The sequence below is a fragment of the Pseudomonas khorasanensis genome (assembly GCF_014268505.2).
GTDB classification, from domain to species: domain Bacteria; phylum Pseudomonadota; class Gammaproteobacteria; order Pseudomonadales; family Pseudomonadaceae; genus Aquipseudomonas; species Aquipseudomonas khorasanensis.
Genome location: NZ_JABWQP020000013.1, coordinates 1 through 57671, shown reverse-complemented (window position 1 = coordinate 57671; position 57671 = coordinate 1). Strand labels below are relative to the sequence as shown.

Here is a 57671-nt window from a genome sequence, read left to right as displayed (position 1 = left end):
ATCTTCCCGCACCCCCAGACACAAGCGAGATACACCAACAGGATGAACTACGGTCACGGCCAGCGCAGTTGCTCCTGTGCCTGACACCTGTCATTGGGAGCACCTGAACTGCTTCCAATTTCCAGACGACAAGTTGGAGGATTAAACCAATGCAAACAAACGCGTCATCGGCCTTGAATCGGCTGCACCTTAACCTCGATCGCGTTGGCGACTGGATCGCCCCTTTAACCCTGCGCGTTTTTCTGGCCTGGGAGTTTTTTGAAGCTGGGTGGGAAAAGTGGAACGGTGAGAACTGGTTCCCAAGCATTCAAGGTGCCTTTCCTTTTCCCTTCAATCAGCTGCCGGCTACGTTCAATTGGCAGTTATCAATGTGGGCAGAACTGCTCTGTTCCATTGCTTTGCTTGTAGGTCTGGGAACACGCCTCTCGGCACTCATCCTCATAGTGGTAACCGTCGTGGCAACTGCCGCAGTTCACTGGCCGGCACACTGGTCGACATTGGGCGAACTGGCTATGGGCTATTCCATCAGCAACAAAGGCTACGGCAATTTCAAGCTGCCTTTGATCTATCTGGTAGCACTTGTGCCGCTGCTGTTCACAGGCGCCGGCAAGCTGAGCCTGGATGCATTCGTTGGTCGGTATATCAAGCGTTTGAATGCACGCTGAATCGTTATTGCGTACATCAGTCGTCAACAAGGTTTTCGCTTTTAAACCCCGCTAATTAATCAGGAGTTTCATCATGACCCATATTGATAAAGTGCTGTACACAGGCAAAGTTCATACTTCCTCGGGTGGACGAAATGGCACCGCCCTCAGTGACGATGGCCGACTGGATATAAAACTGTCGTCGCCTGGCACCTCTGGCGCCGGTACCAACCCAGAGCAGTTGTTCGCCGCAGGTTGGTCGGCCTGTTTTATCGGCGCAATGGGGCTTGCGGCGAGCAAGATGAAAGTCGCTCTCCCGGTTGACCTTGCCGTCAACGCAGAAGTGGATTTAGGCACCACTGATGGTGCGTATTTTCTCCAGGCTCGCCTCAACGTCTACCTTCCCGGGCTGGATCGAGAAGTCGCTCAAGACTTGGTTGATACCGCACATCAGACATGCCCGTATTCCAAAGCGACGCGCAACAACATCAACGTGGTGATCAACCTCGTTTGAGCAGAACCGTGGCGGGTTTCAATCGCTCGATCCACGCCCACCCAACTGCCAAAGTCGACCGTGGAGGGGCTGTGGATCGAGGATTCCAGACGTCGAATCGGAGCATTGAGCTCATGCAAACGAACATTTCATCATCAGTACATTCAGCTCCACAGCCCCCACTTGAGGCGACTGTTGGGCTCGGCCTGCGCCGTGCGCTCCTCAACACGCTTCGTGACGCTCCCGTTGGGGATTTCGATTTTCTGGAGGTTGCTCCAGAGAATTGGATCGGCATCGGCGGCGCTCATGGAGATGCCCTGCAGTTGCTGGCTGAACGCTATCCGCTTTCATGCCATGGCCTGTCACTGTCGCTAGGTGGCAGTGCGCCCCTGGACGAGTCTTTTCTTGAGCAAGTACGCGGGTTTCTCGATCGTTTCAACGTGCCGTTCTATAGCGAACACCTGAGTTACTGCAGTGACGACGGCCACCTATACGACCTGCTGCCGTTGCCCTTTACCGAGGAGGCAGTTCATCACGTTGCTGCGCGCATCCGTCGTGCACAGGACATTCTAGGCCGCCGTCTTGCCGTAGAGAACGTTTCTTACTACGCCGCTGCTCATCAGGACATGGACGAACTTACGTTTACCAATGCAGTACTTCGCGAGGCCGATTGTGACCTATTGCTCGACGTTAACAATGTGTACGTCAACTCAGTGAACCATCGGTTTGATCCATCGGTTTTCCTGGCCGGCCTGGAACCAACACGCGTAGTCGCCATGCACGTGGCTGGCCATCATGACGAAGCCGAGGACTTGATAATCGACACCCATGGTGCCTCGGTCAAACCGGTAGTCTGGTCATTGCTGGGGCAGGCTTATAGCCTCTTTGGCGTGAAACCAACGCTGCTGGAGCGCGATTTCAACTTTCCGTCCTACGACAAACTTGTGGCTGAGCTGAACATCATCAGGCGGTTGCAACGCGACGCGGATGCTCTGGTACGGGTGACCGCGGATGGCTGACTCCCCTTCAAGTTTGCACAGTCAGCAACTCGCGCTGACCCGTTACCTGCGTGACCCGGACGGTTATGCGCCGCCTGCGCAGATGAATCCAGTGAGAGCGCAGGTCTATCTCAACCTGGTGTTCAACAATCTGTTGGGGTTGCTGGGCGGGACGTTTCCGGTACTGATCGCCGTGCTGGGTGATGCCGGTTGGCGTGCGCTGGTGCGACGCTTTTTGCGTGACTACCGCGCGCAAACACCACGTTTCGGCGAAATTGCACGCGAGTTTGTAGACTTCGTAGCGAGCCTGGAGGATTCGCCTGGTCACGGACATCCCTGGTACCCGTTCTTACCTGAATTGGCCCACTACGAGTGGGTGGAGATGGCGCTGCAACAGTTGGACGCCGCGCCGTTGAAGGGCGGTGATGCGGCGCAGCTACTCGACCGTCCCCTCAGGCTTTCCCCGCTCGTCTGGCCGCTGGCTTACACCTGGGCCGTACATCGACTCGGGCCAGGGCACCTGCCTTCTGAGCCGCCAGAACAACCGACGTTGCTGCTGATCAGCCGTGTGCCGAGTGGCCAAGTGCAGTTCTCCCAGGTCAGCCCTCTCGCGTTCCGTTTGTTGCAGCGGATCGAGCAGTTCCCTGACTTGGATGGTCGAGCGCAGCTGCACGCTTTGGCTGCGGAGGCTGATGCTTCAGACGTGAACGGCTTCGTTGCTGGCGCACTGGTTCTGCTGCGCCAACTGCATGCCCAAGCTGCCGTCGGCGTAGCCGCGACACCCGTTTTAAAGCTGTTGTCCTGACTGACGAGCAAAGGCTGAGGTTGGTTTTTGTATCTCTATGTACCCAAACGCGAAGTCTTGGGATTGGCTTACAAATGCTCCTCTCGCCTGATACATCGCCGATACATAAGTCCAGCTAAATAGGCCTACCCGAATAAGGTCACTCTGTCGAAGTGGAAGACGCTGACGCGCATAAGCCATGCAACCCCACGTTTTTCCCACTTCGCCTGGAGCTTCTTTGAGGGTCTATCCGCCCTGTGGCATGAACCGCGGCCTGGCCGCGCAAAGCATCTGGAGAAGCACTATGTACCGTAAACCAATGTCGAACAAAACCAGTCTTGGCCTGGCCGCAATTGCTTTAGCCGGTGGCATGAGCCTGGCATCGTCTGCAGCTTTTGCTGTTGAGCCATTGCCCCAAGGCTATCAACTGGCATCGGCCGAGAAAACCGGGGAAGGCAAGTGTGGTGAGGGCAAATGTGGCGAAGGCAAATGCGGTTCCAGCCAAGCCAGCGACAAGTCCGCTGCTGCCGAAGGCAAGTGCGGTGAAGGCAAATGTGGTGACGACTCTTTCGCTCGCACAGATACCGACCATGATGGCCTCGTCTCCCAAAAAGAACTGCTGACTGTGGCACCTCAGGGCGGTGAAGAATTTAAAGCGATGGACACCAACCACGATGGTTTTCTTTCGGAAGGTGAGGTCTACAAGTTCAGAACCAACCAGTACATTTCCAACGGCAAGAAAGTACCCACCGAGCTTTTCACCCGCATGAGCAAAGCGCAGAACTGATTCCTGCTCTCGTAACATTCGCCCTCCCCGGCGGCTTCAGCCAGGGAGGGCGATTTACCTTCTGCAAACCGTCAATGCGGGATGTGGATTGATTACACAGCGTTATAAGTGATGTTCTCCACCCCTGATTTATCCCCTGAACGCAACACTCTAAAGTCCATCCTACTGCTCCCCTCATCATGTCGACGGGGCGCCAACAGGAGACTAAAAATGACTTTCCCCGTCAGTATCGACTTTGTGTCGGATGTCGTTTGCCCCTGGTGCGCACTCGGCGCCGCAGCGCTGGAGCAAGCCATCGCAAATGTTGCCGGCGAGGTTGCCGTGGAGCTGACCTTCAAGCCCTTCGAACTGAACCCGGACATGCCGGCTGAGGGCGAGCACGCCATCAAGCACATGATGCGCAAATACGGTCGCAGCGCCGAAGAAGTCGCTTCCCGCAATGAAATGATAGTTGCGCGTGGCAAGGCCATTGGTTTTCAGTTCGACCTGGAAAAGCGCAGCCATTTCTACAACACCTTCGATGCCCATCGCCTTCTGCTCTGGGCCGTGCAAGAAGGCCACCAGGTAGCAATGAACAAAATCCTGCTCAAGGCTTATTTCACTAATGGCGAGAACCCCAGCGACCACGAAACGCTGGTGCGCCTTGCCGGTGAAGCAGGACTTTCAACCACCCGCGCCCGCGAGATTCTGGCCAGCGAGGCGTTCGCTATCGAGGTCCGTGAACTTGAAAGTTTTTACCTTGATCGTGGAATTAACTCGGTGCCGGCCATGGTGGTGAACGGTCGTCAGCTGGTGTCCGGATCGCTGTCAGTCAAAGAGTACGAACAAATCCTCAGGCAAGTGGCACGAGATTGCGCCACAGCCTGACAAAGCGACTTAACTGCAATCCCAGTGATTAACCATTTCGCCGGGGGCTTGTTGAAGTGACCGCCCCACGTCCTTCCATCAACGTCAAGTGAACCGTCATGCCTAACGACTTGAATCAACTGGAAACTGCGCTGGCTGCTTACCCCCGAGTGGCGCTGCTGGAAGGCCCGACGCCGATTCAGAAGTTGTCCCGCCTGAGCCGGTTACCCGAACTGCATGGCTGCAATCTCTACGTCAAACGCGATGATTTGATGGGCCTCGGCGGCGGTGGTAATAAGCTGCGCAAACTCGAATTCCTGCTTGGCGAAGCATTGGCCGAAGGCGCGGACACACTGGTTACCTGGGGCGGTTTTCAATCCAATCACGCCCGGTTGACTGCCGCCGTCGCGGCCCGCCACGGTTTGGCCTGCGAGCTTATCCTGACCCCGTCCGCAGTGCGCGGTGATGACGATTTTTGCCATAACGGCAACGTATTGCTCGACGGCCTGTTTGGCGCAAAGGTCCATCGACTGCCGCTGGGTTCGACGCCGGACAGCTACGCTGCCCAATTGCTCAGCGCGCTTGGAAGCCAAGGCAAAAAACCCTTCCTCATACCCTTAGGCGGCTCCAGCCCCAGGGGCAGTCTGGGCTACGCCGCTTGTGCGGGAGAGATTCTCCGCCAGGCGGACGCGCTCGGTGTGCAATTCGAGCGGATCATCATCCCCAACGGCAGCGCCGGAACCCATTCAGGACTACAGGCCGGTCTTGCACTGGCTCGATCATCAACGGAGATTATCGGGTATTCGGTGTTGGCTACCGAGGAGCAGACTACGGCCACGACCCTGGAAAAAACCCGGGAAACTTTGCAGCTCCTGGACCCGTCCGCAACCCTTTTGGAAAGCGCGATCAATGTGGATGGCAGTCAACGTGGCGACGCCTATGGCGCACCCACCGAATCGATGCTGGAAGCGGTTCGGCTGCTGGCCTCCGTTGAAGGCTTGCTGACGGATCCAGTCTACGGTGGCAAGGCCTTCGCCGGGTTGCTGGCTGCCGTGCGCCGAGGCGATTACCCGGCGGGAAGCAACCTGCTGTTTGTGATGACCGGTGGCTTGCCTGGCCTCTTTGCCTACCGCAGCGCCTTCAACTGACTTGAGCTTTTCAGCCGTCATAAAAAACTGATGCCCCGGGCAAGCCCACGGCACCGGTCACTCAACTTATGTGGAGTACATCGTCATGTCGAATGCCCCTTATCCGCTGAACCGCACCGCCTATCTTCTGGTCGATCCGTACAACGACTTCCTCTCGGAAAACGGCAAGGTCTTCCCCTTTATCAAGCCAATTGCAGAACAGGTCGGGCTGCTCGACAACCTGCGAGCCCTTGATCGCGCCGTACGAGCGCAGAATATTCCGGTGGTCATCGTGCCGCACCACCGCTGGGAGCACGGCGACTACAAAGGTTGGGATCATCCAACACCGACCCAGTGCAAAATCATGCACATGCACCACTTCGCACGCGGTGAATGGGGCGGCGAATGGCATCCCGATTTCGCGCCGAAGGACGGCGACATTGTCGTCCAGGAACATTGGGGCTCCAGCGGATTTGCCAATACCGACCTTGATTTTCGCCTGAAGCAGAAAGGCATCACCCACGTAATCATCGTCGGCCTGCTCGCGAACACCTGCATCGAAGCGACCGCCCGCTACGCGTCGGAATTGGGATACCACGTCACTCTGGTGCGTGATGCGACCGCCGCTTTTCGTCCGGAAATGATGCACGCCGCCCACGAATTGAACGGGCCGACTTTCGCTCATTCAATCGTGACCACCCAAGAATTGATCGCTGCGCTGGCACCGCAGGAGTAATGGCAAATGAGCCACACCTGATCATCCGCGTAAACAACGTCGCGGCCAGTGACGGCACGATGAAGGGGCTCAACCCCACCACTCATCAATGGAACGAACCGGACTTTGCCTTCGGACCGGTCAGACTGATTAGCTCAGGCATTTTCCTGTGACTACTTGTTTTGCACCAAAACAGCGCTTCTATCCCATATCACTATTTTCCAGACGCCAAAAACCACAAACCCCCGACTTTCTCCAGGAAAATCAGGGGTTTGTGTTTACTGAATGTGGCGGTGAAGGAGAGATTCGAACTCTCGATACAGTTTCCTGTATACACACTTTCCAGGCGTGCTCCTTAAGCCACTCGGACACTTCACCGTATCTCTTCAGACATGTTCTGTCTGTCGAGGCGCGCTAATGTAGTCGAAAGCTTTTCCGATGGCAAACTTTTTTTCAGAATTTTCATGCGCTTAAGCGAGTACGCGGCACCCCGTGATGAAGGACGATGGCAAACCCGCCAATCTTCGGTGAGCAGCCTCCTCTCTATTATAGAAGGCAGCAGGCCCCCTGCGCTGTCTGGACCGTGAAACGGTGACTGGCAGGTCAGTCACGGCGCTTTACCTGGCTTGCGGCGGTGGGTAACGTCTGTCCATCTTTCTAATAAGGAATAGCGCCATGAGCGAGTTGATTGCCTACCACCTCGAAGACGGTATCGCGACCCTAACCCTGAACAATGGCAAGGTAAACGCCATTTCCCCTGACGTGATTGCCGCGTTTAACGCGGCGCTGGATCAGGCGGTGACTGATCGGGCGGTGGTGATCATTACCGGGCAGCCGGGAATTTTGTCGGGCGGTTATGATTTGAAAGTCATGACTGCCGGTCCCAAAGAAGCCGTAGCACTGGTTACCGCCGGTTCGACCCTGGCGCGTCGCCTGCTCTCTCACCCGTTTCCGGTCATCGTCGCCTGCCCGGGACATGCCGTGGCCAAGGGGGCTTTTCTGCTGTTGTCCGCCGATTACCGCATCGGTGTCGAGGGGCCGTTCAGCATCGGTCTGAACGAAGTCCAGATCGGCATGACCATGCACCACGCGGGCATCGAACTGGCGCGTGATCGCTTGCGTCGTTCGGCTTTTCATCGTTCGGTGATCAATGGCGAGATGTTCGATCCAAAAAGTGCTGTGGATGCCGGCTTTCTCGACAAGGTTGTGACGGCTGAAGAATTGCAGGGCGCAGCCCTGGCCGCCGCGCGCCAGTTGAAAAAGATCAACATGCTCGCGCACAAGAACACCAAGCTCAAAGTCCGCAAGCAACTGCTGGAAACCCTCGACGACGCCATCGTTCAGGATCAACAGCATCTGGGCTAACCCTCTCGCTGACTGCGCTATAAGGAACAGCCCGACCATCGCGTCGGGCTTTTTCTTACGCTCAGTGTTGGGGAATCACTGACAGCTCTAGGACGAGCCTGACAGCCGCCACTGAAACATGCGCTTAAACATCGGCCATCTCCGGACTCTATAGCGGCAATTGCCGAAAACAGTGCACATCCGTACACTGCGCCACCTTTTGTCCCGGTGGGGCCTGAAAATGCTGTTCGTGTTTCGTATGTTATTGATGGGTCTGCATTTTGTTCTCGCTGGCGTGCTGGGCGTGATAGTCGGACTGTGCCGCCCTTTCAACCCGGACAACAGTCGGCTGTGCGCCCGCCTCTACGCATTGCCTGCGATGTATATCCTGCGTTTAAGGGTAAAAGCCGAAGTCAGTGGTCTGATCAACAAACCCGACAGTTGCGTGATCATCGCCAACCACCAATCCAACTATGATCTTTTCGTGTTCGGCAACGTGGTTCCGCGCCGCACGGTCTGTATCGGCAAGAAAAGCCTGAAGTGGGTTCCGCTGTTCGGGCAGCTGTTCTGGCTGGCCGGCAATGTGTTGATCGACCGGGGCAATGCGCACAAGGCGCGCCAGTCAATGCTCACCACCACCCACACCTTGCAGAACGAAGACACCTCGATCTGGGTGTTCCCCGAGGGGACTCGCAACCTCGGCGAGGACTTGCTGCCCTTCAAGAAAGGTGCGTTTCAGATGGCGATAGCCGCCGGTGTGCCTATCGTACCGGTGTGCGTCAGCAGTTACGTCAAACACATGCGCCTGAATCGGTGGCAGAGCGGGGACGTCCTCATACGCTCGCTGCCGTCTATTCCTACGACAGGATTGACCATGGATGACATGCCCATGCTGATCGAGCGATGCCGCGAGCAGATGCGCGAGTGCATCGCGTCCATGGACCGGCAACTGCAAGCCGCATGAAAAAACAAACCCGCCTCGTGCGGGTTTTCTTTTGCCGGGTGAACTGTACAAGTTTCACTGACTCTCAAGCAGCGACACGGCTAAGCTCAAGCCTTGTAATCCTGCCATTTGCCAAGAAGAAGTGAATCACCACCATGGGTCGAGTTGTTGCTGCTGCGGTGTACAGCGCCGGTAAGAAAGTCACCAATATTACGCTCGATGAAGGCGCCGCCTGGGCCGAGAAACCCGGCCACTTTGTCTGGATCGGTCTTGAAGAACCGGACGCCCAGGAACTGTTCAATCTGCAACGCCAGTTCAACCTGCACGAACTGGCCATCGAAGACGCGCTGGAAAAACACAGCCGGCCGAAACTGGAAACCTTTGGTGACGCTCTGTTTATCGTCACTTACTCGCCAGTGCGCGAAAACGGCGTTTTGCAGTTCATCGAGACGCATATTTTCGCCGGCAAGGGTTACATCATCACCGCGCGTAACGGCCACTCCGCCTCCTACGCCCAGGTCCGACAACGTTGTGAGGCGCGCCCGCTGTTGTTGGAGCACGGGGAAGATTTCGTACTGTATGCGCTGCTTGATTTTGTCATCGAGAATTATCAGCCCGTGGGCGAAGCGATCCACGCCGAAATTGATGAGCTGGAGCGCAACGTGCTGTGCAGCGCACTGAATGAGCGCGACATTCAAAAGTTGCATGGCTTGCGCCGCGACGTCGTGCGCCTGCGCCGGTATGCCGCGCCGATGGTGGAAATCGGTGAGGAACTGCAGAAGCTGAGCTTCCCGTTCATCGACAAGAACATGCGCCCGTACTTTCGCGATGTGCAGATTCATGTAAACCGGCAGATGGAGGACCTGAGCACACTGGCGGACATTGCCAGCCAGACCATCGAAATAGGGGTGTTGCTCGAGGCATCACGGCAAAGCGTGGTGCAGCGCAAGTTTGCGGCGTGGGCAGCGATTCTGGCCTTCCCGACGGCGGTGGCGGGTATCTACGGGATGAACTTCCAGAACATGCCTGAGCTGAGTTGGCATTACGGCTATTTTGGTGTGCTGGGGTTTATTACGGTGGGTTGTGTGAGTTTGTGGGCGAGTTTCAAGCGGTCGGGGTGGTTGTAGCAGGGGACTGCGTTGTATGGGCGATTCGCGAGCAGGCTCGCTCCCACAGGGGATCTTTGTTGTGAAACAGATCACAGTGGGAGCCCGCCTGCCGGGAACGCGTTTAGCTTTGAACAGCTTCCGGCTTGTGCGCCACAAACCGCATCATCCATTCCGCAACCGTGGCGCCATGGTGCTCTTGCTCCAGACTGGCCAGCCCTTTGCTGTAAATCTGCGACCCCAACGCTTCCTGGCGCAAGTCCAGCAGCGCTCGCGAGTAATCATGAATGAATTCCGGGTGCCCCTGGAAACACAGCACTTGGTCATTGATGTGGTACGCCGCGAACGGGCAGAAATCGCTGGAGGCGATCACCGTGGCGTTTTCCGGTAACGCGGTCACTTGATCCTGATGGCTGATCAGCAGCGTCAGTTCTTCACGCACCGGGCTCATCCAAGGCGCCTTGGCTGCCAGCTTGTAGCTGTGGGTACCGACGCCCCAGCCCTGGGCTGCCCGCTCGCTCTTGCCGCCAAGCAGCAGCGCCAGCAACTGATGACCGAAACACACGCCGAGCAGTTTATCGCCCCGCTCGTAGCGGCCCAGCAGGTAAGTCTTGAGGGTCTGGATCCATGGATCCGTGCCGAACGAATCGGCCTTGCTGCCGGTCACCAGATAGGCATCGAACGTCAGGTCGTCGCTCGGGTAGTCGCCCTGCAGCACGTTATAAACAGTGAATTCAGCGGCGATCGGTTGTTGCGAAAACAGGCGCTGAAACATCTGCCCATAGCCTTGGTACTGGTCGATCAGCTCAGGGCGCAGGATGTCGGTTTCAAGAATGCAGATGCGGAGCGACATAAAAAATACCTGACACATGAAGGGAATAATGAACACCCCAGAGCCTGCCTTGAAACACCCGGCCAAGGCAAGCCCCGGAGCGTGCGATTGCCCTAGAACATTTCACCTTTTGCCGCTTTATCCAGCAGCAGCGCTGGCGGCGCAAAACGCTCACCGTACTGCTCGGCCAGATACTGCGCACGCGCGACGAAATCCTTAACGCCGTACTGGTTGATGAACTGCAACGCACCGCCGGTCCACGCGGCGAAACCGATGCCGAAGATCGAACCGACGTTGGCGTCCGCCGTCGAGGTCAACACGCCCTCCTCCACACAGCGCACGGTTTCGATCGCCTGTACGAACAGCAGACGATCACGCACATCCTTCGCAGGAATCTGTCCGCCAGCCTTTTCGAAGCGTATTTTCAGTTCGGGCCACAGATGTTTCTGGGCACCGGCCGGGTATTCATAGAACCCGCCGCCTGCCGCTTTACCGGGACGCTTGTACTCGTTGAGCATCACGTCAATCAGGGCGAACGCCGGATGCTCGGTCAGCGGTTTCCCTTCTGCCTGTAAGTCCTTGGCCGTCTGCTGACGGATATGGCTCATCAGGCTGAGGGAAACTTCGTCAGAGATTGCCAGAGGCCCGACCGGCATCCCGGCCTTGCGCGCTTCGGTCTCGATCATTGGCGCACTGACGCCTTCGCCAAGCATGGCAATGCCTTCGTTGGTGAACGTGCCGAAAACCCGCGAGGTAAAGAAGCCCCGGCTATCGTTGACCACAATCGGCGTCTTCTTGATCTGCAGGACGAAATCAAAACCGCGCGCCAGGGTTTCGTCGCTGGTCTGCGCGCCCTTGATGATTTCCACCAAAGGCATCTTTTCCACCGGGCTGAAGAAGTGCAGGCCGATGAATTTGCTTTGATCCGGCACGGCCGTCGCCAGGCCCGTGATCGGCAGCGTCGATGTGTTGGAGGCAATGACTGCTTCGGCACCCACAATTTGCTGAGCTGCGGACGAGACGTTGGCTTTGAGCTCGCGATCTTCGAACACCGCTTCGATGATCAGATCGCAACCAGCCAGATCGGCATCGCTTTCGGTCGCAAAGATCCGCGCCAGCACCGCTTCACGTTGTTCAACCGTCATCTGGCCCCGGGCGACTTTCTTGTCCAGCAGCGCGGCCGAATGCGCTTTGCCCTTCTCGGCAGCGGCGAGGTTGATGTCCTTGAGAACGACTTCGATACCGGCCGAAGCACTGGCAAACGCAATGCCCGCGCCCATCATTCCAGCACCCAGCACGCCGACTTTTTGTGTCTTGTAAGGCGCAACACCCTGAGGGCGCGAACTACCGGCGTTGATTTCATTGAGTTGAAACCAGAAAGTACCGATCAGGTTTTTCGAGATCTGCCCCGTGGTAAGTTCTGTGAAGTAACGGGTTTCGATCAAGTGTGCGGTATCGAAATCGACCTGAGCACCTTCCACCGCCGCGCACAGAATCTTCTCCGGCGCCGGCAATGTGCCTTGGGTTTTCGCGCGCAGAATCGAGGGCGCAATCGCCAGCATCTGCGCCACTTTCGGGTTGGACGGCGTGCCGCCAGGAATCTGATAACCCTTCACATCCCAACGCTGCACCGCCGTCGGATTGGCCATGATCCAGGCGCGAGCCTTGGTCAGCAGTTCATCACGATCTGCCGCCAGCTCATCAATCAGCCCGGCCTGCAGCGCCTGTTGCGGGCGCACCTTTTTGCCCTCAAGCAAATAGGGCAATGCTTTTTCGATCCCGAGCATGCGCACCATGCGCACCACCCCGCCGCCGCCCGGCAGCAGGCCCAGCGTCACTTCCGGCAGACCGAGTTGCACCGAGGCATCATCCAGAGCAATGCGATGGTGGCAGGCCAGACAGATTTCCCAACCGCCGCCCAGCGCAGCGCCGTTGATCGCCGCGACCACCGGCTTGCCGAATGTTTCCAGGGTGCGCAGTTGCCCTTTGAGGGTCAGCACCATGTCGTAGAAGGCTTTTGCTTCGGGCTTGCCGACCTTGATCAATTCGTTGAGGTCGCCGCCGGCAAAGAAGGTTTTCTTCCCTGACGTGATGATCACTCCGGCGATGCTGTCTTTTTCTGCCACCAGACGAGCAACGCAGGCGGCCATGGCCTCGCGGTACGCGGCGTTCATGGTGTTGGCGCTCTGGCCGGGCATATCCATGGTCAGCACGACGATGCCGTCCTGGCTTTTTTCGTAACGAATGGCTTCGCTCATAACAAGGATCCTTGAATTCGGGGCTCAGAGGCGTTCGATGATGGTGGCGATGCCCATGCCGCCGCCGACACACAGCGTCGCCAGACCGAAACGCAGGCGGCGGGCCTCCAGTTCATCGAGCAGCGTGCCAAGGATCGCGCAACCGGTGGCGCCCAGCGGGTGGCCCATGGCGATGGAGCCGCCGTTGACATTGACCTTGTCCGGATCGACCGCCATGTCCTTGATGAACTTCAGCACCACCGAGGCAAACGCCTCGTTGACCTCGAACAGATCGATGTCTTCCACGCGCAGCCCGGCCTTGGCCAACGCCTTGCGCGTCGCAGGCGCAGGGCCGGTGAGCATGATGGTCGGATCGGTACTGGTGACGGCGGTGGCGACGATGCGGGCCCGTGGCTGTAGACCCAGCGCCCGTCCCTTGGCTTCGGAGCCGATCAACATCAGTGCCGCACCGTCGACGATCCCGGAGCTGTTGCCCGGCGTGTGCACGTGATGGATCCGCTCGACATGGCTGTAGACACGCAACGCTGTCGCGTCGAATCCCATCTGGCCGATCATCTCGAAGCTTGGCTTGAGCTTGCCCAGACCTTCCAGCGTCGAATCGGCGCGAATGAACTCATCGTGATCGAGCAGGATGATGCCGTTCTGATCCTGCACCGGCACCAGCGACTTGTTGAACGAACCGTCGGCCCGGGCCCGCGCCGCTTTCTGCTGCGAGCGCAGCGCGAAGGCATCGACGTCGTGGCGACTGAAACCTTCAAGGGTGGCGATCAGGTCGGCGCCGACACCTTGCGGAGTGAAATGGCTGTGGAGATTGGTCTGAGGATCCAGCGCCCAGGCGCCGCCATCGCTGCCCATCGGCACACGCGACATGGATTCCACGCCACCGACCACCACGAGGTCTTCAAATCCGGAGCGCACTTTCATCGCGCCGAGGTTCACCGCCTCCAGCCCGGAAGCGCAGAAGCGGTTGATCTGTACACCCGCAACACTGACGTCCCAATCGGCCACTTGCACCGCCGTCTTGGCGATGTCCGAGCCTTGGTCGCCAATGGGCGTGACGCAGCCAAGCACGACGTCATCGACTTGAGTGGTATCCAGCGAGGTGCGCTGTCGCAATGCGGTCAACAATCCCGCCACCAGATTGACCGGTTTCACGCTGTGCAGGGCGCCGTCCGCCTTGCCTTTGCCACGGGGGGTGCGTAACGCGTCGAAAATCAAAGCTTGGGTCATGACGTCCTCGAACCTGATTTATTGTGGCTCCACTCTTGCGCCACGCGCGCCCGGAATCAATGACCACTTTGATCAAAGCGGTTGACGCACACGCTCAGACGGACGGTCATCAGACATCGGGTGAACCGGTTCAGGTCGCCGAGTTGTCTAGCCAGCGGGCGGCAAACAAGGTGGCAATGCGCCTCATGTCTTTTTTAGAGTTTTATCCGAAGTGTCCATATGAAATGGATCTAAGGCAGGGGTGACGCCGGCCCTAAGGTGAACATGTACGTCATCGTCGTCGGGTTTTGCCGAGACAGGCGTCGCTTAACAGGAAGTGCAACGCATGCCGTCATGGATATGCAGGCAAGCATCGGGAAATAACAAAAAAGGCGGTCAAGCCATGTTCAAACAACCGAAAGTACGTCAAGCAGGACTCATCCTTTTCGCCACGACGCTGTTGTTGATCTTGCCGAATCTGACCAAGGTCATCGGCTGACTCAAGCGCCGCGTGCGGTATATCGCCACTGAAATGTGACTGGCCCGCTACCCGGGCCAGCGCGGTTGTGCCAACCTTTGCGCACTTCCACGACATGGACGGCGAACTTTTGAAAACGCTCATCGCGCTCGGTGCCTTGCTGCTGAGCTTGCCCTTGTCTGCCGCACAACTGGATCTGCAGTTGGACGCAAGCAGCCGCACCTGGCAGACCGAGGAACTGCTCAAGCATCCTCAAGTGCAAACCGTCACGATCAAGGATGACGTTTCCTACAAAAAAGACATGACCTATCAGGTCGTTCCTGTGGCGGCATTGCTGACGGGGCTTAAACCTGAGGATCATCTGCAGGCAGTGGCGCTGGACGGCTTTGCCGCAGAGATGGCCGCTGCGCCATTGCTGAACAAGCACGGCGCACGCGCGTGGCTGGCAATCGAAGACCCGGCTCAGCCGTGGCCCCCCTTGTCCGCAGGCAAACCCGGCGCCGGGCCGTTCTATCTGGTCTGGACCGATCCGGAGGCCGGCAATATCAGCCCCGAGCAATGGCCGTTCCAGGTCGCCAGCATCAAGTTGATGGCCCCGGTGGCTCAACGCTTCCCTGCCTTGCTGCCTGACCCTGCCTTGAAGGACGATGACCCTGTGAAAAAGGGGTTCGCGCTGTTTCAGAAAAACTGTCTGGCCTGCCACCGCTTGAACGGTGCCGGGGACGCGCAGTTCGGGCCGGATCTGAATATCCCGTACAACCCGACCGAATATTTCGGCGCGGATTTTCTCAAGCGCTACATTCGCGATCCGCAGAGTCTGCGCCAGTGGCCGCAGGCGAAGATGCCGGGGTTTTCGGCGCAGGTGTTGCCGGATGAAGATTTAGAAATGCTGATGGGATATCTCAAGCATATGGCTGGACGCAAAGTCAGGCCTTGATCACCCGTTCAACACAAACCCTGTAGGAGCTGTCGAGTGAAACGAGGCTGCGATCTTTTGATCTTTAAAAACAAAGATCGCAGCGTGCCGCAGCTCCCTAAAGGGGATTGGTGTGAAGCCTACTGTTGTTGCACGGAGATAACCGGCGTCGGCGAGACAAACACCTTGGCATGCATTTGCTCGCATCCACCGCCACGGCGCATCCCGCGCACCGGGCAGGCATCCAGGTAGTCAAGGCCCACCGCCAGCTTCAAATGTCGCTCCGGCCGGGCCAGTTGATTGGTCACGTCAAAGCTGTACCACGCGTCATCGAGCCACGCTTCCGCCCAGGCGTGGCTGGCAAGGTGCTCGCAATCCTCACTGTACAGATAGCCCGACACATAACGCGACGGCACGCCGAGGCTGCGTGCGCAGGCGAGGAACGCGTGAGCATGATCCTGACAAACACCCGCACGGCCAGCAAAAGCTTCAGCGGCACTGGTGTCGACTTCGGTGGAGCCCGGCGTGTAAGTCATGTGTTGATTCAAACCGTGCATCAAGTCGATCAGCGCCGTGCGATCACGCCGTTGTTTGCACGACTTAGCGGCAAACTCGCGCAAGGCTTCGTCCGCTTCGGTCAAACGGGTAAAGCGCAGGAACGGCAGCGCTGACTGGCTTTCGTGTTCGGCCTCGCGCAATTCGTCGATATCGACCTGACCGCGTGCGCCGATGATGATTGCTTCGTGAGGCTCGTCCATGGTCAGCACATGCAGGATGTTGCCGAACGGATCGAGTTGAGCGCGCACCGGGCGCGGCAGGTCGAGTTGCCAGCTCAGCACATGCTGACGTTCGCTGTCGTGAGGCGTCAGGCGCAGGTACTGGATGCTCGCACGCACCTGGTCTTCGTAGTGATAGGTGGTCTCGTGGCTTATGGAAAGTCTCATGCAGCCTCCAGGTACGAACTGTGAATGGCGTTGCCCAACTGGCGGACCAGCGGGATGAATTCGGTCAGCCAGGCGTGCAGACCTTCCTCAAGGATTTCGTTAATGCCGGTGTAGCGCACGCGTGCGTCCATTTCCGCTGCCAGGCGTTGTGCCGGACGGCCGTTGGCGCCTGGCAGTTGCGCAAGAATCTGATCGATCTCTTCGGTGCAGGCACGTAGCGAACGCGGGACGTCGGCGCGCAAAAGCAGCAGCTCGGCGACATGCCGGGCGCCGGGCGCATCGCGGTAGATTTCGGTGTAGGCCTCGAAGGACGACAAGGCGCGCAGCAGCGCACTCCACTGATAGTAGGCGTGAGCGGTGCCATCACTGACCGCTTCGGCCTGATCCCCGGCCATTTCATAACGGGCATCCAGCAGTCGCAGGGTGTTGTCCGCCCGCTCGATAAACGTGCCCAGACGAATGAAGCGAAACGCATCGTTGCGCATGATCGTGCCGTAGGACGCGCCACGAAACAGGTGCGAGCGTTCCTTGATCCACTCGCAGAAGCGACTCATGCCATATCGACTGAGGCCCTGTTCGGCGATGCCGCGAATTTCCAGCCAGGTCGCGTTGATGTTTTCCCACATGTCAGCGGTGATTCGTCCGCGCACCGCATGAGCACTGGCCCGCGCCGCGCCGAGGCAGCTGTAGATGCTGGCCGGGTTGGCCGCATCGAGTGCAAAGAAGTGCAACAGGCGCTCTGCGTGCAGCTCGCCGTGGCGCTCAAGGTAATCGTCCAGGGTGCCGGTGATCAGCAACGGCATGGCGAGTTCGTGCAGGCCGTCGCCGCGACCGTCCTGCGGCATCAGCGACAGCGAGTAACTGACGTCGAGCATTCGCGCGAGGTTCTCCGCGCGCTCCAGGTAACGCGACATCCAGTACAGATCCGAGGCAGTTCTACTTAACATGGCAAGCTTCCTTCAATCCTCGACCACCCAGGTGTCCTTGGTTCCGCCACCCTGGGAGGAATTCACCACCAGGGAGCCTTCGCGCAATGCGACACGGGTCAAACCACCGGGCACAACCCGGGTTTCGCGACCGGACAAGACGAACGGGCGCAAATCGATATGGCGCGGCGCGATGCCGTTTTCGACGAAAGTCGGACAGGTCGACAGCGACAGCGTCGGCTGCGCGATATACGCATGAGGCTTGGCCTTGATGCGCTCACGAAAGGCATCGATTTGCGCCGTCGTCGCGGCCGGCCCCACCAGCATCCCGTAACCACCGGAGCCTTGGGTTTCCTTGACGACTAAATCCTGAAGATTGGCCAGCACATGGGAAAGTTCAGACGGATTGCGGCACTGCCAGGTCGGCACGTTCTTGAGAATCGGCTCCTCGTCGAGGTAGAAACGGATCATGTCGGTGACAAACGGGTATACCGACTTGTCGTCCGCCACTCCGGTACCGATGGCGTTGGCCAGCACCACGTTGCCGGAACGATAGGACGACAGCAGACCCGGCACACCCAGCATTGAATCCGGGTTGAACGCCAGCGGGTCGAGGAATGCGTCATCGAGACGACGGTAAATCACGTCCACTGCTTTCGGGCCATCGGTGGTGCGCATGAACACCTTGTCGTCGCGCACGAACAGATCCGCGCCTTCGACCAGTTCAACGCCCATTTCCCGCGCCAGGAATGCATGTTCAAAAAAGGCGCTGTTGAAACGCCCCGGCGTCAATACGACCACGCTGGGGTTGTCGATCGGGCTTGAGCTTTTCAGGGTGTCGAGCAACAGGTTCGGATAGTGATCGATAGGTGCAATGCGCTGGGCGGCGAACAGTTCGGGGAACAGACGCATCATCATCTTGCGGTCTTCGAGCATGTAGCTCACGCCGCTCGGGGTGCGCAAATTGTCTTCCAGCACGTAGTAAGTGCCGTCGCCGTCGCGGACCAGATCGACGCCTGAGATGTGCGAGTAAATGTCGCGGTGCAGGTCCAGGCCTTGCATCGCCAACTGGTATTGCTCGTTGGCCAGGACCTGTTCGGCGGGAATGATCCCGGCCTTTATGATGCGCTGCTCGTGGTAAAGGTCGGCGAGGAACATGTTCAGCGCCTTGACCCGCTGGATGCAGCCGCGCTCGACAATCCGCCATTCACTGGCGGGAATGCTGCGCGGAATGGTGTCGAACGGAATCAGGCGCTCGGTGCCCTGCTCGTCGCCGTAGAGCGTGAAGGTGATTCCGGCACGATGGAACAGCAGATCGGCTTCGCGACGACGCTGCGCAAGCAGTTCGTCAGGCGTCTCGGCCAGCCAGCGGGCGAATTCCCGGTAATGCGGGCGAACCACGCCGCCGGCATCGTACATCTCATCAAAAAAGGTGCGGATCATGCCGTACTCCTTGTCACTCCGGACCAACAGGCCTTCGCAAGGCCCGTGCCATCGGCATAAACGCTTTGATTTCAACCGGTTGTATATCCACGCCGCAGGCAGCGCACCATTCCTGTGCGGCAAATGCCCCGACCCGATTGCCCCCGCTTCATTGCGACGCATTGCTGCGCCTATCACCAGCATAGTCAGAGTTGATTTCACTGCCCGGCCCTGGCTGGGGATAATCCTCGCATTCGCTGCAAAAACTTCTTCGGCACTGCGCCGCGAAGTCGCCAGCTCAACTGACCTGGACTGCACCGGCAGCCCCGCCCCGCTTCAACATTGAGCGGTTTTAGCTTCTTGTCGGACTTCCCTTTTAGCCACCCTCTCCGGTGGCTTTTTTTTGCCCGGGATTCTTGTTTCAGGGTTTTGCCACAGCCATTGACGTTGCCAGAAACGGCAACGGCCGACCCGAAGGTCAGCCGTTGCTGAACAGTTGCTGCAGAGGATCAATTCAACCGATAGCGATTGCGCACCTCCTGCTTCACACCCCAACCCTCGATAATGCCGCCCAGCGGCTCGACCACCGCCGAAAAGCCCTGCTCGAAATCACCGATGTCGTCATAGGTTGCGTACATCACCTTGCTCAATTCCAGAGACCAGGCGCCATCCTCGCGCGCACTGACCTGGGCATTGATGGATTCACCGCGAAACTTGCCTGCCGCCCTGCGCGCCCGCTCCTCGTCCGGGAAAATCGCATAGAACTCGATGGGATGGAAACGGGAAAAATCGAAGCCGCCTTCTTTCATGCGGCGCAGAACATTGCTGCTGATGTCTTCTTGATAGGCTGTGCTCATGAATCGTCCCCCTCGCATAGATGGATAGACTTTCCGTATTCCCGCCCCGGGCCCTTGGCCAAAGTACTACGGCAACGTGGTTGCGCGCGGGAAGCAAGCATGTAGCTGACAAGACCAGACCTTAGCGATCCATTCGCTGATCTCGATTGCAGAGTAGCCCCAAGAGAGCGCTGCTGCCAAGGCCTGGTTATACAAGATGAAAGGAAGTATTCAGATGGGCGTGATGCTGCGGATTTCGATGCCGTTCTGGGTCTTGAGATTTTTCACCCCGGCATCGGCGGTGCGCCCTTCCAGATCGTTCAGATCCAGTTGGGCGGCGACCGGAAGAAGCCGCTCCTTGATAAGCCGTGCGGCCTCATCGTCGGATGGGCATTCCTCACGTTCGAAGACTTCATCAACGATTTCACCATGATCATCCACGAAAGTGACTTTCCACTTTTGCATCGGTGCCTCCTCGATCAACCCGTTAATGGGCTTACCTCTATCTCGACTTTTTTCCGAGAGTGTTGGTTCAAAAGGATTACAGCTCGTGGTCAGGAAAAACAGATGACTCGATGTGGGAGCGAGCCTGCTCGCGAATGTGCAGTGCCAATCGATATTGATTTGACTGACACTGCGCCTTCGCGAGCAGGCTCGCTCCCACGGGAGGGATTATTTCGGGGGTGTATTAATCGTTGCTTGGCTTGTTGACCGCCTGCAGCACATATTGTGGCAAGGCGAACGCGCCGATGTGGATTTCCGGGTTGTAGTAACGGGTGACGATGCCGCTGCCGATGAAGCGCTGTTGCAGGGTTTCACGGCTGAGCTTGCGGTAGGCCGGGTTGGTCGAGCCCCACGCGAAGGTCATCGAGCCACCGATGTAGGTCGGCACGGCAGCCTGATAGAAGTGCCAGTCCGGGAACAGGCTGCGCAGGCGGCCGGCGGTGGTTTTGACTTCGTCGATCTGCATGAACGGGGTGCCGTTCTGGGTCACGAGGATGCCGCCTTCGTTCAGGCAACGATGGCAAGCCTGGTAGAAGTTTTCCGAGAACAGCACCTCGCCCGGACCGATCGGGTCGGTGGAATCGGAGATGATCACGTCGAATTTTTCAGTGGTGGTGGCGACGAAACGCATGCCGTCATCGATCACCAGGTTCAGGCGTGGATCTTCGTAAGCGCCAGCAGAATGGTTTGGCAAAAACTCTTTGCACATATCGACCACGGTGCCATCGATCTCGACCATGGTGATGTGCTCGACACCGGCGTGCTTGGTCACTTCGCGCAGCATGCCGCCGTCACCGCCACCGATGATTAACACACGCTTGGCAGTGCCGTGGGCGAGGATCGGCACATGGGTGAGCATTTCGTGGTAGATGAATTCATCGGCTTCGGTGGTCTGGATGACGCCGTCCAGCGCCATGACCCGGCCCATGCGCGGGTTCTGGAAGATCACCAGATGCTGGTGTTCGGTGCGCACTTCGTGCAGCAGTTTTTCCATGCGAAAACGCTGGCCGTAGCCTTCGTAGAGGGTTTCCAGGTACTCGCTGGTCTTGGTGACGGTCATGGTCAAGTGCTCCGATAAATGCGCGGGCGCCATCGTGGGGACGATTGCCCGGGAAAGGCGCGCATTCTACGTTGCCGAAGATGACAGGTCGAACGTCAGCTTATTTTTTACCAACCGCAAACTACTGTGGGAGCGAGCCTGCTCGCGAAAGCGGGTGATCAGTCGCCGGCGATGGCGACTGACACAACGTGTTCGCGAGCAGGCTCACTCCCACAGGGATCGCGGTGTGCTCGAAAACAAGGTCAGATTCGGACGCTGCCTCGCGGCCCGGCAATCGCCCAGATGATCAGGCCCAGCACTGGCAGAAGGATGATCAGCAGCACCCAGACGATTTTCATCCCGGTGGAGGCGCCGCTTTTGAGCACGTTGATGATCGCCCAGATGTCGAGGGCAAGGATGATCAGGCCAATCAAACCGTTGAACGTGGAACCCATGGTGTCGCTCCAGAATAGTGGCATGCACTTTTTAGGATAGACGGTCGCGCGCAGGGTTCCCTTTTATTGCGTTCAGACGTGAACGGCGATCTTCAAGGCTTCCAGCGCAGGAGCCGCGACAATGCCAACCTCGGCGCACAACTCCAGCACCCGTGGCACGTCATTGCCATAGACGAGCACCATTTGCAGTTCATCGTCGAGCAACTGGCTGAAGTTCATCAGCGTATAGCCACCGTTTTCCTTGCTCAGGCTGCTCATTTGCACCTGGATGCGGTTGAGTGCGGTCAGCGCTTCAGTCCTGGCCAGTTGCTTGGGCTTGAGATTGAAGTCCACACCCGGACCAAACGAGGCGACGATTTGTGCGAACAGATCGACGTAGGTGTCGGCCTGGAACAGCACGGTTTCCGGCAGGCTGCCGACCACAACCCACTCACCCAACGGAATCGGGAAAGTGTCGTCGTAGTTGATGTCCGGGTTGGCCGCCAGAAAGGCATCGGCATCGGCGTAGGCCTGCGCCGCTTCGTCGGCCACTTTCAGGATCTCGTCCTCGCCCATGCAGCCGGAGCTGATTTTGCTGATGAGTTCGACGAGTGCGGCTTTCATGAGGGCAAATCCTGTGGCGAAGGTAGATTTTGAGGGCGCGAAGGATAGCGCATTCTTCAGCACGCCCGACACCCGTGGCGAGGGAGCTTGCTCCCGCTGGGCTGCGTACCGGCCCCAAAAAAATCCGAGGGGCCACTCTTTTCGCCAGCGCTTCGCACTGGAGCGGGAGCAAGCTCCCTCGCCACAGGCGTTCAGGCCAGGAGTTTCTCCAGTTGCGCGGTGGTATCAACTGCACCCATGGTGCGGGCCGCATCCAGCGCCGTCACGCCATTGGCGTCCTTCGCTTTCGGGTCGGCACCCTGGCCGATCAGGTAATCGACGATTTCAACGCGGTTGAACATCGCGGCCATCATCAGCGCCGTGCGGCCGTCGAAGGACGAGCCTTCAATCTCGGCGCCCGCCTCGACCAGCGCCTTGACCACTGCAAGATCGCCTTTGAACGCGGCACCGGCAATCGGGCTCTGGCCATTGCCATTGCGCATTTCCGGATCGGCCTTGTGTTTAAGCAGCACGTTCACAGCATCAACATGGCCGTAGTAGCTGGCGAGCATCAGCAACGTATCGCCCTTGCTGTTTTTCAGGTTCACCGGCAGGCCGGCAGTCACCAGGCGATCCAGCATCTGGGCATCACCGTCGCGCGCCTTGTTGAAAACCTGCTCGGTGAATTCGGCAGCTTCCTCAGGGGTCATCTGGCGGCTTTGGTCGGACATGGGGGACTCCATTTCGGTCAATCGGAAAGCCGACAGTTTCCCGAGGGCGACGATGGCTGTCACTCGCTTTTTTCCGAGAGCCCCGATAGCCAGGCTCAATAACGCAGTTTGCCCTGCTGAATTGACGTGAGGATATCGTCATCGATCCGCACGTAAGTATCGCTCCCCGGCAGCCAGGCGAAGATCGGATCGTCGCCCGTCTGGCCGGGGTCGAAGCCTTCTGTTTTCAGGCGCGTCTTTTGGTATTTGAAGGTACCGGTGGTTTCCATTTTCACCTTGACCCGCAGAAACAACGGCACGGCGTACGCCGGCATGCGTTGCCGGGCAAAGCTCAGCAGTTCGGCAAAATCCAGCGTTGCCAGTGATTCGGCCGGGGTGATTGCGGCCATCCCGGCGCGCCCGTTGTTATCGGGAATTTCCACGCCATAAGCCACGGCCTCAGCGATCAACGGGTGTTGCAGCAGCAGATTTTCGACCTCGGTCGTCGACACGTTTTCGCCCTTCCAGCGATAGGTATCACCGAGGCGATCAACAAACTGCGCATGACCGAAACCGATGTTGCGCAGCAGATCGCCTGTGTTGAAAAAGCGATCACCCTTGTTGAAAACGTCGCGTAGAACGACCCGGGCGGTTTTCTGCGGATCGGTGTAACCGTCCAGTGGCGCCTTGTCGTCGATCCGCGCCAGCAGCAGGCCCTGCTCGCCCTTGCCGACCTTGCGCATAAAGCCGTCGTCGCCACGCAGCGGCTCGCCGCTGTCGTGATCGTAGGCGACCAGCTCCCAGGCCATCAGGGAAAAACCGACGGTGTTGTCGAAATTGAGGACGTTGGTAAAACCGATGTTGCCGTCACTTGCCGCATACAGCTCGCAGATATGCCGGACGCCGAAGCGCGTCTTGAATTCGGCCCACGCACCGGGTCGCAAGCCGTTGCCGATCATCTTGCGCACGTCGTGACGGCTGTCATCTGCGCTGACGGGTTGCTCGACCAGATAGCGACACAACTCACCGACATAACCGATGGTAGTGGCGCGATAACGGCGTACATCGCTCCAGAACTGACTGGCGCTGAACTTGCGGCGGATCGCAAAGCCCGACGCGCCGTTGATCGCCGACCCCCAACACACGCACAGCCCGGTGGCGTGGTACAGCGGCAAAGTGCAATAGACGACGTCTTCGGGTCGCATGTCGAGGGCAATCATGCCGAAGCTCGCCGAGCTGCGCATCCAGCGCCCGTGCTTGAACACCCCGGCCTTGGGCAGGCCCGTGGTGCCGGAGGTGTAGATGTAGAAACACGGGTCATCGAAGAAGATTTGCGCGCTGCTCGCCGGATTATGGCTGCATGCGTCGGCACTGGCGCTGATCAGGTTGACGTAACCCTCTGGCGCGATGCCCGGGTGGCTGTGGGTGTCCTGATCGGCCACGCACCAGGTGCGCTGCGGCGCCATCGGTACCTGATCGCGCACGGCGGCATAGGCGGTGATCAGCTCTTCGCCGACCACAATGGCCACGGGCGCGACCAGATTGATACTGTGGATCAGCGTGTCACGCATCAGCGAGGTATTGAGCAGGGCACTGACCGCACCGACCTTGGCCAGCGCCAGAATCGTCACCAGCAACTCCGGGCGGTTCTCGATGAACACCGCGACCACGTCGCCCTTGCCAATGCCCTGCTCGCTCAAATAATGCGCGATGCGATTGGCCCACTGGTTGACCTGCTCGTAGGTCAACGCAACGTCGCCCTGCAATAAGGCCACGCCGTCAGGATTGCGCAGGGTCGCTTGCTCGAACGTCCAGCCCAGGCCACAACTTTGGGTCGGATCCGTGACATTGGCCACCTTCATGCCTTTGACCACCCGTGGGATGGCTTTGGCGATCGTCGGCAGTTTGCGGAGCATCATGCCCCAGGTAATCGTGTCATTTGGTGCATGACGCATGGAAGCTCCCCGTTCGAGCCTGGCGTGCAGGTCGCTGTTCTTGTTATCGGGTATTGGCTTGCTGACCGACGCCTTTACGAGGAGGGTCGAGAGGGAAAGTACGTCAGCCCTTCCGTGGCTGTACACGCGGTTTTTGCAATGATTTGTATCCCGTCGTGATGGCGAGGGCGCGGGTGATTCTGGTACGGACGTTTGGTTCCCTACGCCAGACAATAATCACGCAAAATGCAGGATGCACGATGGCCATTCATGCAGATTGCACGACCCGCGCAAAATTCAATGTCTGCAACCAATTGATTTATAAGGATTTTTAAACGATCAAATACTGGCACAATCGCTGCAACTACCTCCGCATGCTTGCCTTTCAAGTACATACGGAGCTGATGACATGAGCCTTATTCAAGAAAAATTTACATCGCTGTTCTCCAACTACGAAGTCAGCACTGCCCCGCGTCCTGACGGTGGCATCCTGCTGACATTGCGTAGCAGCGACGGCAAAGTCTTCAAACGCGCACTCTCGTATCAGCAATTGCATGCCGGTGACCAACTGTCCTGGGCGATCAGCGCGATCCGCCGCGACCTGGCCGAACAGGCCAGCGAATTGCCGCAAATCGCAATGCTGCAGAGCCAGCAGCGTTTTGCTCTGCCGACCTATCATTCGCTGTAATCGCTCTTAAACAAAAACAGGCCGTGGAGCATGCGCTTCACGGCCTGTTTTTTTTGTATGCGGAACCTAGGTTTTGTTCTGCTTTTTAGAATGCTTCCGGTTCGATCCCCGTAAAGCTATCGACCGTTACGTGCCCTTCCAGCTCCCCGCCTTCGCGAGCCAGGCCGCAGGTTTTCAGGCCAGCTGACTGGGCGGCGTCGAGTTCTTCGACAATGTCCGAAAGAAACAGGATGTCTTCTGCTTCCACGCGCATCGCCTGCTGGATATTGCGATAGGACTGCGCCTCACGCTTTGGCCCCGACGTAGTATCGAAATAGCCGCTGAACAATGGCGTCAGGTCTCCCGCCTCCGAGCAACCGAAAATCAGTTTCTGCGCCTGAATCGAACCGGACGAATAGACGAATAGCTGGTAACCAGCCTGGTGCCAGCGTTTGAGCGCGTCAACGGCGTCCGGATACACATGTCCTTTCAACTGACCGGCCTGATAGCCCTGCTCCCAGACCATGCCTTGCAAGGCTTTGAGCGGCGTGGCCTTACGGTCTTCGGCGATCCAGCTCAAGAGGATTTCAACAACCCTTTCAACATCAGCCTGCGGTTCGTTGCTGTCACGCCGGACGGCGTCGAGTTGTTCGGCGACATCGGCGCGGGTTGCGTTCTGACGCACAAAATCCGGCAGGTGTTTGGCGGCGTACGGAAACAACACGTCGAAAACGAAGCTCACCGCGCTGGTGGTGCCTTCGATGTCGGTGAGGATGGCTTTGATCGACACGGTTTCAGTCCTCCAGACGCGGGAAGCGGCCGGCGATGTCTTCGCCGGTAAAATTGGCAACCCAGCCTTCCGGGTTGTTGAACAGGCGGATCGCCACGAAATGCGGATGCTCGCCCATGTCGAACCAGTGTTTGGTGCCCGCCGGAACCGAGATCAGATCGTTCTTTTCGCAAAGCACGGCGTAGACGTAGTCGTCGATGTGCAAGGTAAACAGCCCACGGCCGGCAACGAAAAATCGCACTTCGTCCTCACCATGGCGGTGCTCCTCGAGAAACTTGGCCCGCAGTTCGGCTTTTTGCGGGTGATCGCTGTTGAGGCTGATCACATCGACCGTAATGTAACCGCGCTCGGTCATCAGCTTGTCGATCTGCTCTTTATAGGCGCTGATGACCTCTTCCTGACTGGCGCCGGGTTGAATCTTCGCGGCGGCTTGCCAACGATCGAAGCGCACGCCCTGCTCGGCCAGCGTCGAGGCGATGTCGTCGAAATGGGTCAGCACCTTGTTGGGAATTTCAGGGTTGGAAACGTGATAAACGGACAGGCTGCTCATGGGCAATTCCTCGGTATCAGCGGCGCCGTCCGGCTCTTCAAGACCGGTCGGGCGCAGCATGTCATCAGGCAAACGGGCTGTTTCAGGTGAACTCAGCCCTGGCGGTTCATGACGCTGCGGGTTTTCAACTCGCATTCAAACAGGAATTCGAAGGCCTCGATCTGGCGCAACGCATCGCTCATCTGCGCGCCCCAGGTGTAGAGACCATGGCCGCGTATCAGATAGCCGACGCAGTCGGGGTGGGCATCGAGCCAGGGCTGCACCTTGGCGGCGAGCCGCGCAATGTCCTGATCGTTGTCGAAAATCGGTACGCGCACGCGGGATTCGTGGGTCGAAATGCCGCTGAAGGCTTTCTGGAGTTCGTAATCTTCGAACTCGATGAACTCTTCCGGGGTCAGGCGCGACAGCACCGTGGCGTTCACCGAATGAGTGTGCAGCACCGCGCCGATCTCCGCGCGCCAGCTGTAAAGCTGGGTGTGCAGCAAGGTTTCGGCGGACGGTTTTTTGCCCGGTTCCAAGCTATTGCCCGACAAGTCGGTGGCGAGTACGTCGTCCAGATCCAACTGGCCTTTATGCTTGCCCGACACGGTCAGCAACGCTTCGCTTGGCGACAGGCGTGTCGAATAGTTGCTGCTGGTGGCCGGCGACCAGCCACGGCCATAAAGAAAGCGCCCGGCCTCGACGATCTGTTGGGCGAGTTGTTCACGGGTAAGGCTCATGGCCTGTCCTCTTGCATACGTGTGGCAATGATAACGGCAGCGGCAAGCGCTGCGAGACTGGCAATACTAAAGGTCAATGCCGCGCCGAGGGCATTCCAGCTGTAACCGGAATACAGCGCGCCGAGCGCCCCGCCGGTGCCGGCCAGTGCCGCATACAGCGCCTGGCCCTGGCCTTGCTGGCGTGCGCCGAAACTACGTTGCACGAAAGCGATGGCAGCGGCATGAAAGCTGCCGAAGGTCGCTGCGTGCAGAACCTGGGCGAACAGCAACACCCAAACAAATTCAGCAAACGAACCGAGCAGCACCCAGCGCAACGCTGCCAGCAGGAAACTCGCCATCAGCACCCGACGCAGGGAAAACCGCGCCAGAATCCAGCTCATGGCCATGAACATCAGCACCTCGGCGACTACGCCCACGGCCCAGAGCACGCCAATGACACCGCGGCTGTAACCGAGCCGTTCAAGGTGCAAGGTCAGAAAGGTGTAATACGGCCCGTGGCTCATCTGCATCAGCGCCACGCAACCATAAAACGCCAGCACGCCGGGGCTGCGCAGTTGTTTGAGAAATCCGTCGCCCGCCGGCCGATTGCCTTGCGCCGGTTGCGCGTTCGGCACCCACAGACTGCTGAGGACGATACCGGCCATGATCAGCACCAGCGCTGCCGGGTAGATGTCCAGGCTCAGCCATTCGAACAATCGCCCCAGCACAACCACGGTGATGATGAAACCGATCGAGCCCCACAGGCGAATCTGGCTGTAACGTGAGGTTTGACTTTGCAAATGCGCGAGGGTGATGACTTCAAATTGCGGCAGCACCGCGTGCCAGAAGAATGCATGCAGGGCCATGACCATCGCCAGCCAGGCGTACGTTTGGCTGACGAAGATCAGGGAAAAGGTCAGCAGCGTGCAGACTGCGCCAAACCGCACGATAGCCAGGCGTCGGCCGGTGTAATCGCCGAGCCAACCCCAGATGTTTGGCGCCACGCAGCGCATCAGCATGGGGATCGCCACCAGCTCGCCAATGCGCGCCGCGCTGAAGCCCAAATGATCGAAGTACAGCGCCAGAAATGGCGCCGTCGAGCCGAGCAAGGCGAAATAGAACAGGTAGAAACTGGACAGTCGCCAGTAAGGAAGCGCCGCCACGCCGGTCACGCCGCGACGGCTTTGAGGCCCGCCATCAGAGCTGGCCCAGCACCGGCGTGCTTACGCGCACATCGGCGTTCTGGCCACGATGGCGCAGCAGGTGATCCATCAGCACGATGGCCATCATCGCTTCGGCAATCGGCGTGGCGCGGATGCCGACGCAAGGGTCGTGACGACCTTTGGTGATGACATCGACCGGGTTGCCATGGACATCGATCGAGCGGCCCGGGGTGGTAATGCTCGAGGTCGGCTTCAAGGCCAGATGCGCAACGATCGGCTGACCGGACGAGATCCCGCCAAGAATGCCGCCGGCGTTGTTGCTGAGAAAACCTTGCGGGGTCAGCTCATCACGGTGTTCGGTACCGCGCTGGGCGACACAGGCGAAACCGGCGCCGATTTCCACGCCCTTGACCGCGTTGATGCTCATCAGCGCGTGGGCCAGTTCGGCGTCGAGTCGGTCGAAAATCGGCTCACCCAGACCCGGCATCACGCCCTCGGCGACAACGGTGATTTTCGCGCCCACGGAGTCCTGATCACGACGCAACTGGTCCATGTAAGCTTCCAGTTCCGGCACTTTGTCGGGATCGGGGCTGAAGAACGCGTTTTCCTCCACCGAGTCCCAGGTCTTGAACGGAATTTCTATCGGGCCGAGCTGGCTCATGTAGCCGCGAATGACAATGCCCTGGCTCGCCAGGTATTTCTTGGCAATCGCCCCCGCCGCCACGCGCATCGCGGTTTCCCGGGCCGAACTGCGCCCGCCGCCACGGTAATCGCGCTCGCCGTATTTATGGTGATAGGTGTAGTCGGCGTGGGCCGGGCGGAACAGATCCTTGATGGCCGAGTAGTCCTTGGACTTCTGATCGGTGTTGCGGATCAGCAGGCCAATCGAGCAACCGGTGGTGCGGCCCTCAAACACGCCGGAAAGGATTTCGACTTCGTCGGCCTCCTGACGCTGGGTGGTGTGGCGGCTGGTGCCGGGCTTGCGGCGATCGAGGTCGCGCTGCAGGTCTTCCAGAGAAATCTCCAGGCCCGGCGGGCAGCCGTCAACAATCGCGACCAACGCCGGACCATGGCTTTCGCCCGCGGTGGTGACAGTGAACAACTTGCCGTAGGTATTGCCGGACATGCAGGACGCTCCGTGAAATCAAACCCGAATTCTTGATGCGCGCCAGTATACGCAGGCTAACCGAGTAGTTCATCCTCGAACCTTAGTGGTGCTGGTGAGTCCAACCGGCACCTTGGCAAATGATGGCGTGATGATGCTGCGAGTTTTGATATTGACTCTTACCCTGTTTACGGGCTTTGCCCAAGCAACTGTCCTACAGCGCCCGGTCACATTGGATACCGGCACAGGGGAGCTTTTCGGTTCGCTGTTGCTGCCCAAATCCGACAACCCGGTGCCGGTTGTCCTGATCATTTCTGGCTCCGGTCCTACGGATCGCGACGGAAACAACCCTGACGGCGGACGCAATGACAGCCTCAAGCGGCTGGCGTGGGTGCTGGCCAAACACAATATCGCCAGCGTGCGCTACGACAAGCGCGGGGTTGCGGCGAGCCTGGCGGCGACGCCGGACGAGCGTAACTTGTCGGTGGAAGCCTACGCGGCGGACGCCGTGGCCTGGGGGCAAAAGCTCAAGGCAGACCCGCGTTTCGGCAAATTGGTCCTCCTTGGGCACAGTGAAGGTGCATTGATTGCCAGCCTCGCCGCGCCGAAGCTGGACGCGGCGGCGGTGATCTCCCTGTCCGGCAGCGCGCGACCGGTCGATCAGGTGATCCGCGAGCAACTGGCGCGCAGCCTGCCGCCACCCTTGATGTTGCGCAGCAACGAACTGCTCGACAGCCTCAAGGCCGGGCGCACCGATGACAACGTGCCGCAACCGCTGCAAGTGATTTTCCGCCCGAGCGTCCAGCCGTATCTGATTTCACTGTTCCGTCAGGATCCGGCAAAGGCCTTTGCGCAATTGAACATGCCTGCGCTGATCGTCCAGGGCAGTAACGATATTCAGGTCGGCACCGAAGACGCGAGGCTGCTCAAGGCTGCAAAACCCGACGCTGAACTGACGGTGATCGAGGGCATGAACCATGTTCTGCGCATCGTGCACAACGACATGAAGCGGCAATTGGCCTCCTACCGCGACCCGAATTTGCCACTGGCCGCTGAATTGGGCTCGGCGATCATCGGATTTATTGACGGACTTCGCTCCAGTTAACTGCTTTTTGCCCTCCAGTCCCGCAAAAAACGGCCGATAAGCCTTTGTCGTCAGCGTATCGGCTGGCGACAAGCAGGGCTTGGACAGGATCTCGCCGTTATGACTGAAACCCAGACTTCACCCGACACCACCGCTGAAAAGGACGCACCGCCAGCGGTCGAACTGCCGTGGGCGGATGTCCATGCCGAGCACCACAAGATGCTCCGTCTGGCGCCGCTGCAGACCGATCGCAACACCGGTGGCCGGCCGTTGCGCTTTGTCGAGTTCGGTTACGCCGAGCGCAACAGCAAAGAGCGCAGCCTGATGCGCATGGCAATCAAACTGCCAAACCAGCGCGTGCGCAAAGAGCAGAATATTCTGGACGTGTGGGTCGACCACGCCAGCAAACGCGTGAGTTTCGGTCCGGACAGCGGCTTGCAGATCGAACCGCTGAATCGCGGCATTGGCCGTTTCCTGGCCGCCCAAGGCGTCAACTGGGCGAAAAAGCGCTGGCCCGGCTACACGTTTGACGGGATGGACTTGAACAACAAGGACGCGCTCAACGAAGACACCCGTCTGCGCCGCGATCACTTTCTGCGTGCCCACGGTTTTGAGGTCGCCTACGCCGATGCGCAGCATCTCAAAGGTAGCGTCAAGGCTGTGCAGGTCGGTGACTTGCTGGGCGACTGGAACAGCGAAAAGCTGCAGATCGTCGAGATTCTTGAAGCCGCGCAGATGCTGCAGCAGGCCGAACAGAATCTGGCCGAGCAGGAAGTGAAGCTGAAGAAGCAGGAGGAGAAAGTCAGCAAGTTCAAGCGCGAAGACGCCGGGCTGCGTTTCACGATTACTTGCCTGGTGGCGTTTGCGGTGTTTCAAGCGGGGTTGCTGATCTGGATTGCGACACACCGTTGATGGTTTAAGACCGCAGTGCAGCTATTCGCGAGCAGGCTCGCTCCCACAGGGAAATGCATTCCAGAGTGGGAGCGAGCCTGCTCGCGAAGGTTCTAACAGTCAGACGCGGGAGGCGAACAAGGCTTGGTGTGCGCGGCACTGCTCTGCCGTCAGCATGAACACACCATGCCCGCCGCGCTGAAACTCAAGCCAGGCAAAATCGACTTCCGGGTACAACGCTTCTACATGCACCTGGCTGTTACCCACCTCGACAATCAACAAGCCCTTCTCGGTCAGGTGATCCGCCGCTTCGGCAAGCATTCGCCGCACCAGATTCAGGCCGTCGTCACCGCAGGCCAGGCCCAGTTCCGGTTCATGTTGATATTCCTCAGGCATGTCGGCGAAATCTTCCGCATCGACGTAGGGCGGGTTCGACACGATCAAGTCGAAACGCTGCCCTGGCAGCCCACCGAAACCATCGCCCTGCACCGTATAAACCCGCTCATCGACGCCGTGGCGCTCGATGTTCTGATTGGCCACTTCCAGCGCTTCGAACGAAAGATCCGCGAGCACCACTTCGGCTTTCTGGAACTCGTAGGCGCAGGCGATGCCGATGCAACCGGAGCCGGTGCACAGATCGAGAATGCGTGCCGGCTCGTTGCCGATCCAGGGAGCGAAGCGGTTTTCGATCAGCTCGCCGATCGGCGAACGCGGGATCAACACGCGCTCGTCGACGATGAACGACATCCCGCAGAACCACGCCTCACTCAACAGGTACGCGGTGGGAATGCGCTCTTCGATACGACGCTTGAGCAACCGCTGCAGATTGACCAGCTCATCATCTTCCAGCGCGCAATCGAGGTAGCTGTCGGCGATTTCCCACGGCAGGTGCAAAGCGCCCAGCACCAGCTGCCGCGCTTCGTCCCAGGCGTTGTCAGTCCCATGGCCGAAAAACAGATCCTCCCCATGGAAGCGGCTGACGGCCCAACGGATGTGGTCGCGCAGGGTACGAAGTCGGGAAGTGATCACGGCGTAGAACTCCAGAAAAAACGACTGGCGATTCTACCAGCCAAAACGCGTGACGACGACGCAGGAAAAGCAACCCGGCGACGGTAGGAGTTTTCTTTTTTTTGCATCAGGCATTGAACGGAACGTGTAACTTGACAAGGCTGCAGGCCAAGAATGACGGCGCCTACGATGGTAGCGATTCACAGAACCGCTCAGCCAGAGGACAATGTCGCAAAAGCCCCACCCCGAGGAGCCCCAGAATGTCCGTTCCAAAAACGATGTTTCAACTCAGCGGTCGCGGTTACGCAGCGGCCACACTGAGCCATGCCACCGTGGTCATCATCGATGCCCAGAAAGAATACCTCAGTGGCCCGCTCGCCCTGAGCGGCATGGACGCGGCCGTCGCGAACATCAAACAAGTGGTTGCCGCAGCCCGTGCCGCCGGTCGGCCGATCGTGCACGTGCGTCATCTCGGCACCGTTGGTGGCCTGTTCGACCCTCAGGGCGAACGCGGCGAATTCATCCCCGGTCTCGAACCGCAGGGCGATGAGACCATTATCGGCAAGCTGCTGCCGAGCGCATTCCATGGCACCGAACTGCTCGATCGCCTGCAAAACCTCGGCTCGCTGGACCTGATCGTCTGCGGCTTCATGAGCCATTCCAGCGTCAGCACCACGGTGCGTGCGGCAAAAAACCTGGGTTTCCGTTGCACCCTGGTGGAAGACGCCTGTGCCACTCGCGATCTGCCGTTCAAGGGCGGCGTGCTCAGCGCCGAACGCGTACAGGAAGCTGAGATGGCGATCATGGCCGACAATTTCGCCACGCTGGCCAAGACTCAAGATCTGGTCTGATCCTGCCCTGCGAGCGGTGCATTGGCGCCGCTCATCCGCTATATCCGCTGATTTGCCGCAAATGCCATAGCCTCAGGAACAACCCGGTCAACTCCCGGTCGAAGGGCCGATACCATTGAGGAAGGTCGGAATGAAGTTATCCGATGGATTTGACGCACGCCGTTTGCGGCCCAAAGGCCAAAGCAACTGGCGTTTTCGATTTGGCGCGGCGATCGCTGCCATTCTGGCGACGTTCGGCGTGCTGCTGGCGATGGCCGGCGCGGCCAGCCTGCTCGGGCGCCCACCGGCGCTTGGCGACCTGAACGCTTCGCCGCTGGGCTCGGCCATCATGCTGGCGGTCGGTCTGCTGTTTCTGTACTTCGGCGTTGCGCTATGGCGCCGCTGCCGCCGTCGCGCACGGCAATCGCGGGAACTGAACATGTCCCCGCACCTGATGAAAAAACACGACTGACTCAACGGCCTGGCTTTTTGCCGGGCCGTTTTGTGTCGACTTGGGTAAACTGGCCGCCCTTCGCGGAGGCTGACATGCAAGACGACGATTTTTCTCTGTTCAAAAGTGCCATCCAGGGCGTCAAGCCGATCAAGCACGACCGCGCCGACACCGGCAAACCCAAGGCTGACCGCGCGCAGATCGCCAAATTGCGCCAGTCCGCGACCGTGCGCAGCGACACCACCATCATCGACGGCCTGTCCGACCAGTTCGTAATCGACGTCGGCCCGGAAGACGAGCTGATGTGGTCCCGCGACGGCGTGCAGGAAAGTCAGATGCGCAAGCTCAAGGTCGGGCAGATTCCATTCGAAGGCAGCCTCGACTTGCACGGCATGACCGTGGAAAAAGCCCGGGAAACGCTGTGGGCCTTTCTCGCCGAAGCGACAAAGTTTGAAATCCGCTGCGTGCGTGTGACTCACGGCAAGGCAGTGCGCCTCGATGGCAAGCGACCGATGATCAAGAGCCACGTCAATACCTGGCTGCGCCAGCACGCGCAGGTTCTCGGCTTCTGCTCGTGCCAGGCCCGCCACGGCGGCGCCGGCGCCGTTTACGTGATGCTCAAACGCACCATGATGGAAGGCCGCGACGAATAAAGCTTTCACACCGAACTTGCAGGGTTGTGTCCGCCACCGTACCCTTGCCCTTTGCGAAAATCCCCACAGGTAGTTTCATGTCCCTGGAACAGAATTACACCGCCATGTTTCGGGGTATTCGGTAGGTTAGCAGGGTCAATGAAATCAAGGGCTTAGCTCCACCCAACACCCGGAAACCCATGCCAAAACACGGCCACTGGTACAGAAATTGGTACGGGATATCCTTCTCCAGCTTTGCAACTCTGCGAATTAGCGCATCCTCGCATAGCAAAATTCTCCGGGTGAGATCAGGCAACGGCTGATCCCACCACTAACGCTTTTCTGAATTCCGAAAAGAGAATCTTTCTGATGTACCGTATTGTTTTTTTTAGCTGCCTGATGGGCATCCTAAGCTTGCTGCAAGGTTGCTCTAGCGGTCCATCTTTAGACAATCGGCCTTATTATCAAGGGCCGGCAGAAGTAAACTCTGATAGCGCTACAGTCTACGTGTTTCGTCCATTACACAACGCTGCTCGCCGAGTGACCCTGTATATCAAACTAGATGATCAGCAAGTGGCAGAGCTGCCTTCTGGCGGCTATCTGAAACTCCAGGTGCCTGAGGGCTCCCACACTTTTGAGGCCAAAACTCCGCCGCTTGGTGGCCCTTTCATCGGAGACCGCTTCAATCTCACCGTCAAGAAAGGGAACGTATATTTCATCGCCGGTGAGATCCTTGAAACGCGCCCTACTGACAATCAGACTCTGGGGGTTGTTAAGGATGGACTATTTGGTGGTGAGCGGCTTTTTTTCCGCTGGGCCATGGTTCCGAAACAGACGGCTGAAATGAGGATGAGTTTTTGCCGTCTCGTGCCCCCCTCGCCGATCTAATACTCTATCTATCGCCACTCGCATGACTATGCTCCTGGAAAATCCCTCTCCCTCGCGGCTAGGGATTCGATTCCTTCAAACATTCCCATGATGGATCGGACCCATCGTCGGTCCCTGCCCCAGATAATAAAGGCCAAAAGACCGCTTTAAAAAGCCCTGTACCAGCATCGTACCAGCTAGGTGCCCCTCCTCGAAGACTCCGTGATTTCTTCCCTTCTCTGTAGCAATTCTAAAGCAAGCGTTATCGGCGACGATCTGGGCACTACTGATACTGTCAAAAACGGGGATAGCGATGCTGGTCCAATGAACACTCTTTTGCCATCGCTCCGTGAGATCTGATACCGGGCTGTCCCACCATTGTGGTGCGCTAAAGATGTCTGTTGCATATGTGTTAAGCCGATGCAATCCCGCAGCATGTACTAAGCTTTTCGAACCCATCTCTCAAGGACGATTTTATGGCAGATCACTCAGCCTCCAATATCGCAACGGCAGATGCTTTGACATTGCTCCTGCACAACCAGCATGCGTTGGCGGCTGCAATAGAGGAGGTCGCCGTGTGGATTTCGGCTAATGGCGTGCAGGTAGTTGCAGATAACGCTGTGATGTCTATGGAAACCTTAGACACAAACGCAAAAGCGATTACAGATGCAATTATGCGTATACGGCAGTCCTAGGAATGCCTAGCAGGCGGCGGTCGTCCTACTCCGACCAAAAGCGGTTAGTCATGGTCGTCAGCTTTCGGCCAGAAGCGGGCATCGGCAAGCGACCGCTTTCGGCCGATTCTGTTGAAAAAGTCGGTTCGCCCAAATGGCCTGAATATTGGCCGGTGAAAACGCCTTTTTTACACGCTGCTACGTGATATCTGAGCCTGGAAGCCTCTGCCCAAAGTGAGGATTTCAATCTCAGGCGCTTACTTTTCTGCCGTGGCAACCATGGCCGACTTTTTCAACAGAATCGGCCAATAGCAGCCACCCAAACTGCCTGAAATAGTATCCTGCATCTCAACTTTACCAGCAGTAATAGCCATCATCGCCAAGCTGAGCTGACCGAGGTTAAAAAAACCACCCTTTGGCTTACCAGTTACTTTATCGATTCTCGAAGCCAAAACAGCACCGTTGCCGATCCAGCCAATGGTGTTATCCGGCGACATTACGCTTTGGGTGTCAGGTACAGACAAAGTGATGAATGAGTCGATGCCTGAGCTTATGAGACGTCTTTGCTTTGAGCACAACCAACTGCTCGTGCCAGGACGCCCCGCTGGGGCCGCCTAGGAATGTGCGATGATTGATGATGTGGCACAGTTAATCGAAAGTAGGATCCTCGAGAATGTTGACCTGGGCTCCTATGACGCATTTCATTTCGAGGCGGGGGAATGCCTTGCAAGACTTGGAGGCTGACCGGAAGTACGCCATGGCTACAAAAGAAGCAGGCATCAACGTGATATGTTAAAAAATTGAAACTAAAGAGAGCCTGTGTGTTTAGGCTGAGTGAAATTTGAATTAGCATATATAACAAAATAATATAATAAAACAAAAAAATATCACTCGCTGCATTTCTCTGGCGTCTACATTCGAATTTGAAGTCGGTCGCCTGACAGCCTTATTCGGAGCATGCATCATGCCTGGAGTATTCACGCACTTCCTAACTATGCGAGCGATAAAGGATTCGCTTGCTCCCGAGTTAAAACAGCTCATGGATGACTTTCCGGAGCACGCACACTTCGGAAGTGTGGGGCCTGACTACTTATATTTTTACAAAAATGATTGGGGGCCAGCCGGACAAGTAGGACATCTTTGGTTTTCTTTAATTGACGAATTAAAGGATGTCGTAGGTCTATATAACACGGCAGTCTCTGCACAAAACAATGTAGAGGACTGGCTAACAGGAGGATTAGCAAGTGCGCTACAAGCAAACGTGGAACTAATAAAGGGTACAATTTCCGCTGACATCGCTAAATTAGCAACCTCAAACATCGACTTTTTTGAAGTGTTCGCCCCTCCAATTGCAAGCAAACCTTATGAAGCAGATATAATTAATTGGTGGTGGGCCGATATCGCTCATCAACATCGAACAACTGAGTTTGCAAGGTGCCTATGGGAAAAAAGTGAAGGTAATCCGGCTTTTAGAGCTTACACTTTGGGCTATCTCACCCATATGGCAACTGACATCGTTGGGCACCCCTATATTAACTTGATTGCTGGAGGACCATATCGGAACCACTGGCGCAGGCATAACTTTGTGGAGCGTATTTACGACACTCACTTTTGGAAGAAACAGAAAGGAGAAAATCTTCTCGAAAGTGCGTGTCATAAACTAGTTCATTTTGCTGGATACTATCCAGACCAACCAGAAATCCCTAAGAATTTGTGCGATTTTCTATCGGAATGCTACCAAGAAACCTATAAAACCTTGAACATATCCTCAGGCATCCCAACCTCAGGAGATGTCAATGAAATGTATCAGATTTATTATAAATATTTACTTGGAGCAACTGACAATTCATTGCTTAACTTACCAAAACCTCCCGATGATTTTGACTGGTTTGACCTGGACGTATGGATTCAACAAAAACTCAAAAGTGTATTGGATCGTCAGCCCAATTTAGGTCGAGCACCAACTATAAGAATAGATGATCCAAAAAGCTGGAAGTCATTTTTAGCGGGGTTGTTGAGCTATCTTATCTGGCTCGCAGAATTGGCAACTATGATCGCGACGATTTTAGTAGCTGTTGCGGCCAGAATAGCGACCACACCGGCTCGCTATTTGCTGTGGAAGCTGTCATTAGTGTTATATCAACTTTATGATATGTCCAGATTGGCACTTGTCATGGCGGGATATGTACACCCAACACCGGACCAAGTAGATAAATATTTCGGAGGTATAACATCCCCTGACTACAACACATTCCAAGAGGTTGGCACCCCCTTCTTACATATTACAAATGTGGAGCAAACCTATCATCTAGTACATCCGTACTCCATGGATTACGGGAGCTCCGTGAGATTGGAATCTCCTCGATGCCGCATAATGAAGAACCATGTTGAATACGGAGACGCAACCAATCTTTTTTTTGGAAAAAAAATTTCAGGCATTACTTCCAATGATGTTGCAGGTTTATGCACTTATCAGGACATGCCTATTGCCTCTATTCCAGAATTTGGTGCATTGCTGTGCAACCAATTCCAAATCAATAGAGGTGTTTTTCTCCCAAACTTTAATCTGGACGGTGACAGAGGTTATGCCTGGCCTACATGGATAGCTAGAGACCCAAAACCATGGAGTACTGCAAGCTTTGTATTTTGCCCATGAGGACTAAACCATGTATCTAAGGCGTAGTAACAACTTGCTGCTAGAAAGCCTCGAAAAGCAGGATGAAGGTGGAGGCACCCTACATGGGCCATTATTAACCGTCACTGACAGTGATAGACTTTCGAAAATCATGATTGGAAGGTCACTCCATGACTTAGACTACAGTTGGTCAAGATCCAATAATTTTATTTTAACCAGTGTCACGAATACAAGCCTTGAGATAGAAACAACAATCGTTAACCATGGAGATGTTGATTCTATTGGAGCATCCCTCATGGTTGTCGTATGGGGGAAAATGCCCACTCAAGTCGGATATTTCCGAATCGCATCTATTGAAAAAGTTCCAAGCATAAGTCCAACAGGGAGCAACACAAACAACACTCATACTGAAAATATTTCTATCATTTTGAATAGTCTAATTTACGGGCCACACGCTACACCCATCCTTGATACAAGTGAAATCACCCATCTATACGCACTAGTCTACGACTTCCCATTGGATCCTCCAGATAAGGTTTGCACTGAGTTTTACATGGCCACCAGAGAGGGACTAAAATACTTTGGCCCATCTAATATTCACCCATGCCGACTATCTAGACAGATTACATGTACAACCTTCAATTCCCAGCCAGCATTCACAGTGAACGGAACCTCAATCACACACGAACCAAATGGCTATGTAGAATATATGCTTCAATCTTTTGGCACAGACTCTGGCGCCTCGTTCGGGTACATCAGTTCGGACTCAGCTACCAACGAAGTGTCCTCAAATATCCGAGCCTTGGATTTGTATAAGTTTATTTTCCATGATGATTTGATAGCAATGGGTTCTCTTAGCTTTTACATTGGACAAGCAGGATATAAGATGCTTCACTCCGACCCAAATCATGGAAGAATAACAATGGATGGAAATCAAACCGATAGACTATTTATCGATTGGAATGACTCGGGAAACGATCGTGATTTTGGCGATTATGTAATGAGCATAATTCATAGATAACCAAGATATAATACATGCTAACTTGGCTAACTATTTTTAAGCATGTAGCATGCTCTTCTTTATAATATCGCGATAACCCACCACCGGATACGGATCTCGAAAGCTGAACAGTACCCTTGAGCTCCAGCTCGCCAAAATCAGTGCCAATAAGCTGCCGCTGGGCTATAGGGCTTAGTGACACGTTGTAAATGGTCACTTTAATTGGACTGTTAGCTTCTGACACGTTCATCCCATCGAACGATGTAAATATTCCTGTCCGAAGTAATCATGGCCTCCAGTCGCTTGGATCACAGGCAGTAAAAGGTCGATTGCTGTCGGTCCCGAATGGCCGATTCTGGCCGGTTTCAGTCCCTCGCGACAGGCAGAAAGCGGCGAAAACCGGTCATCAACCATCAGATAGCTGGAGTCTCCGGCTTAAGCTGCTCTGAAATCCATCTACCCCGGGGCGCTGCGTACCGCATTATTGTTGCGACACTAAATGACCATTTTCTCAACTACCACGGACCCACATTTGGTTCTAAAGAGCCAACCCCTGGAGCCTTGGCTGTAGAGAAATGCTGAGTCAGCAACTCTAGACGTACTACCTGACCAACTGATACATAGGATGATGGCTTTTTGGGATTATCTTAAACAGGAAGGCAGTCGAGATGCGTGAAAACGAGACTCACGACTAGCGACTAAGGATAGCGATTGAATCAATGCCAGATTGACCTAGCAAAGACGCCGAATGGGGGCCTCGGGCGTGAGATTGTGCACAAGAGCCTCGCGGTGGAACTCAGCGAGCGGGATCGCGCAGAACTTCATGTACACATGAACGGAGCCATTCCAGTTTCGACTATTCAAGACATTTTTGCGGACGAATTAACAGAGCTGCCGTCTGGTTTTCTGATTGAGCGGGACATGTTGCGACACACACCGTGTCAGTCGTTGGCGTCATACCTGACCCCTTGGCAGGTGTTGCGGCTCTTCCCCAAAAAACGCGAGAACCTGGATCGCCTTTCCTTGGCAGTCGTTTCGAGCCTCGCGCAGAACAATGTGCGCTTTGTAGAACTCCGAAGCAGCGTTTTGTACCTTGCCGCTCTGCAAAATTGCTCGCCCGCTCAAGCCTTGGAGCGCCTTTTGGAATCGTCTAGAACTGCATCTGACCGCTTCGGTATGCGTCTCGGCTTGGTCCTCACCGTGACACGCGGCGACTACAGTTCGGTTGGCCTGTCCACACTTCTACAGGCCTACCAAGATCTCGGTGAACCGGATGATGTGGTGGGGCTTGATCTGGCGGGCGATGAGGAAATTGCGTATCCAGCCGAATTACCGTCGCTATTTCGGAAGGCGAAGGATCGATTCGGATTCGGGATCACCATCCATGCGGGCGAAACTGGTCGCGTTGAAAACGTTCGGTCAGCTGTGGAGTTGTTTGGCGCAGATCGTATTGGCCATGGAACAGCTGCTAGCAAAGACCCTCACCTGCTAGATCTCTTGGCAAGACAGGATATCTGCATCGAAGTATGCCCAATCAGCAACAGGCTCACCGGAGCTGTTCCTGTCGACGAGGCCCATCCTCTGTTGGAGTTTCGGCGTCACCAGGTCCCTTTTGTAATTTGCTCGGACAACCCAGCGATTCATCAGCGAGGCCTAGCAGATGATCATGCGACGGCGATGACCGAGGGGCTCTCCGCCAATGATATTTCCGAACAGTTCGACATCGCCAAGCGGTACTCATTCATAGAGGGTCTAAATTGAAAATCCGATTCATGTCCGGAAATCAGCACAAGGTCAACGAGGTGCAGCGAATTCTTGCCCCTGTCGGAGTGGAAGTCGTGTCGGTGTCACGGAAAATTGAAGAGCTGCAAACCGAGGATGTCCACCGCTTGGTGCGGGACAAGTTGACCAAGGCATTTGAGGCTATAGGTCGCCCGCTTTTCGTCGAGCACACAGGGCTCTACCTGAGCGGTCTCAATGGGCTTCCTGCGGGTCTGACCCAGATATTCTGGGACAAGCTGGAAGCAGATCGATTCGTTAAGCTTGTAGCTGGTCTCGGAGATGCCGCAGTGACCGCAAAAACAGTGCTCGGGTATTGTGATGGGCGCCAGATTCGCCTGTTCGAAGGCTCCATCGAGGGAACTGTGCCTCTTGTACCGGCCGGACCACCTGACTTTCAATGGGACTGCGTTTTCGTCCCGAACGGGCACACCCAAACTTTCGCTGAGATGGGACCGGCCAAGGACGCTATTTCCATGCGCCGCAAAGCTCTAGACCAGTTCGCCGAATATCTCAAAACTTGTGAGGGCGTAAGATGAACGCTGAGTTGCTACGCGCGCACCGCACCGGCAAGCTGATGCTTTTTGTAGGTGCAGGGGTGTCTGCCAATCTAAGCCTGCCTACTTGGGGCGAGCTTATCGCACGCATCGCTCAGGACCTGGGATACGATCCGAAAATCTTCTCCACTTACGGAACACCGCTTGCACTTGCGGAGTACTACAAGAGGAAGAAAGGTACTCTTGGGCCGCTTCGGAGTTGGATGGATCGCGAATGGCACAAGCCCAGTACAGATATCTCCACATCCGAAATCCATCGACTGATTACTCTCGGACGATTTTCACGGATCTACACCACCAACTACGATCGATGGCTGGAAATGGCCCACGACAAGTTCGAGGTGCCATACGATAAGATCGCAAGCGTTGCCGACCTCGTATCTGCCACTGAGGGCCGGCGTCAGATCATAAAATTCCATGGGGACTTCGATGACGAGACATCAATCGTTCTCGACGAAACTAGTTACTTTCAGCGATTGAATTATGACTCTCCGCTGGACATCAAGCTCAGCAACGATGTCTTGGGGAACTCTGTTCTCTTCATCGGATACAGCATTTCGGACTTCAACATTCGACTTCTGTTTTATCGACTGACGGAGATGTGGGGGCGCTCGCTGCTGCCATCTGCCAGACCAAAGTCCTACGTCTTCACGAATCGACCGAACCCTGTTGCACAGGAAGTGCTAGGTCAGTGGGGAATCGAGATGATTGTTTCGGAAGAGGACGATCCAAAGAAAGCGCTCACGGATTTTCTTCAGGAATTGGTGAGCTAAGAAACCTGCTCGGTCGCGATCTCAGGGGTTAACACTTATCCCTCATGGCGGTGCCGGGCTCGCGAGTGGCAGGTTTGGGTCGAAAACGGTCTCACCTACGCGACTGCTTTTGGCCGGTTAGCGACCCTTCCTCTGGTCAGCCATCCTTGTCCTTCGACACGTGGAGGACTAGTCATGAACATCTTCGCTACCTGCAGCCGCCAGCCTTGGAACAAAGGAAAGCTGGTCGGGCAGAAAGCTCCACTCAGACTGAGAGATATCTGGGCCATCCGGGTAAGGCTTCAAATTGCAGAACGAACCCGTGATCTTGCGCTCTTCGATCTGGCCATCGACAGCAAGCTTCGGGCCTGCGACTTAATCAGGCTTCGTGTGCGCGACGTCGCCGATGGCGAGCACGTATCGTCAAAGGCTGGGTGGAAGCCGTTGGCCTTGATCCAGCCATGTATGGCACTCACACATTGAGGCGTACGAAGGCATCGCTGATCTATCGCAGGACGAAGAATCTGCGAGCGGTTCAACTGCTGCTTGGCCATACGAAGCTGGAGAGCACCGTTCGATATCTGGGAATTGAAGTTGACGACGCCCTGGAGATGGCGGAATAGACCGAGGTTTGAATAGGCACAGCGGCGGTCTAGCCCTGACCGTCGCTTACCGGCCAAAAGCTGCCGCTTGAGTTCGCCTAAGAAAGCAGTGGCGATTCAACTTGAGATTTAAACTTTTGGCGAACTCACCGTGAAAGAATCATATATCGCCAATATTTCATCGCTGTTCCCATACGCAGCTCTGTTTAAAAACTTTACATCTCCTTCATCCAAAAGCATTCGCGGATCTAGATTATTAAATATTGCAAATTCATCAACATATTTTTTAAACTTGCATCCGCGCTCGCTTAAGCAGTTATAGAAAAGCACAACAAGTTCAAAATCTGACAAAAACGATCTAGCAACAACACCAAACTTCTTGCTTTCTCTATGCTCACTTTCTGACGCAAAGCGAAAGACCGAATATAGGCTTCTAAAATATAAGCTCAGATCACCTTGATGCCGAGACCACATCGCCTCATAGGCAATCACCATTCTAGTTTGGTGACTGGCTCCAGAGTTGGAATAGGACTCTCTAAGCTGCTTAACCCATGTTTTAAAGCAATCTCTACCCACCATGGTAACTCTGCCATTTCTTTTTAAATCAAAGCCCTGGACTACGTTATGCTGAAGCGTCAGCATATTATAAAATTGAGACTCAACCTGCTGACTTTTAATCTGCCTTTGAGTTTCAGAAAGATCTTTTCTTTGCCAAAACAATGTCAACAGAACACCCGAAAAAGCCAAGCCAGAAAAAAAAGCATTTAGCGTTCCAAAGCTATCACCAAACGTCCCCTCCCTAACAGCCGCGGGCAATTTCTTGATTGGAATTTCCGAAGTCAAAAAATCAAAAAACAAAAAATAAGCACCTAACACAAGCATAACAACGAAAATACTGAATAACCAATTCGACACAAATCCAACTACACAGTTAAAATATTTCAGAAGCATACGTAGTCACTCGTCAAAGACAGCCGTTAAACCTCTCATATTTTTATTGTATCTTCTACCATTTAATTTCGCCTATAACCTTCTAAAAAATACAGACCGATATAGGTTGCCTTCAACGAATCACGCCAGCCGGCGAAGCAGGCACCTGCTTTGGAGATCGCCATGACCACATTCGCAGTGTTTGGCATGACCATTGGCATCGCCACCGCCGAAGCACGCAATAAAGACCGGCACCGGTAAGAAACTCAAGGCTCCAGGCGGCGTCGAGCCATTACCGGAGCCTGTGTGGCTTGAGATGGTTCGCAAGCGTTCGGAGAGGATCATAGGGTCTACAGTGTGTCAGCTCTCGCCATTGTTCGACGCGCCGCAGTACGCCGAGCGGTTCCTGGAGCTGGCTCGCAAGACTTTGCGCTGTCGTAATCTGAAGATCAGGGCAAAGGCGTTACTGACTGACGCCAAGGGAAAGCCAATCAAACCGAAAACCAACGCGCCGAAGGTTGATTTTTTCCGAGTGGCCACCGAAGCCCGCTATCAAAGCACATAGGACTGAACGGTCGTTGGACCGGACAGTGCCAGCGCACAGACCAAGCACATTTCAGCCGCGCGTTTCCGAAAGTTAGAGCTGGTGAAAATCGGTTTGCGCTGTTTTGTCATCTTCTTTTTTCCCATGACTGGCTGATTTTTCGGGTTTTCCCGAATATGTGTTTGTTTCTTATGCGGAGGGGTATCGACACCCTCTGACCGTGCAACTGCAGTTTTATTGACGCTGTCACTAATGTTTGGAACTACAGTGACGTTGTTGTCCCCAAAGAGGCTGAATGCTTCAACCCTAATCGAAGATGATACGCCTGCGACTGAAGGTGCTTGGTCTTGTCCACTCCTATGTGCGCTGCGGTTAAAAAAGGATACTCCGGTTAAAGGCGTTTCTAAACATAAACACGATGTATGTGTGAAAAAACAACAACAATTTCGGCGGACGGATCACCTGGAAATTTCACGACCATCCGGCCACTGATTCCACGCACATTGGGCCACTCTCAACGCAGGCAGCGAAATTAGGGGACACACGATATCGCGACAGAAAATCCTGCCCTCCACACATAACGCTAACTTAACCCGATCCGACCCTGCCGCCATCGAGCCACTCCACACTCTGACAACCTTCAACTCATTCAACCCCACACGCCACTCAATCCCGCGCTCAGCCCGATCAGAGTCATCCCATCGTTTTAGCGTTGCACCCATGATTGATTAGGCCTAGGCGCCCGCCTGCCCCTAAGCAAGCCTGTCCATGCCCTAAAAAGCACCATGCGTTGTAGCAATTTCTAAGCATCCGCACGTACCGCCCACAAAGGGCGCTACCGGTACTATGCTTTTCCCTTTTCTATTCGGCGATGTCAGCCATTAGTAAATACCGATCCGTACCTCGCACTTGGTATGTCACAAACTAGTGTGAGAAGCTCACAGACTTTAGTGGATTTCGATCAGCATGGGAGGCAGTGTGGCTCAGTTTCCAGTTTCCGAATTTGAAAAAATACCGTTTATCGATGCCAGTTCGCTTGATGGAAGAGTATTTACAAGTTTGACATTCCATCATGAAGGAAAATGGAGGATGTGGTTGGCTGTAGGTCCCAACTTGATGGAAATTCAGGGTTTTCCATCAGAAGCATCTTATTTTTCAAAGCAGCCTGAAGACCCTGCCGATCTTTATCTCCATTTTATTGATTTTATTGCTCAACATGCCTCATTTCCTGGAGTAATAAAGCCGCTTTTTGGACTAAAGGATGATATTTATAATCTTTGCGCCGTTATAGCAAAGCTTGAATATTTTAAAGGAGCTATAGCTGCGGTGGGGCATGGAATAAGCAGGATGATTGTAACGGAAATCGAGTATCTATTTTCTGTTTGCAGAAGTATCTTTGATCTTTTGCATGAGGTCAGTTGTTGTATGTGGGAGGTTACTCAGTTTCAAGATGGGGTAAAGCGGAAAAAACTTCCTAAACAGTTGACCAAGGTTATGAGGTTTAATGATGAGTACTCAAACGCACAAGAAATGAAAACACGTTTCTTAATGCCTGAGCCTTGGGCTCTATGGTATGAACGGCATATTAGCTTCTTCTCTTCACTTCGGGAATTTCGAGATAATATCGTACATCATGGGTCTGCTGTTTCATCAGTGTTTGTCGATGAAAGGGGGTTTTCTGTATCTCGACATGATAAGCCCTTTGATAAAATGGATATTTGGACACCTGCGGAAATTTCCCCTAATGATGTGGTGCCGCTGGAGCCAGCTGTGTCTTATGTTGTGTGGAAAACTTTATCTGCATGTGAAGATTTTAGTCAAATGTTGCAACAGTGCATTCTATTTCCTAATGCATTAGCTCCAGAAATGCATATGTATATGCGTGGAAATTTCACAAAGCAACTTCAGGCGAGTTTGATTGGTATTGGAAAAAAAATGGCAGATATGCATCAAGAATCAAAAGCAGATTGAGCAGGCAACCTAAATAACTAAAATTCTGGTTCTATCTATGTGACGGCTATGGTTGCCTCGAACGCTCCGGCCTGCTAAAGCGTCAGGCAGTAAATGCGAACATTCCCGTCTGGCAGTATCTTGAACGGAGTGGATCTTGGCTATATAGATAAGGCGCATGAGAATTCAATGGACTGACGGCGCACGTAAATGCGTCTCTGGATCTGCGCAAACTTTGATGGGTGTGATGCATGTCCAAGCATTGGCGCAGTAGTCCGCTCCTGGCCAAAAGCGGCAGCTCACGGCCATAAGCAGACATTCGTTACCAGAGGTTCGGTTGACTGGTTGCGGCCTTTCGAAAATGCACTTGGATGAATTGTTTGCGATGCTCCAAAGCAGCTCAGTAGAAATAGGCCGTTATCTTACGATCGTCAATATTACTGCCATCAGCTTTACTTCTAACAGGGAATGCTTCGCACAAGATCTAAAACAAAAACGGCGACTCTGCTTTCTCGTGCAGACCTGCTCTTCGCAATGAGCATTTGTTTCAGTTCATCGGCAGTTTTGGGGAGGGGGTCGTGTCGACCTGGACTTTTCAACCTCTTGGTAGCTTGTTCTTGTTCTCCAAACCAGAGAACGAGATAAATACCATACCCTTCCGCTCGCCAATCTGGAGTGTAAAGCGCATCAAGCTGTCTATCTGATCCTGTCCAGAGCTCGGAGTGCCATTGCCCTTTAATCTCAATCGGAATTCGAAGTGTGCCAGCGGAACAAGTGATATCAACTTCCTTGTCAGCGGCAACATGTGTTTCCGGATCAAAAGCGAATCCCGACGCCCCTTGTCTGAGAAGACCTAGAAGGTGATCACGGCAACGCTCCTCAACGAACGGATTACTTTTATCGTCATAAAATCCGCGCCAGGACTCAGCATCGTCGCTCCGTATCTTCGCTTGGGCGATGGCAAGCTCTTCAATTACAAGAGTTTGTAGGTCCACAAGGGACACAGGGGCAAGATTTCGTGTGATCGCGTTGATAACAGCAAGCGTGGGAGAAACATAGGTCGCTTCGACGCGGATGCGCTTCTGTTCAGCAATAACAACCTTGACCTCTTCAGAATAACCATCAACAGGTGTGTCCCTTAGTCGGGCCAGTGCATCGATTGCTTCATCGCTGGTGTCATTGCCAAGGCGACGGATTAGTCGGACGATGAAACTGCTTGCATCCCAAGAATTTGCATTGCCTGACGAAGTCCCACTCGGGCGATGCACCATTGGCCAAAGCGGTCGGAACGTATTGATCATCCACTCGCTTTGCGCAGCATTAAGGTGGACATCGGTGTCATCATTGTTACGATGGCTGATTCGATTTCGTATGTGCCAGAGCAGTTCAGGTTCGATCGGCCTAGCAACAAGCTGCGTAACACTAGCGTGGAAATCAACAATAACGCCAATCGCAACCCAAGTACGACGGCGCTCTTCGTCCATCGACGCACATCGAAGCGCTAAGATTCGGCGTAACTCGTCAAACCGGCCGGAGCGGATGAGCCTATCAACCAGCTCTATTTCTGGACCTATCGGTAAGTCTGGAAATCGCTCCAGCCACTCTGCAGCGAGTTGGGTAGTCATGGTGATATTACTTTGGTCGTGCATCAGCGAGTAGAGACCATCTACACGTTCGCGCCGTAGCAGTAATTGCGGTTCATGGTAGAGCTTCATTGCTCCTTGCCAGCCACCGCGAATCTGGATCGAAGCCTCGACAGCTTCAGTGAGCCCCAAGATTCCTGCATGATCATCGATGCGGCTATGGCGAAGCTCAAACAGTCCAGCCATTAAGCGCTCATCAGTAAGATCATCGAACCCTACTTCTTTACGATGGCGCTCGGCGAGTGCGGCAACGATAATGTACGCTGCTTCGTAATGCTTCCCTTCTGCAATGCTCTCTGCAATCTGCTGCGCAGTAGGTTCGGGAGAATCGAGCATTAGAAATGTTTCGAACCCAGCGTGCGCTACCTCAGCAATATCATCTCCAAGCCACTGTCCGATCCTCGTATGAGCGGGTGCTTCTTCAATGTCGTTGAAGAGGCTCAGATAAGCTTTAGCAGGGTTGACTAGAGCCCCCCAATCTCCAGAGCGCATTTGCTCAATGTGAAAAGAAAAATGATTTCGGTGCTCTGCATGACGGACCGCTTGCTCGACGCGACGCTTGCGTTCGCTCTCGATCTGTTTGATCTGCCACTCGGGAATTGTCTTGTCTGCGAGTTTTTCAAGCCACTGCAAAAGATCAGGGCTGCGAGCAGCAAAAATTCGGGCAGCGGCACGTACCTGCGCGCCTGCTTCACCATCATGCCGTGAAAGCTGGACCAAATCGCGCCAGCGCTCGTCGCCGTTATCTTTGGGGTCGAGCCGATTAAGTAGCGCAATTACATCCGTGTCTGACGGTATAAAGCCGGTCGACCGTTCGCTGAGCCGCCAAGATTGCTGAAAAGGATTGTGATCACTGGGCAGCTCTAAAAACACTAATCGTTGAACGGACCGCCGCAAATTGTCGTCGCTCTGAATGAGCTCGTGTAATTTCTTATGAACATCGCGTTGATATCCATCACGGGTATGGAAAGGTTCCAGCCAAGACCAGAGTTGTTGTGCAGTGACACCGCCAGCCTCTACGACGCGAACAATCAGATGATAAGCTAGGTCGGTCAACACGTCATTCCCTAGGTGTTCATTCCTATCATCAAGACTCTTAACTGATACAGCTAAGAGATCGAGGACATCTTTCATCTGACCATCTGGAAGGTCCCTCTCCAAGCGCATCAATACTCCAACCGTACGGCTACCACTCGTTGCATAGGAAATCACGAGGTCGACAATCAATTTGGCATCAAATTGCTCGTAGCCGACTTCATCGGCCAGTTCGATTGCCAGCCGAACAGACAGCTCATCTGCATAACCACTCAAGGTGTAAAGGACGGTTGGCCAGACAGTCTCGTCATCAACCTCGACGAGAATTTCGCCAGCAATTTTCCTACACGCAAAAAATGCTTGCGGGTCAAGGACGATCTTTCGCAGATCATCCGTCAGGGCTGATGCTATTCCACTCCCCCTGACTGCTTCGAGCAGCAGGAGGCTGAGGTTAAACGACGCATCAGGCGTTGAGATCAATCGCCGTATGTCTTCGATGACCACTGGATGCTTGAAACCAAGTAATGCATACGGCCCCCAGTCTCGAAAGCGCGGATTATCTTCTGCCAGAAGCTCCAGAGAGCTGATAAGCAAGCGAGCTTGATCCGCCGTGAGTACATCTGCATCGCCATACTCAATCAATCCCATTGGGTCTGCGGTGATCACAGCTTTGGTAAGAGCCGGGTCTAAGGCAAGCCAGGCGTGAATACCCCGTAGGCTTGAAGGCACAAGACCGCGGTTATGAAATACTGAGAGGAGGCGTCTGCGTTTTTGTGGCGTATTGGCCTGTTTCGAGAGCCATTGAGCCCCTAGGTACTCCCCAATCCGGCGGTGAAGATAGGTGAAGCGATCAACGCCGTTAGCTTTGAATAAGCGAGTGCCTAACATGGCTTCAACGACATTTCCTTCAGGAAGAAGAGATACATCGGACAGTTGCAATTCACCTTCGGTAGCGTTCGCTGCGGAAGTCCGGACAATGGCCTCACTGCCAGTTAGGATCAAACCAGCGCATGCAGCGCCTGCAGCATCAAGGCCAGATTCCTTCCCTGGCTGACTTCTGGTCTTGGTGTCACGATGTTCGACACGTAAAACCTCAATGGCGCGCTCGAAAAGCTCGCTACGCGTTTCAGGTAGCGTCCCTGACCCAGCAACACGAGCAATTAGCTCGAGAGTTTGCGGGTTGCCGAGCAATCCATTGAGCCCTCGTGCGTTGAAATGCTCAATCACGCCTTTGGCTGCCGCTAAACCAAGTGTGGCGCTGAGAAAGGCGGAAGCGTCATCGTCGGTGAACGGGTCAATGTGTAGCTCTAGAGGCTTTTCAGAGTACTGTTCGCGAATAGCCTCTACACCCGTCGCGCTACGCCAATCCGCCACCCGGCACGCAAGAATAAAGCGCGGGTACCCCAGCTTACCGAGTTGACGTAGGACAAGATCCACCCCGTCTCCATCCTTCTGGCTGCTTACCTCATCGAGTGCATCAATGACTAGGATTTGGGCATCGCCTAGTAGTGTATTCGGATCATGGCGGTTGATCAGTTGGCGGGCGGTGCAATGCGAGTAATTTGGAGATGCTGCAAGCCAGTCAAGCAGGTGAGATTTTCCCATGCCTGCTTCACCAAGTATGACGAGAGATTCGGTTCTTTTTAGCAGGTCGTCCTGAGGCAGAATGATTCGACTGTCATTTGTCTCACACCACAGTGTTCGCTTGATGACTGCATGCACTATCAAATTTGCGCATTCATTCATGTCGTGACGTAGCCTCAATCGGGGACGGTTTAGTCCTTCTGATACTAGATTACCAACCCATGAGAAGCACTATATAGAGAGATACGATGACCGCTTTTGGCCGAAAGCGGCCTCTCATGAGCGGCTGCGTTCGGCCAAAAGCAGCCGGTCAAAGCGTCTAAGAAACCAGGGGCGATTCAGTCGTACGGTCAGAAGGGGCCTCCCTAAGTGGGCTCCCTACACTGGCTATCAGACTCGCGGGCTTCCTCTAGCTGAAAAAAACTTCAGAGATATCCGTCTTGATAAGCACATGATTTCTGACAAGCTACATCAAGCTAGAGAGCAGCCTATTAGCTCAGAAACAGACTCACTAAAAAGCCACACATCCGCATGATACGAATGTGTGGTTCACGCATCGCCAAGCTCATTTTTCTTGCTAAACCTGATGATCGACTGCGACGCGTTACGACATTAACAAATCACACATAAATATTAGCCTCTAGCTCACCACTGGCCCAAAGATAATCATTACAATGATCCTGTATATCCACTAAAAACCGACTAGGCTGGTTATCTTTCTCGGTATTATAAGATATGTAAATATTGTCACGCCCACGTGTTATAGCCACATAGAGCCGTGACGCCTCTCTAGCTATTCCATTCTCCATAGCAAATTTATTGGGCATTGCACCTTCTACAACACCAATAATGAAAACATGCTTAAACTCGTGCCCTTTCGCCGACTCGATCGTACTAATCGCAACACTATTATTAGTATCCACACCACCAGACTGCTTCAACTCACTACAAATAATACCTTGCCCGCTCAATTTCGAATTTATTTCTTCTCGAGCTGCCTGAGTAAGCCCGATAATGCATATTTCTGGATATGAACTATCTTCTTCAGCCCCTTGATGAGCCTCAATAAGCGACTGAACCACTCCAGCAACAAATTCAACTTCCCCCCCGAAACTCTTACACTTCACAAGAAATGGCTTCTCACCACACCTTGACGCCAAATCGGGTCTAGTAGGAGTTGAAATATTATCCTCATCAACATCAGCAAATTCATACTTCTCTATCAAACTGTAGGCAGCTAACATTATCTCCCTAGTATTTCTATAGTTTTTCTTAAGAACGTAGCTTCGATTTGAAACATTGACACCACAGGACTTTAAAACAAAGCCTTTGTTGTAAATAGTTTGAGCACCATCGCCAACCAAGAATAGACCATCCTCAATATCCGATAATTTTTCGCCGCCCCAAGAATGGGACGCAATCATCGAAACCTCCAACTGAGATAGATCTTGAACCTCATCTACCAGCACGCACCTGTATGGCATGTAGCTTGGAAATCGGCGAAACAGATCAGCTGGACTTAGAGTATCCCAACCCACCTTATCCAACGAGATAAAATCTGTCGCAAGTAGCGATGCGGCCGTGGATGTCACCCCTTCATAGTCAAGACTTTTAACACCCATTAGCTTTTCAATTCTTTCATTTGCCGCGTCTAAGAAAACTTTGCGCCCTTCACTGCTTAAAGCTATTTTCCTTCCATGCCGCTTGAAATTTTTGGCATCTACATATCTATCGAACTCACTAGGACGCAGTCTGCTCCGTATATAGTAGACTTCATCCTCGATAAACTTACGAAGATCTGCACTATCTAAACCCGTAAGCTTTGTTTGAGAAAACGCTTCATGGCGCCTCACAAACTCCAGCATGTCATTTGACAGCTTTTTTCTCTTTTCCTCACTGAGTAAAACATAGCTCTGCTCTCCCGCAGGATGGAGGCGGTTAATCACATTATGAGCAAGCCCGTTAATTGTAAGGACAGAGATCAGCGCTGATTCAACACCACAAAGCTCCTTAACAAGAGAATCGAGAAGCTTACGCATACTCTCAGTCAAAGTTAACAGGAGGATGGGCAACTTATATTTTCTTGCTAGATAGCGAGCTCGATGAAGCATTACACATGTTTTACCACTACCAGAAACTCCGCGTAGACGAGCAGGGCCTCTGAAATTCTTTTTAGCGATTTCATTTTGTGCTGGATGAAGAAAAAGCAACCAATCAGCCCAAGACGAGTCTTCCGGAAAGGTGTCGACATCCTCCCATGTTACGAAAACTTCACTATTTCTAGGATCCTGCATATCCAAGACTAAATCCGCGCCACTGCTAATACTGGCCTCACCTATCGCGAGCTTAATTCTAAAAGCCAACTCGCTTAACTCACCCTTATGAGCATGACTAAAAAAATCATCAAACATTATCGCGACGTCAGTGCTGCCGTTCTCTTCTATGTAATCCAAAACACCACTAGGATCACACTCCCAAGATTCCGCAGTAACAGCCATTACGTACTTTCTTAAATCGTCCCCGATGCTGAGTTGAGCCCATTCTTCGCCACTCAAACTACGAAGTAGCGGCAAATCTCTTAAAGCCTCGGGCGAATCAAGATCAAGTTCAACAACCTTAGTTTTAACAGGATCTTTCTCAGAGACTTGAACGAACTCCAGAGTTTTATCTTTATCGCTCTTTACCCATACGTAATCTTTGTGTTGCTCAAGCCAATGTTCAGTGTCGTCATGTGTACCTGCGTACAAAAACGCCCGAACCTTAGCGTGACCATCTACTAATTGCACTACCAACCTATAACCGTCGCCCAAGTTGAATTTCTCAGCGCTTGAGATCCGACTTTCACCATGATTAGTTCTCTGCAGGCTTTCTATCTTCCCTTCCGAAGCCGCTTCAGATAATGCTGCTCTAGCTTTAGTTATAGCGTCCCGGCCTTTTTTTCCATGTGTCTTAAGGTCTCTGAAGCATTTATTTAGAATTTTTGTTTGAATGACTTTATACAAGTTAAACTCCCCAAAAGAAAAAATGAAACAGCAGCAAAGGCATAATATCTGTACACATCTTATTCACCCGCGAGCATATCCCCCTGCCTCACAGGGATCGGATTCAAAAACACCGAAAGCACCGCCTGCTGCTCAACTAAAAACGGAGCTTCTTTGACTTTTGAAAACAAGTTCAGTAACCGTTTTTCTGCTCGAAGCAAAATAGTTTCATAAAGCAAAGGAGTGATTTTCACCTCATCACCATGACTTATTGATTCATCCTCACCCTGCTCAATGATGCTTCCCAATACAAATCCGTCAACTCGCGTGTGTTGGCGAATGTGACCTTTTGCTTTTAACTCTTTAACATATTTCCAAATCTGACTCTTTTCACGCGCACCCAGTGGCAGGTCCGTGGTTTTTAGATCAACAATAACAACATGAGCAATGCCATCTTCGTTATATTCATTATCGTAAGATGACCTAGCAAAAAAACTTACACTACAATCTGGCAACGCTACGAAGTCAGGCCTGTTAAGACTTCCTTTACCGTTAATATCCCCAAACAATTTCCGTATAACAGAAGTCATGCCTTTATTTGAAGTAAACTCAATCGATTCAAACTGAGCCCCAAACATCCACAGACCACGCTCAAACAATGGCTGCAGTTCGTGGACCTCATCAATACCAGAAATTTGAATCTTCGTTCTCAACTCAGCAATAAGCTTCAATCGATTTTGTATTTCATCAAGAACTAACTTAGCCATACCAACGGTCCATTGCGAAAGTATATCGTGCAAGGCGTCGTAGTCGTGGGGCTCACACTTATGTAGAAGGTCGAGCAGGCCGTAACGTGACTTAGCCTTTTCTAACTTAGCCAGAATTGTAGAAATCTGGACAATTTCAGCCTCACCAAAGTTCGGACAGTTATTCACAACTTCATTTATAAAGCTTTCTACGCGCTCTTTACTACTCAAAGACAGTGTATTGACATCATTGCCGACACGCTCAATCACCGCAGCGCGCTTAATTTCCCGTTCACTTTCCCCACTATCAAGTATGATTTTCCTAATGCGGTCCTGCACTGCCAGACGCGTTTGTTCCCAAGCATTATTCTTTTCTTTGAAGCCGCTCCAATCAGCAGCTACAGCATCATGCTCATTCAAAAAATCTGCCTGTACAATAAATGTAAAACGCTTTGCTTCAGAAGTTCGGCCATCGAGCACTCTTTCGTAATCGCTACGACTCCACTTGCACTCACCTACAGCGCGATTTTGTACCCACCATGCGATACCATGCTGCTTAGTTGTACGATCCGCCTTCTTTGTGTCGATATGGAGAATCGAGACCTTCCCCAAATTTGGGACGTCTAGAACCTCGCAAGATAGTAACTCCGGGATATCACTAAATGTTATAGGGCGATTATTAATAGAAACTTTAAACGCGGGATTGGCCAAGAACCTACTTCCAATTAGCTCGCGAGCTTGCTCCTCAGAAAACCGGACTGTTGGAATACTTCCATTCCCAATGATTTCTGTTCCATGACCTATAACTCCTGATGCTGTGAAAGATACCTCCTCCAGAACTAGGGGCTCAGTCACCGTCCGATATACTCTACAAACGAATTCCTGCCCATCTTTTCGCGAGGATATTAAATAATCATCAGCAAAGCAGAAACTCGCAAATCGCCCTTTACCATTCTTTCCAAAAACAGTCCGCGGCCCTCCTGCAAATTCGCTTGGCGGAGTAGTTATAGCACCCTGTACAGAAAGTCTGTTATACGCGATAGTTCGCCATATATGCTGAAACTCAATTCTAGTCATTCCATGACCGTTATCTCTGATTATAAATTGGCGATTACTCTCTGCATCGGCCCAAGTAATATCTACTTCAGTGGCGTATGCATCCCAACAGTTTGCAACGAGTTCTACAATGGCAGTAGCCGGATCTGAGACAATGGCTCCAGCATAGCTTTCCAGAAATCGAGCATCATATAAAAGAGATCGTTGCTCCATGCCCTTTATCCTTTTTGAATTCTAAATTTTCCTAGGTCCGGCTTTCCGTATTTTTGTTCGCATACACCGGGCTGATGCCACGAAAAAGGCTTATGGCCTGTGCAGCCTAAGGGTAGACGCCCGTTGGGGGCAATGGCCTTCTGCTATGTTCTAGAGAGAACGGCTAGCATCCGGGCAAGAGGTTGTGAGGACAGGCTCTCGCTAGCAGTGAAGCCAGCTGTGCTCGGGCGTCTCTCCCCCAATCGCCATAAATTTGAGCTCACCAGGCTGGTCGCGCATTACCTAGGCCGACCTCTTCACACCAACAAAACTCCGTATCGCCGTGGCGCCTAAAATTCTTCAGGATCCCCTATAAAGTCAGGGGTACGGCTTAAATCAGAAAAATCAGTGTAAGCATCGCAATTAAGGCAGTGATACGTGTAAGTCGACTCTTGGCAGCTCATTCCGCAGAAGCATCCGCAGAATGGGCAGCAGTCTTCATGCTCAAAACTTTCCCACTTACTAACACCAACATATTCGGGTACTTCGTCTCTGTCATAGCCAAGAATGGCGAATGATTCACCGCTAGAGGTGTTGGCTGCAAACCGACAACTCTCCGGAACAGGCGTTTAATACGCTGCGAATGCCCGCTTCTGACCGAAAGCAGCCAGCGCTCATCACATTATTCAGGAAGGTAGAACGAAATACTCGCTAGGCATGGCCTAACGCCATACTGCGCAAGAAGTTGCGCACTTGTTTCGTAAAAATACTCAGCGATTCCGCTGGAGGCCATGTGTTTTAAGGCCTACAGCCAAGTGCGCAAGAAGTTGCGCAGTACTGCGCAACTTCTTGCGCACTACGAGCCATCTGGCTGATCAAAAAACGCTCAAACTCGCGTTACACAACAGTGAAGTCCCCGGGTCCCGGGGACGTGGCAAAACCTGGCACGCTCCTTGATAACAGTCAGGCACCCACCGGGCGATTTCGCCTCCCGGGGCCCCCTAACTTTATCCGCAAGGAGAGCACCCCATGGCAACACCAGCGTACATGTCGGTTACCGGCGAAAAACAAGGCCTGATCACTGCCGGCGCCTTCACCGCCGACTCCGTTGGCAACACCTACCAGGAAGGCCACGAAGACCAGGTTATGGTTCAGGCTTTCAGCCACGACGTGATCATCCCGCGTGACCCGCAATCCGGTCAGCCAACCGGTCAGCGCGTTCACAAGCCAGTGATCATCACCAAGGTCTACGACAAGGCTTCGCCTCTGCTGCAAGCAGCTCTGACTTCCGGCGAGCGCATGAGCGAAATCGTTATCCAGTGGTACCGTACTTCTGCTCAAGGTACTCAAGAGCACTACTACACCACCAAACTGGAAGACGCGATCATTGTCGCCATCAACAACAAAATGCACAACTGCCAGGATCCAGGCAACTCGCACTTT

General features: G+C 54.5%; 53 protein-coding genes, 1 tRNA gene and 1 pseudogene. 29 read left to right on the top strand and 26 right to left on the bottom strand.

Features of this window, described 5'->3' with window-relative positions; genetic code table 11:
* Positions 1–149 precede the first annotated feature (149 nt).
* The 9 genes from HU727_RS21600 (at position 150) to HU727_RS21560 (ending at position 6567) form a co-directional block, all read left to right on the top strand.
* Entirely contained in the window at positions 150–665 is a 516-nt protein-coding gene (locus HU727_RS21600) for an HvfX family Cu-binding RiPP maturation protein (protein WP_186534034.1), read from the top strand.
* A gap of 73 nt (positions 666–738) precedes the next feature.
* Positions 739–1158, top strand: a complete 420-nt coding sequence (locus tag HU727_RS21595; protein ID WP_186534035.1) for an organic hydroperoxide resistance protein — start codon at positions 739–741, stop codon at positions 1156–1158.
* Between the two features lie 113 nt (positions 1159–1271).
* Complete coding sequence (locus tag HU727_RS21590; protein WP_186534036.1) at positions 1272–2156, top strand: HvfB family MNIO-type RiPP peptide maturase; 885 nt, start codon at positions 1272–1274, stop codon at positions 2154–2156.
* Positions 2149–2940, top strand: a complete 792-nt coding sequence (locus HU727_RS21585; protein ID WP_186534037.1) for an HvfC family RiPP maturation protein — start codon at positions 2149–2151, stop codon at positions 2938–2940. Before HU727_RS21590 ends, HU727_RS21585 begins: the two co-directional genes overlap by 8 nt.
* Before the next feature lie 283 nt (positions 2941–3223).
* Entirely contained in the window at positions 3224–3706 is a 483-nt protein-coding gene (locus tag HU727_RS21580) for an HvfA family oxazolone/thioamide-modified RiPP metallophore (RefSeq protein WP_186534038.1), read from the top strand.
* Between the two features lie 210 nt (positions 3707–3916).
* A complete protein-coding gene (locus HU727_RS21575; protein WP_186534039.1) occupies positions 3917–4573 on the top strand; it encodes a DsbA family oxidoreductase in 657 nt (218 codons plus the stop codon).
* 98 nt (positions 4574–4671) lie between these two features.
* Positions 4672–5700: a D-cysteine desulfhydrase family protein gene (locus tag HU727_RS21570; protein WP_186534040.1), complete on the top strand. Its 1029-nt coding sequence runs from the start codon at positions 4672–4674 to the stop codon at positions 5698–5700.
* An 85-nt stretch (positions 5701–5785) separates the two neighbouring features.
* On the top strand, positions 5786–6415 hold the full coding sequence (locus HU727_RS21565; protein ID WP_186534041.1) for a cysteine hydrolase family protein: 630 nt from the start codon (positions 5786–5788) through the stop codon (positions 6413–6415).
* The gene (locus tag HU727_RS21560; protein WP_186534042.1) at positions 6415–6567 is read left to right on the top strand and encodes a hypothetical protein; all 153 of its coding nucleotides are present in this window, start codon (positions 6415–6417) and stop codon (positions 6565–6567) included. The genes HU727_RS21565 and HU727_RS21560 overlap by 1 nt, the downstream gene beginning before the upstream one ends.
* A gap of 115 nt (positions 6568–6682) precedes the next feature.
* On the opposite strand, the gene HU727_RS21555 is transcribed toward HU727_RS21560, so the two are convergent.
* Positions 6683–6772 (bottom strand) — tRNA-Ser (locus HU727_RS21555).
* Positions 6773–7069: 297 nt separating this feature from the next.
* Between HU727_RS21555 and HU727_RS21550 the strand changes: the two genes are divergently transcribed.
* The 3 genes from HU727_RS21550 (at position 7070) to HU727_RS21540 (ending at position 9808) form a co-directional block, all read left to right on the top strand.
* Positions 7070–7759: a crotonase/enoyl-CoA hydratase family protein gene (locus HU727_RS21550; RefSeq protein ID WP_186534043.1), complete on the top strand. Its 690-nt coding sequence runs from the start codon at positions 7070–7072 to the stop codon at positions 7757–7759.
* A 220-nt stretch (positions 7760–7979) separates the two neighbouring features.
* Complete coding sequence (locus HU727_RS21545; RefSeq protein ID WP_186534044.1) at positions 7980–8702, top strand: 1-acylglycerol-3-phosphate O-acyltransferase; 723 nt, start codon at positions 7980–7982, stop codon at positions 8700–8702.
* A gap of 134 nt (positions 8703–8836) precedes the next feature.
* Entirely contained in the window at positions 8837–9808 is a 972-nt protein-coding gene (locus HU727_RS21540) for a magnesium and cobalt transport protein CorA (protein ID WP_186534045.1), read from the top strand.
* A gap of 103 nt (positions 9809–9911) precedes the next feature.
* Here the strand turns inward: HU727_RS21540 and HU727_RS21535 are convergent, their stop codons facing one another.
* The 3 genes from HU727_RS21535 to HU727_RS21525 all read right to left on the bottom strand — a co-directional run bounded on the left by HU727_RS21535 (position 9912) and on the right by HU727_RS21525 (position 14107).
* Positions 9912–10640 (bottom strand): amidotransferase, encoded by a 729-nt coding sequence (locus HU727_RS21535; RefSeq protein ID WP_186534046.1) that lies wholly within the window; start codon positions 10638–10640, stop codon positions 9912–9914.
* Between the two features lie 92 nt (positions 10641–10732).
* A complete protein-coding gene (locus HU727_RS21530) occupies positions 10733–12877 on the bottom strand; it encodes a 3-hydroxyacyl-CoA dehydrogenase NAD-binding domain-containing protein (protein ID WP_186534047.1) in 2145 nt (714 codons plus the stop codon).
* A 24-nt stretch (positions 12878–12901) separates the two neighbouring features.
* Positions 12902–14107, bottom strand: a complete 1206-nt coding sequence (locus HU727_RS21525; RefSeq protein ID WP_186534048.1) for an acetyl-CoA C-acetyltransferase — start codon at positions 14105–14107, stop codon at positions 12902–12904.
* A gap of 572 nt (positions 14108–14679) precedes the next feature.
* On the opposite strand from HU727_RS21525, the gene HU727_RS21520 reads away from it, so the two are divergent.
* On the top strand, positions 14680–15501 hold the full coding sequence (locus HU727_RS21520; protein ID WP_186534079.1) for a c-type cytochrome: 822 nt from the start codon (positions 14680–14682) through the stop codon (positions 15499–15501).
* A gap of 119 nt (positions 15502–15620) precedes the next feature.
* On the opposite strand, the gene HU727_RS21515 is transcribed toward HU727_RS21520, so the two are convergent.
* From HU727_RS21515 to HU727_RS21470, 10 genes are all read right to left on the bottom strand, one after another.
* Positions 15621–16424, bottom strand: coding sequence for a transglutaminase family protein (locus tag HU727_RS21515; protein WP_186534049.1), 804 nt, complete (start codon positions 16422–16424; stop codon positions 15621–15623).
* The gene (locus HU727_RS21510) at positions 16421–17371 is read right to left on the bottom strand and encodes an alpha-E domain-containing protein (RefSeq protein WP_186534050.1); all 951 of its coding nucleotides are present in this window, start codon (positions 17369–17371) and stop codon (positions 16421–16423) included. Before HU727_RS21510 ends, HU727_RS21515 begins: the two co-directional genes overlap by 4 nt.
* A gap of 12 nt (positions 17372–17383) precedes the next feature.
* Positions 17384–18793: a circularly permuted type 2 ATP-grasp protein gene (locus HU727_RS21505; protein ID WP_186534051.1), complete on the bottom strand. Its 1410-nt coding sequence runs from the start codon at positions 18791–18793 to the stop codon at positions 17384–17386.
* 488 nt (positions 18794–19281) lie between these two features.
* Positions 19282–19629 (bottom strand): ribonuclease E inhibitor RraB, encoded by a 348-nt coding sequence (locus HU727_RS21500; protein ID WP_186534052.1) that lies wholly within the window; start codon positions 19627–19629, stop codon positions 19282–19284.
* A 210-nt stretch (positions 19630–19839) separates the two neighbouring features.
* The gene (locus tag HU727_RS21495; protein WP_039763846.1) at positions 19840–20073 is read right to left on the bottom strand and encodes a hypothetical protein; all 234 of its coding nucleotides are present in this window, start codon (positions 20071–20073) and stop codon (positions 19840–19842) included.
* 223 nt (positions 20074–20296) lie between these two features.
* Positions 20297–21172 (bottom strand): polyamine aminopropyltransferase, encoded by an 876-nt coding sequence (gene speE / locus HU727_RS21490; protein ID WP_186534053.1) that lies wholly within the window; start codon positions 21170–21172, stop codon positions 20297–20299.
* A gap of 242 nt (positions 21173–21414) precedes the next feature.
* Positions 21415–21606, bottom strand: coding sequence for a PLDc N-terminal domain-containing protein (locus tag HU727_RS21485; protein ID WP_186534054.1), 192 nt, complete (start codon positions 21604–21606; stop codon positions 21415–21417).
* A 72-nt stretch (positions 21607–21678) separates the two neighbouring features.
* Positions 21679–22209 (bottom strand): hypothetical protein, encoded by a 531-nt coding sequence (locus HU727_RS21480; protein ID WP_186534055.1) that lies wholly within the window; start codon positions 22207–22209, stop codon positions 21679–21681.
* A 191-nt stretch (positions 22210–22400) separates the two neighbouring features.
* Positions 22401–22919, bottom strand: coding sequence for an ankyrin repeat domain-containing protein (locus HU727_RS21475; RefSeq protein ID WP_186534056.1), 519 nt, complete (start codon positions 22917–22919; stop codon positions 22401–22403).
* Positions 22920–23014: 95 nt separating this feature from the next.
* Positions 23015–24853, bottom strand: coding sequence for a long-chain-acyl-CoA synthetase (locus HU727_RS21470; RefSeq protein ID WP_186534057.1), 1839 nt, complete (start codon positions 24851–24853; stop codon positions 23015–23017).
* Positions 24854–25241: 388 nt separating this feature from the next.
* Here HU727_RS21470 and HU727_RS21465 point away from each other — a divergent pair, with 388 nt between their 5' ends.
* The gene (locus tag HU727_RS21465) at positions 25242–25520 is read left to right on the top strand and encodes a DUF3509 domain-containing protein (protein ID WP_016773780.1); all 279 of its coding nucleotides are present in this window, start codon (positions 25242–25244) and stop codon (positions 25518–25520) included.
* Between the two features lie 85 nt (positions 25521–25605).
* On the opposite strand, the gene mtnC is transcribed toward HU727_RS21465, so the two are convergent.
* The 5 genes from mtnC to aroC form a co-directional block, all read right to left on the bottom strand.
* The gene (gene mtnC / locus HU727_RS21460) at positions 25606–26289 is read right to left on the bottom strand and encodes an acireductone synthase (RefSeq protein WP_186534058.1); all 684 of its coding nucleotides are present in this window, start codon (positions 26287–26289) and stop codon (positions 25606–25608) included.
* Between the two features lie 4 nt (positions 26290–26293).
* Positions 26294–26839, bottom strand: coding sequence for a 1,2-dihydroxy-3-keto-5-methylthiopentene dioxygenase (locus HU727_RS21455; RefSeq protein WP_186534080.1), 546 nt, complete (start codon positions 26837–26839; stop codon positions 26294–26296).
* Positions 26840–26931: 92 nt separating this feature from the next.
* On the bottom strand, positions 26932–27558 hold the full coding sequence (locus tag HU727_RS21450; RefSeq protein WP_186534059.1) for a methylthioribulose 1-phosphate dehydratase: 627 nt from the start codon (positions 27556–27558) through the stop codon (positions 26932–26934).
* Positions 27555–28700, bottom strand: a complete 1146-nt coding sequence (locus tag HU727_RS21445) for an MFS transporter (protein ID WP_186534060.1) — start codon at positions 28698–28700, stop codon at positions 27555–27557. The genes HU727_RS21450 and HU727_RS21445 overlap by 4 nt, the downstream gene beginning before the upstream one ends.
* A 34-nt stretch (positions 28701–28734) precedes the next feature.
* Entirely contained in the window at positions 28735–29826 is a 1092-nt protein-coding gene (aroC, locus tag HU727_RS21440; RefSeq protein ID WP_186534061.1) for a chorismate synthase, read from the bottom strand.
* A gap of 130 nt (positions 29827–29956) precedes the next feature.
* On the opposite strand from aroC, the gene HU727_RS21435 reads away from it, so the two are divergent.
* Both HU727_RS21435 and HU727_RS21430 read left to right on the top strand, forming a co-directional pair.
* Entirely contained in the window at positions 29957–30910 is a 954-nt protein-coding gene (locus tag HU727_RS21435; protein ID WP_186534062.1) for an alpha/beta hydrolase, read from the top strand.
* Between the two features lie 99 nt (positions 30911–31009).
* Positions 31010–31801: a hypothetical protein gene (locus tag HU727_RS21430; protein ID WP_186534063.1), complete on the top strand. Its 792-nt coding sequence runs from the start codon at positions 31010–31012 to the stop codon at positions 31799–31801.
* A gap of 99 nt (positions 31802–31900) precedes the next feature.
* Here HU727_RS21430 and prmB read toward each other — a convergent pair whose 3' ends face one another.
* Positions 31901–32809: a 50S ribosomal protein L3 N(5)-glutamine methyltransferase gene (gene prmB, locus HU727_RS21425; RefSeq protein WP_186534064.1), complete on the bottom strand. Its 909-nt coding sequence runs from the start codon at positions 32807–32809 to the stop codon at positions 31901–31903.
* 239 nt (positions 32810–33048) lie between these two features.
* Between prmB and HU727_RS21420 the strand changes: the two genes are divergently transcribed.
* From HU727_RS21420 to HU727_RS21400, 5 genes are all read left to right on the top strand, one after another.
* Entirely contained in the window at positions 33049–33639 is a 591-nt protein-coding gene (locus tag HU727_RS21420; protein ID WP_186534065.1) for a cysteine hydrolase family protein, read from the top strand.
* Between the two features lie 130 nt (positions 33640–33769).
* A complete protein-coding gene (locus HU727_RS21415) occupies positions 33770–34090 on the top strand; it encodes a hypothetical protein (protein ID WP_186534066.1) in 321 nt (106 codons plus the stop codon).
* Positions 34091–34164: 74 nt separating this feature from the next.
* Entirely contained in the window at positions 34165–34722 is a 558-nt protein-coding gene (locus HU727_RS21410) for a Smr/MutS family protein (RefSeq protein WP_122747072.1), read from the top strand.
* A 348-nt stretch (positions 34723–35070) separates the two neighbouring features.
* Positions 35071–35589 (top strand): DUF2846 domain-containing protein, encoded by a 519-nt coding sequence (locus tag HU727_RS21405; RefSeq protein WP_186534067.1) that lies wholly within the window; start codon positions 35071–35073, stop codon positions 35587–35589.
* A gap of 455 nt (positions 35590–36044) precedes the next feature.
* Positions 36045–36263 carry a hypothetical protein gene (locus tag HU727_RS21400; protein WP_186534068.1) on the top strand — a complete coding sequence of 73 codons (219 nt, stop codon included), beginning with the start codon at positions 36045–36047 and terminating at the stop codon, positions 36261–36263.
* A 236-nt stretch (positions 36264–36499) separates the two neighbouring features.
* Here HU727_RS21400 and HU727_RS25790 read toward each other — a convergent pair whose 3' ends face one another.
* Positions 36500–36739, bottom strand: a complete 240-nt coding sequence (locus HU727_RS25790; protein WP_225919880.1) for a hypothetical protein — start codon at positions 36737–36739, stop codon at positions 36500–36502.
* 467 nt (positions 36740–37206) lie between these two features.
* Here HU727_RS25790 and HU727_RS21390 point away from each other — a divergent pair, with 467 nt between their 5' ends.
* Together HU727_RS21390 and HU727_RS21385 are read left to right on the top strand one after the other, a co-directional pair.
* Positions 37207–38898, top strand: coding sequence for a zinc dependent phospholipase C family protein (locus HU727_RS21390; protein ID WP_186534069.1), 1692 nt, complete (start codon positions 37207–37209; stop codon positions 38896–38898).
* A 10-nt stretch (positions 38899–38908) separates the two neighbouring features.
* Positions 38909–39898 (top strand): hypothetical protein, encoded by a 990-nt coding sequence (locus HU727_RS21385; RefSeq protein ID WP_186534070.1) that lies wholly within the window; start codon positions 38909–38911, stop codon positions 39896–39898.
* On the opposite strand, the gene HU727_RS26255 is transcribed toward HU727_RS21385, so the two are convergent.
* Entirely contained in the window at positions 39828–40127 is a 300-nt protein-coding gene (locus tag HU727_RS26255; RefSeq protein WP_496197707.1) for a hypothetical protein, read from the bottom strand. The two genes, HU727_RS21385 and HU727_RS26255, sit on opposite strands and share 71 nt — an antisense overlap.
* A gap of 461 nt (positions 40128–40588) precedes the next feature.
* Between HU727_RS26255 and HU727_RS21380 the strand changes: the two genes are divergently transcribed.
* The 4 genes and pseudogenes from HU727_RS21380 (at position 40589) to HU727_RS21365 (ending at position 43588) form a co-directional block, all read left to right on the top strand.
* On the top strand, positions 40589–41638 hold the full coding sequence (locus tag HU727_RS21380; RefSeq protein WP_186534071.1) for an adenosine deaminase family protein: 1050 nt from the start codon (positions 40589–40591) through the stop codon (positions 41636–41638).
* Positions 41635–42195: a non-canonical purine NTP pyrophosphatase gene (locus tag HU727_RS21375; RefSeq protein ID WP_186534072.1), complete on the top strand. Its 561-nt coding sequence runs from the start codon at positions 41635–41637 to the stop codon at positions 42193–42195. Before HU727_RS21380 ends, HU727_RS21375 begins: the two co-directional genes overlap by 4 nt.
* Positions 42192–42986 (top strand): SIR2 family protein, encoded by a 795-nt coding sequence (locus HU727_RS21370; protein WP_016774189.1) that lies wholly within the window; start codon positions 42192–42194, stop codon positions 42984–42986. The genes HU727_RS21375 and HU727_RS21370 overlap by 4 nt, the downstream gene beginning before the upstream one ends.
* 174 nt (positions 42987–43160) lie before the next feature.
* Positions 43161–43588: pseudogene (locus tag HU727_RS21365) on the top strand (tyrosine-type recombinase/integrase).
* A 108-nt stretch (positions 43589–43696) separates the two neighbouring features.
* On the opposite strand, the gene HU727_RS21360 reads toward HU727_RS21365, so the two are convergent.
* Entirely contained in the window at positions 43697–44518 is an 822-nt protein-coding gene (locus tag HU727_RS21360) for a putative phage abortive infection protein (RefSeq protein ID WP_186534073.1), read from the bottom strand.
* A gap of 1501 nt (positions 44519–46019) precedes the next feature.
* Between HU727_RS21360 and HU727_RS21355 the strand changes: the two genes are divergently transcribed.
* Positions 46020–47012: a hypothetical protein gene (locus HU727_RS21355; RefSeq protein ID WP_186534074.1), complete on the top strand. Its 993-nt coding sequence runs from the start codon at positions 46020–46022 to the stop codon at positions 47010–47012.
* Positions 47013–47449: 437 nt separating this feature from the next.
* Here HU727_RS21355 and eruA read toward each other — a convergent pair whose 3' ends face one another.
* From eruA to HU727_RS21340, 3 genes are all read right to left on the bottom strand, one after another.
* Positions 47450–51415, bottom strand: a complete 3966-nt coding sequence (gene eruA / locus HU727_RS25785; protein ID WP_225919879.1) for an NACHT domain-containing antiphage protein EruA — start codon at positions 51413–51415, stop codon at positions 47450–47452.
* A 458-nt stretch (positions 51416–51873) separates the two neighbouring features.
* On the bottom strand, positions 51874–54255 hold the full coding sequence (locus tag HU727_RS21345; protein WP_186534075.1) for a 3'-5' exonuclease: 2382 nt from the start codon (positions 54253–54255) through the stop codon (positions 51874–51876).
* A 59-nt stretch (positions 54256–54314) separates the two neighbouring features.
* Positions 54315–56249: an ATP-binding protein gene (locus HU727_RS21340; protein WP_186534076.1), complete on the bottom strand. Its 1935-nt coding sequence runs from the start codon at positions 56247–56249 to the stop codon at positions 54315–54317.
* Positions 56250–57257: 1008 nt separating this feature from the next.
* Here HU727_RS21340 and HU727_RS21335 point away from each other — a divergent pair.
* On the top strand, positions 57258–57671 hold a 414-nt coding region (locus tag HU727_RS21335; protein WP_217847140.1), incomplete at its 3' end, for an Hcp family type VI secretion system effector.

Bases quoted from the DNA above. Each gene is read 5' to 3' on its own strand.
- HU727_RS21600 (WP_186534034.1), top strand. From the start codon at position 150: ATGCAAACAAACGCGTCATCGGCCTTGAATCGGCTGCACCTTAACCTC.
- HU727_RS21595 (WP_186534035.1), top strand. From the start codon at position 739: ATGACCCATATTGATAAAGTGCTGTACACAGGCAAAGTTCATACTTCC.
- HU727_RS21590 (WP_186534036.1), top strand. From the start codon at position 1,272: ATGCAAACGAACATTTCATCATCAGTACATTCAGCTCCACAGCCCCCA.
- HU727_RS21585 (WP_186534037.1), top strand. From the start codon at position 2,149: ATGGCTGACTCCCCTTCAAGTTTGCACAGTCAGCAACTCGCGCTGACC.
- HU727_RS21580 (WP_186534038.1), top strand. From the start codon at position 3,224: ATGTACCGTAAACCAATGTCGAACAAAACCAGTCTTGGCCTGGCCGCA.
- HU727_RS21575 (WP_186534039.1), top strand. From the start codon at position 3,917: ATGACTTTCCCCGTCAGTATCGACTTTGTGTCGGATGTCGTTTGCCCC.
- HU727_RS21570 (WP_186534040.1), top strand. From the start codon at position 4,672: ATGCCTAACGACTTGAATCAACTGGAAACTGCGCTGGCTGCTTACCCC.
- HU727_RS21565 (WP_186534041.1), top strand. From the start codon at position 5,786: ATGTCGAATGCCCCTTATCCGCTGAACCGCACCGCCTATCTTCTGGTC.
- HU727_RS21560 (WP_186534042.1), top strand. From the start codon at position 6,415: ATGGCAAATGAGCCACACCTGATCATCCGCGTAAACAACGTCGCGGCC.
- HU727_RS21550 (WP_186534043.1), top strand. From the start codon at position 7,070: ATGAGCGAGTTGATTGCCTACCACCTCGAAGACGGTATCGCGACCCTA.
- HU727_RS21545 (WP_186534044.1), top strand. From the start codon at position 7,980: ATGCTGTTCGTGTTTCGTATGTTATTGATGGGTCTGCATTTTGTTCTC.
- HU727_RS21540 (WP_186534045.1), top strand. From the start codon at position 8,837: ATGGGTCGAGTTGTTGCTGCTGCGGTGTACAGCGCCGGTAAGAAAGTC.
- HU727_RS21535 (WP_186534046.1), bottom strand. From the start codon at position 10,640: ATGTCGCTCCGCATCTGCATTCTTGAAACCGACATCCTGCGCCCTGAG.
- HU727_RS21530 (WP_186534047.1), bottom strand. From the start codon at position 12,877: ATGAGCGAAGCCATTCGTTACGAAAAAAGCCAGGACGGCATCGTCGTG.
- HU727_RS21525 (WP_186534048.1), bottom strand. From the start codon at position 14,107: ATGACCCAAGCTTTGATTTTCGACGCGTTACGCACCCCCCGTGGCAAA.
- HU727_RS21520 (WP_186534079.1), top strand. From the start codon at position 14,680: ATGGACGGCGAACTTTTGAAAACGCTCATCGCGCTCGGTGCCTTGCTG.
- HU727_RS21515 (WP_186534049.1), bottom strand. From the start codon at position 16,424: ATGAGACTTTCCATAAGCCACGAGACCACCTATCACTACGAAGACCAG.
- HU727_RS21510 (WP_186534050.1), bottom strand. From the start codon at position 17,371: ATGTTAAGTAGAACTGCCTCGGATCTGTACTGGATGTCGCGTTACCTG.
- HU727_RS21505 (WP_186534051.1), bottom strand. From the start codon at position 18,793: ATGATCCGCACCTTTTTTGATGAGATGTACGATGCCGGCGGCGTGGTT.
- HU727_RS21500 (WP_186534052.1), bottom strand. From the start codon at position 19,629: ATGAGCACAGCCTATCAAGAAGACATCAGCAGCAATGTTCTGCGCCGC.
- HU727_RS21495 (WP_039763846.1), bottom strand. From the start codon at position 20,073: ATGCAAAAGTGGAAAGTCACTTTCGTGGATGATCATGGTGAAATCGTT.
- speE (WP_186534053.1), bottom strand. From the start codon at position 21,172: ATGACCGTCACCAAGACCAGCGAGTACCTGGAAACCCTCTACGAAGGC.
- HU727_RS21485 (WP_186534054.1), bottom strand. From the start codon at position 21,606: ATGGGTTCCACGTTCAACGGTTTGATTGGCCTGATCATCCTTGCCCTC.
- HU727_RS21480 (WP_186534055.1), bottom strand. From the start codon at position 22,209: ATGAAAGCCGCACTCGTCGAACTCATCAGCAAAATCAGCTCCGGCTGC.
- HU727_RS21475 (WP_186534056.1), bottom strand. From the start codon at position 22,919: ATGTCCGACCAAAGCCGCCAGATGACCCCTGAGGAAGCTGCCGAATTC.
- HU727_RS21470 (WP_186534057.1), bottom strand. From the start codon at position 24,853: ATGCGTCATGCACCAAATGACACGATTACCTGGGGCATGATGCTCCGC.
- HU727_RS21465 (WP_016773780.1), top strand. From the start codon at position 25,242: ATGAGCCTTATTCAAGAAAAATTTACATCGCTGTTCTCCAACTACGAA.
- HU727_RS21455 (WP_186534080.1), bottom strand. From the start codon at position 26,839: ATGAGCAGCCTGTCCGTTTATCACGTTTCCAACCCTGAAATTCCCAAC.
- HU727_RS21450 (WP_186534059.1), bottom strand. From the start codon at position 27,558: ATGAGCCTTACCCGTGAACAACTCGCCCAACAGATCGTCGAGGCCGGG.
- aroC (WP_186534061.1), bottom strand. From the start codon at position 29,826: ATGTCCGGCAATACCTACGGCAAGTTGTTCACTGTCACCACCGCGGGC.
- HU727_RS21435 (WP_186534062.1), top strand. From the start codon at position 29,957: ATGATGCTGCGAGTTTTGATATTGACTCTTACCCTGTTTACGGGCTTT.
- HU727_RS21430 (WP_186534063.1), top strand. From the start codon at position 31,010: ATGACTGAAACCCAGACTTCACCCGACACCACCGCTGAAAAGGACGCA.
- HU727_RS21420 (WP_186534065.1), top strand. From the start codon at position 33,049: ATGTCCGTTCCAAAAACGATGTTTCAACTCAGCGGTCGCGGTTACGCA.
- HU727_RS21415 (WP_186534066.1), top strand. From the start codon at position 33,770: ATGAAGTTATCCGATGGATTTGACGCACGCCGTTTGCGGCCCAAAGGC.
- HU727_RS21410 (WP_122747072.1), top strand. From the start codon at position 34,165: ATGCAAGACGACGATTTTTCTCTGTTCAAAAGTGCCATCCAGGGCGTC.
- HU727_RS21405 (WP_186534067.1), top strand. From the start codon at position 35,071: ATGTACCGTATTGTTTTTTTTAGCTGCCTGATGGGCATCCTAAGCTTG.
- HU727_RS21400 (WP_186534068.1), top strand. From the start codon at position 36,045: ATGGCAGATCACTCAGCCTCCAATATCGCAACGGCAGATGCTTTGACA.
- HU727_RS25790 (WP_225919880.1), bottom strand. From the start codon at position 36,739: ATGTCGCCGGATAACACCATTGGCTGGATCGGCAACGGTGCTGTTTTG.
- HU727_RS21390 (WP_186534069.1), top strand. From the start codon at position 37,207: ATGCCTGGAGTATTCACGCACTTCCTAACTATGCGAGCGATAAAGGAT.
- HU727_RS21385 (WP_186534070.1), top strand. From the start codon at position 38,909: ATGTATCTAAGGCGTAGTAACAACTTGCTGCTAGAAAGCCTCGAAAAG.
- HU727_RS26255 (WP_496197707.1), bottom strand. From the start codon at position 40,127: ATGAACGTGTCAGAAGCTAACAGTCCAATTAAAGTGACCATTTACAAC.
- HU727_RS21370 (WP_016774189.1), top strand. From the start codon at position 42,192: ATGAACGCTGAGTTGCTACGCGCGCACCGCACCGGCAAGCTGATGCTT.
- HU727_RS21360 (WP_186534073.1), bottom strand. From the start codon at position 44,518: ATGCTTCTGAAATATTTTAACTGTGTAGTTGGATTTGTGTCGAATTGG.
- eruA (WP_225919879.1), bottom strand. From the start codon at position 51,415: ATGAATGAATGCGCAAATTTGATAGTGCATGCAGTCATCAAGCGAACA.
- HU727_RS21340 (WP_186534076.1), bottom strand. From the start codon at position 56,249: ATGGAGCAACGATCTCTTTTATATGATGCTCGATTTCTGGAAAGCTAT.